The following is a 57,671-nucleotide window of genomic DNA, read 5'->3' as shown; positions in this document are numbered from 1 at the left end:
AAAGACCTGAGTCATCACTGACAACTGGAAGTCCAGTGAGTTTTGTACCTTCTTCAGATTTAATAATCGCATTTTCTACAAAAGTCGTACCTGTTTCTTCTGGATTAAAATCAGGTATCAGTTCTTTTATTCCAACGACTTCAAAATCTTTAAATATTGCTTTAAAATCTTCAATTTTCCCTTTATTCCCACTTGCTATTACTATTTTGTTCATACCTTCACCTACATGTCTACAGATTCAATGGAGTACTTCATATTCGATATCCATTTATTTAATGTTTCTTCAAATCGTTTATATTCACCGTTGATGTAAAACTGATGAACTTCTAATTTTTCTGTATTTAGCATATCATGGAAATCTAAATACGCACTGACTTCTCGTGCAGTTTCAAATCCAGAATCAACGATATATTTACTATAATCGAAAAACTTATGAATAGAGTTTCTGATTAATGGATAATGCGTGCAACCAAGTATCACAGTATCTGCTTCATGATTTTTAAGTGATGAAAGGACCTCATTTACCACTCTATCAGATTCTTTTTCGTCATGATAACGCCCGGATTCAACAAGAGGTACAAATTCAGGACAAGCAAATTCTGTTACTTTGACATCCCTATTAATACGTGCGATCTTACGTCCGTACGCGTGAGATTCTGCAGTCCCTTTAGTCGATAACACGATAATATTTTGATTATTTGTCATCTGTATCGCACTTCTAGATCCTGGCTTAATTACCCCAATGACTGGAATGTCTAATTTCTCTCTCAGTTCAGGAAGTGCTGCCGCTGTAGCAGTATTACATGCTAACACCAATACTTTAATATCATGTGCTGATAAAAACAGGGCAATCTCTTCGGTAAATGCTCTTACATCAATCTGAGACTTATCTCCATAAGGACATCTTTTTTTATCAGCAAAATAAATGATCTTTTCATTTGGAAGTTGGCGAATTAACTCTTTAACTACAGTCAGTCCACCGACTCCAGAGTCCATTACACCAATCGCTCTATTCATTGAAGAGATTCTCGCTCTCCATTAGTAGCTTTTGTAAAGCTACTGGTAGCAATTCTTTTTCATCATCTGAAAGTTTACTTGTAATCTTGGAGATAAAGTCTACACGCTTTTCAATCACTCTGTGAATCACTTCTAATCCTTTGTCTTCAATCTTTACTAAAACAAGCCTTTTATCTTCTTCAGAACGTTCACGTCTCACAAAATCATTCTGTTCGAGCTTATCGATGATATCTGTGGTCGTTGAGTGTGCAAGATAGAGTTTTGATGCCACTTGCCCAATCGTAATACCAGACTTGTCATTAACCCACTGTAAAGCGACGAATTGCAGTGGTGAAATATCATACTCTTTTAAGATTTCTCTACCATGTGCACGCACATGTCCAGAAATGTATCTGATCGACTTCTCCACTGACATAATAATTTCTTTATCTGTCATTATTAACGCTCCTAATTGTTTAACTTAAAAAGTTTATTATACACTAACCATACACTAAAATCGCATAAAAAAGTGCATACATCTACTTGATGTATGCACATTTTTTATTTATTCTACTTCGTGGTCACTACCAAAGAATGATTTGAACATATGGAATGTTGTTTCTCTTTGCATAGCTGCGATAGAAGTTGTTAAAGGAATCCCTTTAGGACAAGCTTTTACACAGTTTTGAGCCATACCACATTCAGCGATACCGCCTTTGCCCATAAGTGCATCTAATCTTTCGTCCTTGCTCATGCTTCCAGTTGGATGTAAGTTGAACAGACGTACTTGTGAGATCGGTGCTGCACCCATGAAGTCTGATTTTGAGTTCACGTTTGGACACACTTCTAAACATACACCACATGTCATACATTTAGACAGTTCATATGCAACTTGACGTTTTTTCTCTGGCATTCTTGGACCTTCTCCAAGATCATATGTACCATCAATTGGTACCCATGCTTTCACACGTTTTAAGCTGTCAAACATTCTTGAGCGGTCCACTTGCAAGTCTCTTACGATTGGGAAAGTGCTCATTGGTTCAAGCTTAATTGGTTGTTCATATTGATCGATTAATGCTGTACAAGATTGTCTCGCATTACCGTTAATCACCATAGAACATGCGCCACAAACTTCTTCTAGACAGCTCATGTCCCATGTTACTGGAGTTGTCTTTTCACCTTTACTATTGACAGGATTTCTTTGAATCTCCATTAGCGCACTGATGACGTTCATGTTTGGTCTGTAAGGAATTTCAAAGTCTTCCCAGTAACTTGTAGAGTCTGGGCTATCTTGGCGTTTGATTGATAACTTAATTGTTTCAGCCATTTTTTGTATTCTCCTTTCAGATTACTTCGAATAGTCGCGTACACGTGGTGGAATTAAGCTCACGTCTACATCTTCGTATTCAAATTTTGGTGCTTCTAACGGACCCTCAAAGTATGCTTTAGTTGTTTTCAGCCATTCTTCGTCGTTTCTCTCTGGGAATTCAGGCTTGTAGTGAGCACCACGAGATTCGTTACGGTTTAACGCACCGATCGTGATTACTCTTGCAAGTACCAACATGTTCCATAATTGACGAATGAAGAACGCGGCTTGGTTACTCCACTGTTTTGTATCGTCAATGTTGATATTTTGATATCTTTCCATTAACTCAACAATTTTCTTATCTGTTTCGATCAGTTTGTCATTGTGTCTAACAACTGTAACGTTTACAGTCATTAATTCACCCAGTTCACGGTGAATTTTATATGCGTTTTCTGTGCCATTCATGTTCATAATGTTATCCCATTTGTCTTGTTCAGCTTGTGCTGCACGTGTAAACACGTCTTCGTTCAGGTCTTCATATGATTTTTCGAGGTTATTCACGTATTTCACAGCGTTTGGTCCTGCAACCATACCACCGTAAATTGCTGAAAGTAATGAGTTTGCTCCTAAACGGTTTGCACCGTGTTGAGAGTAATCACATTCACCTGCAGCGAATAATCCAGGAATGTTTGTCATTTGGTCGTAATCTACGTATAAACCACCCATTGAGTAGTGTACCGCTGGGAAGATTTTCATAGGAACTTTACGTGGGTCATCTCCAGTAAATTTCTCATAGATTTCAATAATACCACCAAGTTTAACATCTAATTCGTGTGGATCTTTGTGTGAAAGGTCAAGGTAAACCATGTTTTCACCGTTGATACCTAGTTTTTGATTCACACATACGTCAAAGATTTCACGAGTCGCTACGTCACGAGGAACTAAGTTACCGTAGTTTGGATATTTCTCTTCTAAGAAATACCATGGCTTACCATCTTTGTAAGTCCAAACACGTCCACCTTCACCACGCGCTGATTCACTCATTAGACGTAGTTTATCGTCTCCAGGAATTGCTGTTGGGTGAATTTGAATGAACTCACCGTTCGCGTATACTGCACCTTGCTGATAAACAACAGAAGCTGCTGAACCTGTGTTAATCATTGAGTTCGTTGATTTACCAAAGATAATCCCTGGTCCACCAGTTGCCATAATTACAGCATCTGAACCAAATGTTTTAATTTCACTTGTTACGATGTTTTGAGCTACAACACCACGTGCTGCACCTTCGTCATCTTTAACAATTCCTAAGAATTCCCAACCTTCATATTTCGTAACTAGACCTTCTACTTCATATTTACGAACCTGTTCATCAAGCGCATAGATCAGTTGTTGTCCAGTCGTTGCACCAGCGAAAGCTGTTCTGTGGTGTAATGTGCCACCGAAACGACGGAAGTCGAGTAATCCTTCAGGTGTTCTGTTAAACATTACACCCATACGGTCTAGTAAATGAATAATTTTCGGTGCTGCTTCACACATTGCTTTTACTGGTGGTTGGTTCGCTAAGAAGTCTCCACCATACACTGTGTCGTCAAAGTGAATCATTGGTGAGTCACCCTCACCTTTCGTGTTCACCGCACCATTAATACCACCTTGAGCACACACTGAGTGAGAACGTTTCACTGGAACAATCGAGAAAAGTTCTACTTGTGCGCCACCTTCGGCTGCTTTTATCGTTGCCATCAGACCCGCAAGTCCGCCCCCTACAACGATAATTTTATTGTTTGCCATTTAGTTACACTCCTTTAGATAAATGCGAATACAGTTTGTATTCCGATAAAGCTTACAATAACGAAAATTGCTAATGCTACGTAGCTCATAATCTGTTGTGATTTTGGAGATTGTGTAATACCCCAAGTAATCATGAATGACCATAAACCATTTGCAAAGTGGAATACGATTGAAAGAATGCTAATGATATAGAAAACTAACCAGAATGGGTTTTCTAAAATATCAGCCATCATGTCGTAGTTCACTTCATGACCAAGTGCAACTTGGAAACGTGTTTGATACACGTGAATAGCGATGAAGATGAAAGCAATCACTCCAGTAATTCTCTGGATAACGAACATCCAGTTACGATATGTACCGTAGCGACCCACGTTGTTTTTCGCAGTAAAAGCAATATAGATACCATAAATACCATGGAATAAAATTGGTAAATAAATAACAAATGTTTCTAAAACGAGAACAAACGGTAAATTTCCCATTATTCCAGCAGCAACGTTAAACGCTTCAGGACCTCTTGTTGCAAAGTTGTTCACAATAAGGTGTTGAAGTAAAAATACGCCCAGTGGAATGACTCCTAATAGGGAATGGAGCCTCCTAATAAAAAAGCTTGAATCCTTTTTAGACACTAGTGTCCCCCCTCAATAATCAAAAAATCATATTGTTATCTATATTTTACGCATAGTTACGCGTTAAATCAAGATGATAATAAAACCGTTTTCCCTTACATATCCGTTAATTTTTTCACGATATTACGCGCTACATTTTGCGGTATACCGATTTGAATAAAATCTTCTTCTGTTTTTGATTTTATATTTTTTATTGATCCATACGTTTTTAAAAGTTGTGCCTTACGTTTTGGACCTACGCCTTCTATATTATCGAGCGCAGATTGGAACAACGTTTTCTTTCTTGTATTCCTATGGAAACTGATCGCAAATCTGTGCACTTCATCTTGAATTCTTTGTAATAAATAAAAGCTCTGTGACTTTTTATCTAGGGGAACAATATCTGCAGAATCTCCATACAGCAATTCTGCCGTTTGGTGTTTATCATCTTTTTTAAGTCCAGCAATTGGGATGTCTAAACTAAGTTCGTCTTCTAACACGTTTCTAACCGTGTTCATGTGCCCGATTCCCCCATCGACGATAATGAGGTCAGGTAATGGTAAAGATTCGCGTAAGACTCTTGTATAGCGTCTACGGACGACTTCAGCCATCGATCTATAGTCATCTGGTCCTTCTACAGTTTTAATTTTATATTTTCTATACTCTTTTTTTGACGGTTTACCATCGATAAAAGTCACCATTGCACTTACTGGATCCACACCCTGAATATTTGAGTTATCAAATGCCTCAATACGTCTTGGTGTTTCTATATTTAATGCTTCTCCAATTGCTTCAACTGCTTTTATTGTACGTTCCTCATCACGAGCGATGAGAAGGAACTTACTTTCAACCGCATTTTCGGCATTTTTCTTTGCCAAATCCACCATCTCTTTTTTACTACCTCTGTGTGGCGCATGCACTTTTACTGGCAATGCTTCTTCTAATATACTCTTATTAATTTCTCTTGGAATGTGCACTTCTTTTGGTAATAAGTTTGAATTCATATCATAGAAATGTAATACAAATCTGTTAAACTCTTCTTCTATGTCATCATTAATTGGAAACATCTCTGCTTTTTTCTCAATGAGCTTTCCATTTCTAATGAGTAATACACTTATCGCCATCCACCCTTTATGAATCGCATAGCCAAAGCAATCTCGAGACGTCATATCAGACGTCAACATATTTTGTTTCATCATTGTCTGTTCGATATGTCCAAGTAAATCCCGATATTCTTTAGCACGCTCAAACTCTAATTCTTCAGATGCTTTCATCATTTTATTTTCTAAATCTGAGACAATTTCTTTTGTTTCCCCATTTAAAAAACGAGTGATACCACTAATCATTTTTTTATTTGTTTCTACGGATACATTATATACACACGGGCCTAAACATTGACCTATGTGATAATAGAGACATAATTTATCGGGCATTGTGTCACATTTGCGTAGAGGATAGATTCGGTCTAATAGCTTTTTCGTCTCATATGCACTAAATGCGTTCGGATATGGTCCAAAATATAGACCTGTGCCTGTTTTAACTGTTCTCGTAACGATCAGTCTTGGGTGTTTCTCTTTGGTGATTTTAATAAATGGATAACTCTTGTCATCCTTTAGTAAGATATTGTATCTTGGCATATGCTTTTTGATGAGCGTATTCTCTAACAGCAGTGACTCTACTTCACTGTTCGTAATCACATAATCAAAATCAACAATATCTTGCACGAGCCGCATCGTCTTTTCATCATGCGCACCACTGAAGTAAGAACGCACACGGTTTCTTAGGTTCTTTGCTTTACCTACATATATAATCTCATCATCTTTATTTTTCATCAGGTAGCAACCAGGTTCTGTTGGCAGTACTGATAATTTTAGTTTTAAATCTTTCATTTTTATCCCTCTAACAAAAAAAGCCGCATCAGCGGCTTTATAAATTGTTGATTATAGATGTTTCTCAATAAGTGCAGTTAATTGCTCTTTTGGTTGGAATCCAACAACTTTATCAACTTCTTCGCCATCTTTGAACAGAATTAAAGTTGGAATAGACATTACTCCGAACTCAGCAGCAGTTGCTTGGTTTTCATCCACGTTAAGTTTTACGATGTCAGCTTTACCATCTAAGTCAGCTGAAACCTCTTCAAGTACTGGAGCGATCATTTTACAAGGACCACACCAAGGTGCCCAGAAGTCAACAAGCTTAACGCCCTCTCCAATTGTTTCTTTAAATGTTGCATCATTTACATCGATAATTGCCATATCTAAAATACCTCCACTAATTAGTACTGGTCTTATTATAATATAGACCTTTTCCTTACACAATTTAATTGCTTATACAAAAAACGCTAAATATATGATGCCAGATAAAAACATAATAGCTGCAAATATAATCACAACTGTCGCCAGTTTATACATATCAAAACCCATTAAATCCACCTACTTCATTGTCACGATGGTTACACCAAATCCACCTTCGCTTGGTAATCCACCTCTAAATGTGGCAACTTTTGAATGTTGCTTTAAGTGCTGCTGCACACCTTTTTGTAGTGCACCAGTCCCTTTACCGTGAATGATTTCCACTTCTGATAGATTTGATAATACCACTTGGTCGAGATAACGGTCTAGTTTGATCATCGCATCCTCATATCTTTCACCACGTAGATCTAAAGTATTCGACACGTTCATTCTAGATACCCGCTTCACCGCTGGTGCTTTCTTCTTCTCTTGTTTGCGCTTCTTGAGTTCATCTTTTTTAACTTTCATTTTGATGATGCCCATCTGCACAGAGATATCGTCGCCTTCAATGTCTATCACGACACCTTTTTGTCCGTAAGTTAATACGTCAACTTCGTCACCAACCTCTAGCTTTTCCTCTACTTCGTTTTTAACATCTTTTTTGATTGCCTTGTGATAATAGCTATCAGAAAGTGACTTTTTCGCTTCAATCAATTTGTGCTGTTCTATAGAATCCGCACCCAGTGTCTTCATGAGTTCTAGATCATCAATGATATCTTGTGCTTTACGTTCTGATTTCTTGATGATCTCGTTTGCTTTCTCTTCAGCCGCTTCAATCATCGATTGTTTTTCACGCTCGAACTTATTCTTGTATCCTTCTAACTCTTGTTTTAATGACTCCGCATTTTTTAAGAGTCGCTTCGTTTCCAGTTCATTATCACGCGCATGAGTCGTATGACGTTCTAATGCGCCAATCATCTCATTAATTTCATAGTTATCTCTACCTGATAATGCACGCGCACGTTCAATCACATTTTTATCGAGTCCAAGTTTTTCTGATATTTCAAATGCATTTGATTTACCAGGTATCCCCATGAGTAATCGATAGGTTGGAGATAAAGTTCCAACGTCAAATTCCATAGAGGCATTAATTGTATTCGTGCGTCCATATGAAAATGATTTAAGTTCCGGATAGTGCGTAGTCGCGATTACAGTGACGTCTCTGTCTAATAGGTATTCTAAAATACTAATTGCAAGTGCTGCACCTTCTTCTGGATCGGTTCCTGCACCTAATTCGTCTAGGATAACGAGACTCTTTTCATCTACTCGATTTAAAATGTCTGCAATGTTTGTTAAGTGACTCGAGAACGTAGATAATGACTGTTCGATTGATTGTTCGTCACCTATATCTGCATAGATACTTTCGAAAAGTCTTAGTCTAGATCCATCAAGTGCTGGGATTGGAATACCACACTGAGCCATGATGACAGAGAGCCCAATTGTTTTGATTGTTACTGTCTTACCTCCTGTGTTTGGTCCAGTGATAATGATTCCTGTTGTATCTCTATCGACTAAGATATCATTCTTAACCACTTGTTCTATGTCTATAAGTGGATGGAATGCATTCACAAGATGGATACTTTCATCTGTACCTATTGCTGGAATCGTCCCTTTATAGCTCATACCATATTTCGCTTTCGCAAATACTAAATCTAAAATATGAAGTACTTCGTCAATTTGAAGTAAGTCATACTCATTTTCAGCAACGAGACCTGTAAGTTCCGCTAAAATCTTATTGACTTCATTCTTTTCATCTTCACGTAAATGTTGAATTCTATTACTAATTTCGACTATTGCCATCGGTTCAATATAAACAGTGAGACCTGACGTCGACACGTCATGAATAATCCCTTTCACTTCACTTTGTGAGTCTGCTTTAACTGGTAATACATATCTATTGTTACGCATCGTAACGAGACTATCCGAAAGTTTCTTAGAATGCTTTCTCATAATGTCGTTTAAACGCGTTCTAATTCCGGACTCTTCTCTTGATATCTTCTTACGAATAGATAACAAAGTTGAAGATGCATGGTCTAATACCCCTGTCTCATCCACCGTCTCAACTATTTTATTATAGAGACTACGTTCAGATGGTAAAGCACGCTCATAGTGCGATAACGTTTCTAGTTCAATCTCTTTATCATAAAACTCATTAAACACACCAATCAGCATGTCCTTACGATTTAACATCTGTTTAATCGCAATCAATTCATTCACAGATAATACACTACCGATTTTAGCGCGTTTTACGTAGCTTGTGATGTCTTGTATTCCTGACATTTCAACTGGACGATATCTAAGCATTGTGAGCGCATCATCGACTTCACTGAGCGTCTTTTTAACATCCGCTTCAAGTGTCTGGAACATATCTATATTAATTTGTTTTTTGGTTTTATCACTAATTGCATATTCTTTTAAACGAATCAAAATCTCGTTAAATTCTAATGCTCTTAATGTTCTTTCGTTCATAATTATCACTTACCATTTTTTATAAATTGTTTAAACTCTTCACGACTCATCGTATTGACCACTTGGTCTTTTGAAATCAGTCCTTTTTGTAGTGTTGCGATACCATACTTCATAAACTCTAAATGACGCGTATGGTGTGCGTCCGTATTTACTGTAAGTATTAAATCTTTATGTTTAATGACGTCTGATGACAGATCAAGTCTCTTTGGATTCGCATTGACTTCAAGTACTGTATTCGTGTCTTTTGCCATCTGAATTAATTCATCCATATTTACACGGTAGCCACTTCTCGCACCGATGAGCCTACCTGTTGGATGCGCAATATGTCTTACATATGGATTGTAACACGCATTCTTAAGACGCTCCATAATTTCCGCTTCACTCTGATTAAAGCTAGAATGAATCGCAGCAATCACGTAATCGAGCGCTTGTAATGTGTCATCACTAAAGTCAAGTGTCCCATCTGGACGGATGTCCATCTCAGTACCTGCATATACATCGATTTCCGGGTATTTATCATTTATTTTATTAATCTCTTCAATCTGTTTGTATAATCTATTTTCATCTAACCCGTTCGCTACTACGAGACTCTTAGAGTGATCCGTGATCACCATATATTCATATCCACGATTAATACACGCTTCGACCATCTCTTCAATATTCATAGCACCGTCACTATACGTCGTGTGCATGTGAATGTCGCCCTTGATGTCGTCTAAAGTCACGATATTAGATATATCCATATCGATTTCTTCACCTGTCTCACGCATCGCAGGTGGAATGAATGGTAAATCAAAATGAGTGTAGAATGCTTCCTCACTTTCAAATGTAATGACGCTGTCGTCTTCTTGTTTTACGCCATATTCACTGATGCTCTCTCCACGCGTCTTTGCAATTTGTCTCATGCGGATATTATGATCTTTAGAACCTGTGAAATGTTGGAGTGTGGAATAATACTCATCCCCCTGAATGAATCTAAAATCCGTATTGATCTCTTTAAAATCATCCTTGATGATAATTGAAAACTTCTTCTCACCTTCAGCTATTACAGATTTAAAGAAACGACTCTCTTTCATCTTGCTGATAAAGGCCGATACATTATTTGTTTTAATAATATAATCAAGATCTCCACTTGTCTCTTTAGTACGTCTTGCACTTCCTGCAACATCGTATTTTTGAACAAAGTCGAACGCGCTGATTTTATCTTCAATCAATTTTCTGAATTTAAGAATCTGATCGATCGGATAGCGATCAGGTTTCGTAAAGAGTTCATTAATTCCATTTAATATATTCTCTTCGGTCTTCTTACCAAATCCAGGCAACTTTTGAAGACCATTGTCTTCACATAATGACTTTAATTCATCGATAGTTACAATATTGGTCGCTTCATAAATCTTTGCGACACGCTTTGCACCGAGACCTGGGATTTTAGTCATCTGTACAAGTCCGGCTGGAGTTTCACTCTTTAGTTCCTCGAGTAATGAAGACTTACCCGTCTTAATATATTCATTAATGAGAGTGATTGTACCTTTACCAATTCCCTTAATTCCTTCAAAGGAATCCAACTCACTGAGACTTCTCTGATCCGTTTCAAGTGCATTCGCAGCCCTTCTATACGCAGAGACTCTAAAGTTATTTTCTAAGTTTAACTCTAGATACACTGCGATTTCTTCTAACAATTGAATAATATCTTTTTTAGTAATTTCAGCCATATATACCTCCATAAAAAATAGGACCTAAAATAAAGGCCCTATATTTGCATCCAACTCATCAAGCGGTCAGATAATATCAATGTGTGATTTAATATAAATTTAGCCAAGCCAGATCCGTCAATTGCATTCTGTAATGCATCCATTGGAATCGTTGCTGCAAAAGCTAAAATAACGACGAGTATACAAATTGTCTCAATTACACCAAATATAACACCTGCGATTGACGATGCCACAACGTGGAAATTTATTTGTTGTAAATAATCGAACGTACTAATAAAAATTTGAATAATGAGTTTAGTAATAATAAAGATAAAAAAGAATGCAGCCATGTAATAATAAGCAGTCTCTAAATCTGGTATATCTTTTAAAATTGTATTATCCACTTCTAGTGCACTAGATGGATAAGGCATTATTAAATCTAACTTGCTTCCAAGTGTCTTGTAATTAAGTCTCGCAATGATTATTGCCGATATAGTTCCAAATAGATGGATGAATTGCAATAATCCTCCGCGTCTAAATCCGACAATCATGCCAATAATTATTAAAAGTAGTATAAGTAGTGTCATATGCTAACCCTTTTTCTCAGTAATTTCTAGCTTTACTTTTTCAAAATCTAGACGTTAACTTGATATGCTATTTATTATAGCGATTACGGTTTTTATTAACAAGTAAGTCCTACTTAAAATCGATATAAAAATACCGTCCCTACAATCATAAGGACGGTCTAAAACTATTCTCTAATCTTAAATCCTTCACTTAGAAGTGCTTCAACTACTGGTGTATGAAGCGTTTCTACGACTTCATCTGTTAGAGTTTCTTCTTTGTTTAGATAAGTTATGTGTAATGCGACAGACTTTTTGCCCGCTTCAATGTGTTCACCTTCATATACGTCGAAAGGTTCAACATTAATTAAGTAGTTTACGTTCTGTTTGTAAATTAGATCTGTAATATCTTGAACAGTGACTTCACTATTTACTTCCAAAGCAATATCTCTCGTAATTTGGGGATACTTAGGTAATTGTTCATAACGAATCGTACCTTCAGTCTCTCTATACAGTTCATCGAGATTCACTTCAAATACAGTTGTTTGGTTTAAATCATGATCATCCGCATACTTAGGATGTAGTTCACCAATTAGTCCAATGACTTTACCTTTTAGTAGCACATGAGCTGTACGCCCTGGATGAAGCTCTTTATATTCATTAGTTGCCTCATACGTGATATGTGGTTTTAGAGAAAATCTTGTAAATATGCTATCTAAAATACCTTTTAATGTGTAGAAGTCAGATAGAAGCGATTCTCCTAACCATTCCACACTGTACTGTGGTCCAGAGATTACAGCAGCTAACTTCGTAATTTCTGTTGGCAGTTTATCTTGTCCATTAGTTTCAAATACTTTACCTACTTCATAAAGTGACACAGATTTACGTTGTCTATTCATGTTGTATGTCACGTTGTCTACTAAATGAGGAATAAGGCTCGTTCTAAGCGTTGAGTGAATTTCACTCATAGGCATTGTGAGCTGTAACCCAACAGTAGCATTTGTAAATTCTGTCGCGCGAGATGATTCAGTAAGTGCATAGTTGATTGCTCCTGAAAGACCGAGTGATGATAATTGATTTTTAATGATTCTTGTTTTTACTTGGTTATCTGTTAAACGCCCAGGTGTTATTTCTGAATACACAGGAAGCGTAGATGGTAAGTTGTCATACCCATAAATACGTGCCACTTCTTCTGTGATGTCTTCAGGAATTTTTAAGTCATCACGACGCGATGGGATAATCGCGTGAATGTTGTCTCCGTCAACTTTTACGTCGATTCCAAGCTTATCTAGTATTTCAGTGATTTTATCAGCGTTCAAGTCTAAACCTAAGCGGTTATTGATGAATGATACTGATGTATCGATTTCTGTAGGTGTTAAATCAAGTTCTCCGTCAGAAACGATACCTTTTTCTACAGTTCCACCAGCAAGAGTTTCAAGTAAATACGCTGTTCGGTCTAGTGCTTTAATTACAAACTCATGAGACACACCTTTTTCAAAGCGGCTTGATGCTTCACTTCTTAAGTTCAAGCGTCCTGATGTCTTACGTACAGATACAGGTTCGAATACTGCCGATTCAATCACAACATTCTTCGTATTGTGTGTTACTTCAGAGAAGTCTCCACCCATGACACCTGCTAAAGCTACGGGTTCTTTACCGTTTGTAACTACAATATCTGACTCTAGAAGTGTACGTTCTTTACCGTCTAGTGTTGTCATCTTTTCGTTTTCTTTAGCACGACGTGTAACAATTTCCTTAGAACCGATTGCGTCGTAGTCAAAAATATGAAGCGGTTGACCGAACTCTAAAAGTACGTAGTTTGAAATATCTACGACGTTATTGATTGGACGGATACCTGCTTTAAGTAGACGATGCTGCATCCAAACTGGAGATGGTGCAATCTTAACGTTATTTACTTTGCGCAGCGCATAAAATGGCACTGCTTCACTATCTTCATTTTTAACAGAGATACCAGAAATGTCTTCTGTTTCAGTCATATTGAGTTCAGGTTCAACTACTTCGCCACCAAATAATGCACGGACTTCATATGCTGTACCAATCATAGAGAGTGCGTCTTTTCGGTTTGGTGTTAAGTCGAATTCAAGTACCTGGTCGTCGAGATATAATGCTTCTAATGCATTTGTACCAGGAGTCTGTTTCTCGTTAAAGATAAAGATTCCTTCTTTATACTCTTTAGGTACGTATTCTTCAGAAATACCAATTTCTTGTAAACTACAAATCATACCGTATGATTCTTCACCACGTAGTTTCGCTTTTTTAATTTTAATACCGCCAGGTAGTCTGCCCCCAACTTTAGATACGATAACGTAGCTATCTGCTTTAACATTTGGTGCTCCACAGACAATCTGTACTGTTTCTTCACCTGTATTTACTTGGCATAGATTGAGTTTATCTGCTTCAGGGTGTTGTTTTACACTCTCAACATATCCCACAACAAGATTTTTAATACCCTCTGTATAATCGATGATATCGTCTACTTCGATACCACCTCTTGTGATTGTTTCTGCAAGTGTTGCAGTATCTGCATCAACAGATATAAATGTTTCTAACCACTCTTTAGAGACTTTCATGTACAACACCTCTATCTTCTGTATATTTAAATTGCTCTAGGAAACGTAAGTCGTTTGTATATAGATGTCTGATGTCTTCAATACCGTATGTCAGCATCGCGATACGATCTGGACCAAGCCCAAATGCAAATCCAGAATATTCTTTTGAATCAAAACCAGCCATTTCAAGGACATTAGGATGTACCATTCCAGCTCCTAAGATTTCGATCCAACCTGTTTGTTTACAAACGTTACAACCATCTCCACCACATTTGAAACAAGATACGTCTACTTCAACACTTGGTTCAGTAAATGGGAAGTAGCTTGGGCGTAAACGAATTTCACGCGCTTCACCAAATAAGTTTTTAGCGAGTAACTCTAATGTGCCTTTTAAGTCTGAGAGGTGAATGTTTTTATCTACAACTAGACCTTCAATCTGTGTAAATTGATGTGAGTGTGTCGCGTCATCACTGTCACGTCGATACACTTTACCTGGACAAATAATTTTAATTGGTCCTTTTCCGTCCGCTTGGTTTAACACACGTGCTTGTACAGGTGACGTATGCGTTCTGAGTAGAGTTTCTTCAGAGATGTAGAAACTATCTTGCATGTCACGTGCTGGGTGTGTTTTTGGAAGGTTTAACGCCTCAAAGTTATAATAATCCGTCTCTACTTCATATCCTTCACGTACTTCGTAACCAAGACCTAAGAAGAAGTCTTCAATATCAGTGATAATTCGATCGATTGGATGAATACCCCCTTGCGGGAATGACCGTCCTGGCAAAGTGACATCCAGTGTTTCTTTTTCTAGCTTTTCTTGGAGAAGTTTTTCTTCTAATTCTTTGATTGCTGTTTCTAATCGCTCGGTTACTTCAGTGCGTAGTGCATTCACTTTTTGTCCGTATGCTTTCTTTTCTTCATTCGGAATTTCTCTCATGCGTTGCATGAGTGTAGATACTTGCCCTTTTTTTCCTAAGAACTGTACGCGGACATCTTGAAGTTGTTTCATATCAGATGCCTTTTTTAAAGCACTTAGAAATGACTGTTTAATTTCTTCGAAATTTGCCATAATTTCACCTCATAAGATTTTAAAATAAAACAAAAAGAACTCCGCCCAATATAGGACGGAGTTCCGTGGTACCACCTAAATTCCTGGCTTATCCAGGCACTTATCATTCGTAAGTGAATGACACTCTATTTCATCATTAGGTGAACCCTGACGCTCATTTGAAGTGCTCTCACCATTTCACTTCTCTCTGTATAATGAGTCTTGTCATTTATGCCTATTTCATCTGAAATATATCTGTTTTATTAATATATAGATTATACATTGATTTCTAAATTTTTTCAAACTCTGAACTGATGCATGAGAATTCCACCGGCAACAGCGACGTTTAAGCTTTCAGCGTGACCTGTCATATCAATTTTAAACTGTTTATCACTTCTTTTAATTAATGCTGCTGTAACCCCTTTACCTTCGTTACCTAAAATGAGTGCGATATTTTTTGACTCGTCCACTTTAAGTTCCGTATCACCTTCAAGTGATGTTGTTACTACATCTCCATCAAAAGTATCTAGGAATTCGTTTAAATCTCGGCGAGATAAAGACACGTGGAAATGTGATCCTTGTGCGCTTCTTAATACTTTATCGTTATAAGCATCTACGGTATCTGGACTCATCACGATTTGTTTAAAATTGAATGCATCAGCTGTACGGATCAGTGTACCTAAATTTCCTGGATCTTGTACTCCATCAATGATTAAGACACGCTTACTATTTTCAATAGTGTCGACTTCACCCACTACGGCTAGTATCCCTGGTGGCGTTACAAGAGTAGATAATGTTTTCATGACACCATCGTTCACTTCAGTGACCTTGACTGACCCTAAGTTCAGGTCAAAAGTCTTATCTTCTTGGATAAACACTTCTTTAATAGGCGCGTTGTTTTCTTTTGCAACTTCAATTAAGTGTTCTCCTTCGATGAGATAAAGTTTCTCTTTATCTCTTGTTTTTTTCTTGTGAAGCTTGCGCACTTCTTTAATGCGTGCGTTATCTTTTGATGTGATTACCATTTAATTGAATCAACCGTTTCATCATCTAAAGATTTAATGATTTCTACAACTAAATCTACTGCATCTTTAAAATCTTGTCTGTGCATGATAGATACGTTTGAATGCATATAACGAAGGGGGACTCCGATTGCTACTGAAGGCACGCCATCATGAGTTGTATGGAAGCTACCTGCATCCGTTCCGCCTCCTGGAATTGCTTGTAGTTGGACGTCGATGTTTTTATCTTTAGCAATTTTTTGGATATGACGTCTGAAACCAACGTGACCAATGTTAGATCCGTCGAGTAATAATAATAATGGACCTTCACCTAGGTTACCTTTACCGTTTCTAGAGTCCATACCTGGTGAATCCGTCGCAAGACCAACGTCAACTGCAATTGCAAGGTCTGGTTTCACTTTGTGAGCAGCAGTTTTTGCTCCACGAAGTCCGACCTCTTCTTGTACTGTTGCACCAGATACTACGTTGATGTTAGTATCTACATCTTTAAGTTTCTCTAATACTTCTACAGCGAGTGCACAACCGTAACGGTTGTCAAATGCTTTAGCAAGAAGATAATCTTTGTTTGCCATTTGCGTGAATTCAGTATATGGAACGATGATGTCACCAAGTTGGACACCTGCTTCTTCAGCTTCTTCTTTGCTCGCGACACCAATATCAATAAACATATCTTTAAGATCCACTGGTTTTTTTCTATCTTCTGGACTTAATACGTGTGGTGGCTTTGAGCCAACTACACCTACAAGGTTCCCTTTTTCGGTAATGACAGTCATTCGTTGAGATAATAGAACTTGGTTCCACCATCCACCAATTGGAGTGAATTTTAAGTATCCTTTATCGTCAATTTCAGTAATCATAAAGCCGATTTCATCTAAATGTCCACCAATTAAAATTGTTTTACTCCCAGACTTTGATTCTTTTTTACCAAAGATTCCTCCAAGGTTATCTTCAATAATAGAGTCAGAATTTGGTTCTAAGTATTCTCTCATGAGTTCTTTAACTTCCGTTTCGAAACCTGACACACCATTCGCATCTGTTAATGCTTTTAACATTTCTAATTGCTTGTCCATTATGTACCTCCAAATAAATTATGTATACGATTATTTTAACACAAATAAAAAAATCCACATTGATTTTAAATGTGGATTAGAAAAAGATATTATTTATTTAAAGCATCTTTAGCTTGTTTAACAATTTCACCGAATGCTGCATCATCAGCAATTGCGATTTCAGAAAGCATTTTACGGTTGATATCGATACCAGCGATTTTAAGACCATTCATTAAACGGCTGTAGCTGATGTCGTGGTTACGTGCAGCTGCGTTGATACGAGCAATCCATAATTTACGGAATTCACGTTTTCTATTTTTACGGTCTCTATATGCATATTGACCAGATTTTGTAACTTGTTGTTTTGCTACTCTGTAAAGTGCACCTTTGGCACCAAAGTAACCTTTAGCTTGTTTTAATACTTTTTTACGTCTTTTACGTGAAGTAAGACCATTTTTTACACGAGCCATGTCGTTTCCTCCTTAAATTACTTAGCAGCCTTGGCTAATAAATGTACTAGACGACGCGCGTCAGATTTTGCAACTAAAGCAGATTTACGTAAGTGACGTTTTTGTTTAGTTGTTTTGTTCGCCATAAGATGGCTAGTGAATGCTTGTGAACGTTTGAATTTTCCAGTAGCAGTACGTTTAACACGTTTTGCATATCCTTTGTGTGTTTTCATTTTAGGCATGATAATGAATCCTCCAAAAATATTATTTTTCTTTGTTTGGTGCGACAACGAGGAACATTGAGCGACCTTCCATCTTAGGTCGAACCTCAATTTGACCAACGTCTTTGAGTTCTTCCGCAAAACGCTCTAACACTTTACGTCCAATGTCTTTGTGTGTGATCGCACGACCTCTGAATCGAATGGATGCTTTTACTTTGTCTTCCTTAGAAAGGAATTTCTTAGCTTGATTTAGCTTTGTGTTAAAGTCATGTTCATCGATTGTTGGTGATAGTCTTATTTCTTTGACACTAATCACTTTTTGCTTCTTGCGTGCTTCTCTGTCTCTCTTTTGTTGTTCATATTTGAACTTACCGTAGTCCATGATACGCGCAACCGGTGGTTTCGCAGTAGGAGCTACAAGGACAAGGTCGAGGTTAACTCGTTCTGCCATTTCAAGAGCTTCTTTCGTCGATTTAATGCCTAGCTGTGAACCATCTTGTCCAATCAATCGAACTTCCTTTGCGCGAATACGATTATTGATAATTGTTTGGTCTTTTGCTATTGTTGACACCTCCAAAAAATTTAACGAACAAAAAGAGCGGGTGCATAGCAACACCCGCTCTTCGAAATAGACATAAAATGATAATTATGTCTTCCCCGATTGACCCTGTGACACTTACTGCTGAGGGTGTGAAGCGGGAGCTTCAACTTGTTCGTTCAATTCAACTCTTATAACTATACATGTGTTTTTCATATAAGTCAACACTTTGCTTAAATTAATTCGAATTTATTTCTTCAGTCTAATTTCATCTACAAGGTTATATAAGAAGTCTTCTTTAGGGAAAGTCTGTTGATCTTTCTCACCGTATTTACGGACGTTAACTTCTTTCGCTTCTACTTCTTTGTCCCCTACAACTACTTGATAAGGGATTTTCTTCATTTGCGCTTCACGGATCTTATACCCCATTTTTTCTTCACGGTCATCAATTTTCGCACGAATTCCATAAGATTTCAACTCATCGAGTAATTCTCTTGCATAATCATAGTGTAAATCTAAGTTTACAGGAATGATCTGGACTTGTTCTGGTGCGAGCCATAATGGGAATGCGCCTTTGTATTCTTCAATCAAGAATGCAACGAAGCGTTCCATTGTACCTACTACACCTCTGTGGATGACTACAGGACGGTGGTTCTGCCCATCTTCACCAATGTAGTTTAAGTCAAAGCGTTCTGGTAACAAGAAGTCTAATTGTACTGTAGACATTGTTTCTTCAATACCTGAAGCCGTTTTTACTTGAACGTCAAGTTTTGGACCGTAGAATGCCGCTTCACCTTCGGCTTCGAAGTAATCTAGCCCCATTTCTTCTACTGCTTCTTTCAACATCGCTTCTGCGTTATTCCACATCTCATCGTCATCAAAGTATTTTTCAGTATCGTTTTTATCTCTATAAGATAAACGGAATGAATAATCTGTGATGTTGAAGTCATCATAAACTTCTTGAATTAAGTGTACAACACGTTTAAATTCATCTTTAATTTGGTCTGGGCGAACAAATACGTGCGCATCGTTTAGAACCATTCCACGTACACGTTGTAACCCAGAAACTGCACCTGATGCCTCGTAACGGTGCATCATACCAAGTTCTGCGATACGAATTGGAAGTTCACGGTATGAGTGACGTTCGTTTTTATAGATCATCATGTGGTGTGGACAGTTCATTGGACGAAGAACTAGTTTTTCGTTTCCGATTTCCATTGGTGGGAACATGTCCTCATGATAATGATCCCAGTGACCACTTGTCTTGTAAAGATCAACGTTCGCCATAATTGGAGTATAAACGTGGTCATATCCGAGTGACACTTCTTTGTCGACAATGTAACGTTCAATTTCACGTCTAATAGTCGCACCGTTCGGTAACCATAATGGAAGACCTGCACCAATTAATTGGTTGTTTTCAAAAATCTTTAAGTCTTTACCAATTCTTCTGTGATCTCGTTCTTTGCGCTCTTCTAACATTTGTAAGTGTGCATTTAAATCTTTTTTGTTAAAGAATGCTGTACCGTAGATACGCTGTAACATCTTGTTGTTTGAATCTCCACGCCAGTAAGCTCCAGCAGTAGATAGAAGCTTGAACTCTTTAATCTTAGAAGTTCTTGGAACGTGTACCCCACGACAAAGGTCAGTAAATTCACCTTGAGAATATACAGTTACAGTTTCATCTTCAGGAATCGCATCAATTAACTCGAGCTTATATTCATCATCTTTAAATAAAACTTTGGCTTCATCACGAGTTAATACCGAACGTTCGATTGGAATGTTTTCATCAATAATACGCTTCATTTCTTTTTCAATTTTAGGTAAGTCTTCCGCTGAAATTCTCTCATCCATATCGAAATCATAATAGAACCCTTCTTCGATTACTGGACCTACACCAAATTTTACATCTCCATAGAGACGTTTTAATGCTTGCGCCATTAAGTGAGCTGTAGAGTGTCTCATGACCTCTAACGCTTCTTCTGATTTGTCAGTGAATAATTCGATATCTGCATCCTCAATAATTGGACGAGTTAAATCATACATTTCACCATTCACGCGCGCTGCTACACTTGCTTTTTTAAGACCTGGGCTAATTGAACCCGCAATTTCTTCTGCAGTAATGCCACTATCAAACTCTTTTACATTTCCATCAGGAAACTTAACTTGTACTTTTACGTCTGACATAACGATTCCTCCTAAAATAAAAAAAGCCGTCCCTAAATAAAGGGACGACTATACACCGTGTTACCACCCTGATTCGCAAAAATTAATATTTTTGCCTCAGCTAGGATTTAACGGTCCAAACCGGCTTACGATTAAATAAGCAATGAAAAAGGGAGTAACTCCAAGTGTATATTGTGCATTTTCACCGACCACGCACTCTCTAAAAATATACCAAAAGAAATTGTGTCCTTTTGAATTTACTATTTGAAATTTATGAATATATTATATACTGATAATTCTATAAATGCAATGATTACTGCTTATGACGATAGTTTAAGCCAGTCAGTTCTACTTCTTCAGTGAGTGCACGAATACGCTCCACCATTCGAGATGACTTGATTTTATCTTCAGCACCGTTTTTTGTATGACTATATAACTCAATCAGATCATTAACTGAATAGTTTGAGCTGATAAAGGTAGGAAGGCCACGAGACATACGCGACTGCAAGATTGGTGTCAACACTTCGTCTCTCGACCACACTGTGATATCTTCGGCACCTAAATCATCCAACATTAACACTTCAGCAGTTTTAATGGCGAGTAACTTTTCTTCTGTTGAACCATCTTTAAATCCTGATTTAAGATCTGTTAATAGCTCTGGCATGTAAATCATCATAGAAGATACTGATTTCTCTTTTAGCTCATTCGCAATGCATCCTAATATGAATGACTTCCCTACCCCAAATTGGCCATGGATATATAAGCCTTTTGGTTCGTCACCTGACACAATCGAGATTGCAGCATCAATTGATTTCTTAATGACATCGTTACGAGTTGAACTAGAGTCGTGATACAAGTCATCAAAACTCGCATTTTTGATATCTTTTGAAATGTGAAAACGCTTAATTAATGATTCTTTTTCCTCATAATCAAGCTGCTTCTCTCTCACTGGACATCTTGTGTAATAGAGATGCAAACGATTGTTACGCACTTCAAGATTATTCACGAGACCTTCTGGATGGGAAATACAATTCCCTTTTTCATCGACTTCGCATTCTGTTTTCTGTTCAACAAAAAACTTAGCGTTAATGAGATCATCTACAATCATTTGACGTGTGACTTTCTCTTCACTATTTTTGATAAAATCCTGCATCTTTTTAGAATTAATAATCTCATCAATGAGTGCTTCTTCTCTATTTTGACGCTGTTTTATTTCGTCTATCGCGCCAACTTTATTAAATATGTTTCCGATAGATTTCACATCAATCACCTATTATTTCTAAACTGTTGGATACGCGCTGCAATCGAATCATCCTTCAGTTCTGGTTTTGTTTTCTCAAGTGTTTTCTTCTCATCATTATTTTCAGATGGCTTCTTTTCAGTAAACCACTTAGGTTCAATGGTTTTATGAGAAACTTTGAAGCGGTTGTTTGCATAATTTTTCTTTTTCTCTTTATCTTGCATGAAACTTAATATAGATTCACTTGCTTCTTTAGCAGTTAAAAATCCTTTATTTTCCCAATCTCTTGCGATTGAAAAAACATAGTTATCATTTAAATACTCACCTTTTTGTAAGACATATTCTAATAATACATTAATGACACCATCAGACAATTGAGTTGTCATGATAAGCTCTGTCACAATACGCATATCATTTTTTGATGCATTGTTATTTCTTAAATGTTGAATACGATTTAGAGGTGAAATATCATCTAACTGCTCGAAATAATCCGTGCTGTTTTCGTGTGTATTTAGAGTCTCAAGTTGTGGTTTTTTATTAACTTTACCACTAGTCACATTATATTCTCTTAATGCATAGTGCTTCAAGAGTTCGATATCAATACCGTCTTTACGATCTGTTGATTTAATAATAATATCTTTCATTTGATATAGAGATAGATTAAAAACTTGTGATAATTTCACAATCGTACGCTGAACTTCAGTATTAAAGAACCCTTTTTCAACATAAGTACCCCGTAAATGTGTATACAGCATATCAAAGTCAAAATCTGTCACATCAATTCTAGGACCTTTAGACTCGTTTTTAGAAATAAATGTCTCCGTAGGTTTTTGAAACTCATTCATACGAAGAGATGAGAACACTTCTTTAAAGTTTCGACTTACGTCACTAAATCCATCTGGAAATGTGTAATAGACCCATGCAGCTTTTTTCTCATTAAACTTCTTACTCCCAATTTTCGCGAATAAAAACATCGATAGCATCGGATCATTAAAGAAACTTTCAGCATCTAACGGGCTTTTTATCTCATATAAAAATTGGTCCGTGTGTTCATCATCATTCACATATGTTTTTAAGAGATCTATTGCTTCAAGTTTTTCTAATTCTTTCGTAAGCGTTGAAAGTTCGATATTTAACATATCCATAAATTCACTATGGAAACGTACAGTCATATCTTGTTTCATATCAATTAAATAATTATAAATAGATAAAGACACGGGACCAATTAACGGCATGTATATATCAGATAGTATCTCCCGGTCATATGGGGATAATGAGACTTTGTTATACACTAAAAATTCTGTTCTTGGCGTGAGTCTTGTATTCATATCAAGATTTTCCTTTATTTAAGTTCTGAAGGACATCCATGAGCTGATTGATGTCTTTAAATTCACGATAAACTGACGCAAAACGAACGTATGCAACTTGGTCTAAATCCATTAATTCGTTCATTACAGCTTCGCCAATATCATTCGATGAAATTTCAGCTTTATTTAAATTGCGTAATGCTTTTTCTATATTGTCCGTTCTCTTTTCAATTTCTTCAAACGGAATTGGTCTTTTTTCACATGCTTTCATGAGACCTTCTAATACTTTTTCTCTATCAAATTTTTCACGCGTGTTGTCCTTTTTTATAACGACAAGTGGGGATAATTCGATTCTTTCAAAAGTTGTAAACCTGGTACCACATGATTCACATTCACGACGACGTCTAATTACTGTCATATCATCAGCGTGACGTGAATCAATAACTTTTGTATTTTGATGTTGGCAATTTGGACAACGCATGAACTCACCTCATTTTAATTATTAACTATATTATACATGAAAATACGCCCATAAAAAAATTACAGGAGCGATTTGCTCCTGTAAATATTATCCAATCACTGAGTAATGTTCACGAATTGGTCGATCTACTAAATATTCGCTACCTTGTTGTTCAGATCGGTCTTGTTTTTGTTGGTGTCCTTCTTGGTAAGCAGTACTTGCTACCCACTCATCGAATTTTTCACGGTTTTCAAAGCCAGTTAATACTGAAATCGTATTGTCTTTATTAATTAGACAAAACCCTGTGAATCCAGGGTATTTATCTACTTTTCTATTACGGTTTTCAAAACGAGTAATAATCGTATCGAGATAATCTTCTTTTATATTTAATGTGTTAACTGAGATGTGGCCTGCTTTAGTAATATCACCATCGTGGATTTTAACTTTATGTGTTTCACCATTGAATTCCGCGATATCTTTTTCTAATTCTAAAGCATTTGTTTTACCTTGATCATTTTGTAATTTCAAATTGAACACTCCTCAAATAAATTAGAACAAAAAAAGGACAGATGGGTTCTGTCCTTATTATTAAAATTAAAGGTTCTCTGCAACTTTTTCAACAAGTTCAACTGTACGAGTTGAGTAGCCCCACTCGTTATCGTACCAAGAAAGGACTTTAACTTGTGAGTCTCCAATTACCATAGTTAAATCTGCATCAACGATTGAAGAATGTGGGTTTGTGTAGAAGTCACGTGACACTAGTGGTGCATGTGTTACTTCTAAAATACCTTTTAACTCTCCGTTAGCTGCTTCTTCTAATGCTTTGTTTACTTCTTCTTTAGTAACATTTTTGTCTAACTCTACTACTAAGTCAACAAGTGATACGTTTGGAGTTGGAACGCGTAATGCCATACCATCTAGTTTACCTTCTAGTTCAGGTAATACGAGTGCTGTTGCTTTTGCAGCACCAGTTGATGTTGGAACGATGTTGTCCGCAGCAGAACGTGCACGACGTAAATCTTTATGTGGGTTGTCTAAGATATTTTGGTCTGAAGTGTACGCGTGTACAGTTGTAACAAGACCTTTTTTGATTCCAAACGCGTTGTTTAAGACTTTAGCAACAGGCGCCAAGCAGTTTGTCGTACAAGAAGCGTTTGAGAAAATGTCATATTTTTCTACATCTAACTGGTCGTCGTTTACACCTAAAACAAGTGTTTGAACGTCTCCACCTTTAGAAGGACCAGTTAACACAACTTTTTTTGCACCCGCATTGATGTGTGCTACAGCTTTGTCACCGTGGTTGAATGCACCAGTTGCTTCAAATACGATATCTACTCCAAGGTCTTTCCAAGGTAAGTTTTCAGGGTTACGATCACGTGTAATCTTGATTTCTTTACCATCAACTACTAATGTATCGTCATCTTTAGCTTCTACAACTTTGTCCCATTTACCATGAGTTGAGTCATAGTTAATTAAGTGTGCAAGATCCTCTGCTTTGTAGCTCGCGTTAACTGCAACTAAATCTAGTTTGTCAGATTCCATTGCGATACGAAATACTTGTCTTCCAATTCTACCTAATCCGTTGATTGCTACTTTAGTCATTACTTAAAAAGCTCCTTTAATTTTTTATCATATTTAGTATACCATAAAAACGGTTTTTGACAACGTTTTCACAATGTTTTTTATGACAAAGTACTTAAAAATTCGTCAATTTGTTTGTATAAAGTCTCACGCGTTTCTGTGTTATCAAAAACAACCGTTGCACGTGCTTTTTTATCTTCTAAAGACATTTGACTTTCTATACGAGAAGTTGCTTCACTTTCACTCAATTCGTTACGTGACATAAGGCGTTCAGTCTGCACATCACGTTCTACATAAACGACGATAATTTCGTCCATTTGGCCCTCAAGTCCATTCTCAAAAAGAAGCGGAATGTCTTGAAACACATGAGTTGTTTTAAGATAAAAATCACGCTCATCATTCATCATTTGTCTGATTTTAGGATGTGTGATTCCGTTCAGTATATCTCTTTTCTCTTTATCATTGAAAATTAAAGAACCTACATACTGTCTATTCATAGTACCGTCTTCATTTAATGCAGCTTCACCAAATGCTTCAACGATTTCTTTAAGACCTTCACTACCTGGTTCCACTACTTTTCTCGCATAAATATCTGCGTCAAGAACAGGATATCCTTTTGATCTGATGTAATCGCTGACTGTTGACTTTCCACTTGCGATTCCACCCGTAATACCGATGACTTTATATTTATTATCCAACTCGCTCACCTCTGACACTTCGTACAATAATACGTATTTCGACCACTCATGACTTTCGTTTTGAGTTCATGTCCTTCTGGACATGTCTTTAATCCGTATACTTTAAACTTGTTTTGCATTTCCCCACTACCACCTGTGACGCTTCGATAGTCTGAAATTGTTGAACCTCCGTAAGATAAAGACAGCTCGAACACTTCAACTATCGCATCAAATAAATTTGAGAGTCTTTCTCTACTGATGTTTTTAACACGTTTTGTTGGTAAAATATGTGAGATATACAATGCTTCAGATGCATATATATTTCCAACCCCTGGAAGTATTCTAGCATCCATGATGATTGGTTTAATAAACGATTCATTATAACGACCAGATTTAAGCGTGTTAATAAAATGTGCTCGTGCACTAGGTTCAGTGTATTCAGGTGCCATCTCAGCGATTGGTTTAAACCCTTCAATTGAATCTACAATGCGCATTTCACCAAAGCGCCTGATGTCTGAGTAAACAAGTATTTGGCCATTTGATAGTCTGAAAATCACTTGCCAATGCTTTTTAAAGTTCTTTTCCGTGATTTCATCTAAATTGTTCACGATAAAGAACGCACCACTCATTCCGAGATGTGCAACCAAATTAAAATCACTTTGTTCTTTTCGTAAAGAGAAGTACATATACTTCCCTCGTCTACCGAGGGAATATATCGTACTATATTGAACACGACTAAACTCTTGTAAAGATTGTTTTACGATCGTGCGCTTATTTCCTTTATGCCCATTTAAAACGTAATCCGATAATTCATAATCTATAATTTCAAATCCGACTATTTTTTCAAGATCACGCTTAACAAGTTCTACCTCAGGTAATTCAGGCATGTACTCTACTCCATTTCATACCAGTTTTTTCCGTATTCATAATCAACTTCTAGGTCGACTTCTAATTCAATCGCATTTTCCATAATTTCTTTAACAACAGGTATAAATGCTTCTACTTGATCTTTACGAACATCGAAGACAAGTTCGTCGTGGATTTGTAGTAAAAGTTCTGCATCGAATTCTTTCACTTTCTCACTTTCGTCATAATGTACCATTGCGAGCTTGATAATATCTGCAGCACTTCCTTGGATTGGAGAGTTCATTGCTGTACGTTCTGCGAAGCTTCTTACACTGAAGTTGCTCGCATTGATGTCTGGCATATAGCGACGACGGTTGAGTAATGTTTTTACATATCCATCTCGTTTTGCTTCTTTAACGATATCTTTCATGTACTCTTTCACACGTACAAATGTATCCAGATACGTATCAATGAACGCTTTTGCTTCTTTTCTCGTGATACCTAGTTGCTGACTTAACCCGTAGTCAGAAATACCATATACGATACCAAAGTTAACTGCTTTAGCATTTGAACGCATTGCGCTCGTTACTTCTTCTACTGGAACGCCAAATACGTTCGCCGCTGTCGTTGTGTGAATATCATTGTGACTATTAAAAGCCTCAATCATTTTTTCATCTTTAGTAATTGATGCAAGTACACGAAGTTCAATTTGCGAATAGTCTAAAGATAAAAGCACGTGATCTTCTGATTTAGGTACAAATGCTTTACGCGTCTTTCTACCTTCTTCTAGACGAATTGGAATGTTTTGTAAGTTTGGATCCACACTAGATAAACGTCCTGTTTGTGCTAACGTCTGGTTGAATCTCGTATGAATTCTACTGTCTTCTTTAACATCACCTTGAAGCCCAATCACATATGTCGATTGTAATTTAGAAAGTGTTCTATATTCTAGAATATGTTTGATAATCGCATGTTTTGGTTCTAGTTTTTCTAATACATCAACCGCAGTTGAATATCCAGTTTTCGTTTTCTTAATAACAGGTAGCTCAAGCTTTTCAAATAGAATTTCACCCAGCTGTTTTGGTGAGTTAATATTAAACGCCTCACCTGCAAGTTCATGGATATGACCGACGATTGTTTCTAGTTGTCTTGCGATTTCATTCTCCATGTTTTTTAACGTGTTAACATTCACAGTGATTCCGGTCTGTTCCATCTTACCTAAGATTTTAGCTAAAGGAATCTCTAGGTCCATCCATAGGTCAAAGAGTTCATCGTGTTTTAGACGCACTTCCATCTTCGGTAATATATTATGGATCGCCATAATTTTATTTTTTAAGAAAGGAATCGCTTCTTCATCTGTAGGTGTTTTCTTTGTTCTTCCTTTTCCGTAAAGAAACTCATCGTTATCAATATTGATGCTGAAAGTTTGTGCTGTTTCAGCAACATCAATAATTTTTCGAGATGGGTCTAAAATAAAGCTTCCGAGCATGATATCCGTTGTAAAATCTCTAAACTCAATATCAAGATGTGAAAGAAGTCCCATTTGACGTTTTAAATCATATGTGTTGATTGTTTTACGTGAGTTTATGAATGACTCGAGTTCACCTTTAACTTCGTCAATCGTAGAAACAAATACTCGCTCACCATCAGTCACCCCAAAATATCTTGCTTCTACTTCAAGATAGTTCTCACCATCAGCTTCAAGGAAGATTGAAACGTTCTCTTTCAGATCATTTAACGAATCAACTGTTTCAACTTTAAATTCAGATACTTCTTCAACTTCTTGTACATCCATGTTTTCTAAAAGTGAATTGAATCCATACTCTTTATAGATCTCAATTTTCTCTTCTTGATTCTCTTCACGTAGCTTTAAGTCATCTAGAGTAAAGTCAAATGTCATATCTCTATAAATTGTCGCTAAGTCTTTAGAGATAAACGCCAAGTCCTTATTAGTTTCTAAATTCTCTTTTTGTTTTCCTTTTAACTCGTCGATGTTTTCATAAACACCTTCAACACTCTCATATTTCTTTAGAAGTTTAATCGCTGTTTTTTCACCGATTCCAGGAACACCTGGAATGTTATCTGACGAGTCTCCCATGAGCCCTTTCATATCTATGATTTGAAGCGGAGTTAAGCCATACTTTTCATTAATGAATTCAGGTGTGTACACATCGATATCTGTGATACCTTTTTTAGTGTAATAAATTTTAGTTTTCTCACCAGCAAGCTGAGTTAAGTCACGGTCACCTGTGATGATGATTGTTTCCATATCATTTTCATTCGCAAGTTTAGCGAGTGAACCGATGATGTCATCTGCTTCATAATCCATCTCTTCATATCTCTTGATACCATAAGCATCAATGAGTTTACGAATCGGTGCAAACTGTTCGCCAAGCTCAGGTGGTGTCTTTTGTCTTCCACCCTTATACGCTTCATATTTTTTATGTCTGAAAGTAGATTTACCTGCATCAAATGCAACAAGGAAATGCGTTGGTTCTTCTTCCCGAATGATTTTATCTAAAATACGTGCAAACCCAAAAATTGCATTCGTGTGTAGTCCACTTTGACTGGTCAGTAGTGGTAATCCGTAAAATGCTCTAAACGCTAAACTGTTACCATCTATTAAAATTAATTTATTCATACTGTACTCCTTTTGAAGTTTCTCTCTTTAAATTATACAAGTGTCCTATATGTATCACAAATTAAAAAAGCCCCGGCATAATTAAATCATGCCGAGGCTTATATATAATAACTATTTCTCTTATCTTTCGTCTTCTTTTTTGTCGCCGCTTAGGAATTTCTCCTGAGCGTTGTCAATGTGTTCATTGACACCATCTTTACCTTTTAAACGTTCTTCTTGTTGTTTGTCCACTTGCTCGTTAGCAAAATCTTTACCTTTGTCAGTTGCTTGTTTCTTTAAGTCATCAAATTTACTCATTATATCTCTCCTAACAAAATTAGATTCAATAATAATTTACCCGAGTTATTTTGACTTTAAACATTAAAAGATAAATTTATGGATAAAGAATTGGTGCATTTGGTCCGAGTGGTAATCCAAGCATCATCCAAACGATGAGCATGAGTGACCACATAACTAAGAAGAATAGAGAGTACGGTAACATAACTGAAACTAGAGTGCCGATACCTAGATCCTTCACATATTTCTGACTGAACGCAATGATAATTGCGAAATATGTCATAAGTGGCGTGATAATATTCGTTGATGAGTCTGCAATACGATATGCCATTGTTGTGAGTTCTGGTGAGTATCCAAGTTGCATTAAAATTGGCACAAAGATTGGTGCCATCATCGCCCACTTCGCACTTGCACTACCAATGAATAAGTTAATAACTGCTGTTACTAAGATAAACCCAATAATTAAAGGAATACCCTTTAAATTAAGCGTTTCAAGTAACTCTGCGCCGTATACACCAATCACGAGACCAATGTTTGATTCCGCGAAGAATGCAATGAATTGACCTGCTGCAAATGCAAGAACAATAAATGTACCCATTGTTGCCATTGTTTCAGCTAAGTGATTCGCAACGTCTTTATCGCTTTTAATTTCTTTTGTTACCCGACCATATACGAACCCTGGGATGAAGAAAAGAATTGCAATGATTGGTACAAGACTTTGCATAAATGGTGATTGAATAATTGTGTTTAAGTACGTTCCTTCATCTCCACGTAATGGTGACCATGGGAATACGACGAGTAGTGCTACTAAAATTCCAGATACAATAATTGAAATCAGTGCATAGATGAGTCCCTTTTTCTCTAATTTAGAGAGAGGTGCCATCTCATCATCAACGTTCACAGAGAATTTACCATCATAAGCACCTAAGCGTGGTTCAACAATTTTCTCAGTTACAAACCAACCAACGAGTGTCAATAAGAACACACTCACAATAATGAAGTAGTAGTTCATTGCAACGTTCATTGTCTCCACATACTCTGGATTGATTACCGCTGCTGCTTCCATAGTGATTTCTGACAACATTGCATCAGTACCACTTAGCAAGAGATTTGCACTAAAACCACCACTCACCCCAGCAAACGCTGCAGCAATACCTGCTAACGGGTGTCTTCCTAAAGTTAAGAAAATGACAGCACCTAATGGTGGTAATACAACGTATCCTGCGTCACTTGCTACAGATGACATAACACCTGCAAAGACAAGTCCTGCAGTAATGAGTGATTTTGGAATTGAAAAGATAAACGCACGCAGTGCAGCTGCAATTAATCCTGTTCGCTCTGCGATACCAATTCCAAGCATTGTAATCAGCACAACTCCAAGTGGAGCGAATCCAATGAAGTTATCTGTCATGCTAAGAAATATGTATTCAATTCCTTCAGCACTAAGTAAGTTTTTAACTTCAACAATTTCGGATGAATCACCAGGGTGCACAACTGAAACGTCAAAGATTGAAAGTACTGCTGATAGAATCAGCGTTAAAATAGCTAGACCAATAAATAAAGTAAATGGATGAGGTAGTTTGTTACCGCTCCATTCAATGAAGTCTAAAAAACGTTGGAAAAAGTTCTTCCTTTGTTTTACTTCAGCCATGATTAAGCCTCCTAAAATTTAAAGACCATCCATTATCTGGATGGTCTATATTTATATCCGCAATACAATAAGAGCAAAAGTCTTATGTATTACGTATATTTTATCATATTCAATTATTAAATCTAGTAACGATTTTAACTACATATTTGAGATTAACTCATCCGCAAATTCTGAACATTTTACTTCAGTTGCGTTATCCATTAAACGTGCAAAGTCATAAGTAACTACTTTAGAAGAAATTGTTTTCTCCATTGACTCGTTGATTAAATCAGCAGCTTCTTGCCATCCTAAGTGTTCTAACATTAATACACCAGAAAGAATCACTGATGATGGGTTTACTTTGTCTTGACCTGCATATTTTGGTGCAGTACCGTGTGTTGCTTCGAAGATCGCGTGACCAGTGTCATAGTTGATGTTTGCTCCTGGAGCAATACCAATACCTCCAACTTGTGCAGCTAATGCATCACTGATGTAATCTCCGTTTAAGTTCATTGTAGCAACTACATCAAACTCTTTTGGACGTGTTAAGATTTGTTGTAAGAAGATATCTGCGATTGAATCTTTTACGATAATCTTACCAGCTGCAACAGCATCCTCTTGTGCTTTGTTTGCAGCGTCTTTGCCATCCTCTTCAACAATTTTGTCATATTGTTGCCAAGTGAAAACTTTATCTCCAAATTCTTTTTCAGCTAAGTCGTAACCCCATTGTTTGAATCCACCTTCAGTGAATTTCATAATATTACCTTTATGAACAAGCGTTACAGTTGGTTTTTTATGATCTACCGCATATTGAATTGCAGCTCTTACTAAGCGCTCTGTACCTTCCTGTGACACTGGCTTAATTGCAATAGATGAAGACTCAGGGAAACGAATGTTTTTAACATCCATTTCTTCTGTTAAGAAGTCGATTACTTTTTTAACTTCATCCGTACCTGCTTTGAACTCGATACCTGCATAGATGTCTTCAGTGTTCTCACGGAAGATTGCCATGTCCACGTCTTCAGGACGTTTTACAGGTGACGGTACACCTTCATAGTGACGTACTGGTCTTAAGCAAGTATATAAGTCTAATTGTTGACGCAGTGCAACGTTAAGAGAACGAATACCACCACCGATTGGTGTTGTTAAAGGTCCTTTAATTGCAATAAGGTATTCATTAATTTTATCTAGAGTGTCCTGTGGTAACCATTCGCCAGTTTTGTCGAACGCTTTTTGACCTGCATATACTTCTAGCCAGTCAATTTTCTTTTCACCATTGTATGCTTTCTCTACAGCTGCATCGAATACGCGAACTGCTGCATTCCAAATGTCTGGTCCAATTCCATCACCTTCGATGAAAGGAATTACTGGATTGTTTGGTACGTTTAAAACACCATTATTAGTTGAAATTTTCTCGCCTGTCATTATTAATACCCCTTTATATTTTATTATCTTTCTTCGATTGGTTCGTATTTTCTACCAACATGTCCAACATACTCAGCACGTGGACGAATCAATCTATTGTTTCTATATTGCTCCATCATGTGTGCAAGCCAACCAGAAGTACGGCTTACTGCAAAGATTGGAGTGAATAAGTCATGTGGAATACCCATTGAGTGATATACAGATGCACTGAAGAAGTCAACGTTTGGTAATAATCCTTTTTCTTTTTCAACGATTTCAGCAATCTTAATGCTCATGTCATAGAGTTCGCTTTCACCATTTTCTTCAGTTAAACGTTTCGCCATATCTTCAAGATATTTCGCACGTGGATCTCCATCTTTATAAACTCTGTGGCCAATACCCATAATTTTTTCTTTGTTCTCAAGTTTTTTATAGACATAGTCTTCTACATTATCAACTGAACCAATTTCAGTGAGCATGTTCATTACTTGCTCGTTTGCACCACCATGTAATGGTCCTTTTAAAGCACCGATAGCTGCAACTGTACCAGAATATAAATCTGATAACGTAGCTACACACACGCGTGCTGTAAATGTTGATGCGTTGATTTCATGGTCAGCATGAAGAATAAGTGCTTTATTCATTGCCTCAACTTGTGTGTCTGTCGGTTCTTCTCCGAATAACATGTAAAGGAAGTTTTTAGCAAAACTAAATTCTTCTTTAGGTTTAATCGTTTCCAGTCCATTTCTCAGACGTTCAAAGTCTGCAACAACTGCTGGCATCGCAGCTTGAATACGAATTGCTTTATTCATATTTGCATCTTCATTCATATCATCTGCCTTTTCATCAAAGATACCGATGTATGAAATGGAAGTTCTTAAAGCTGCCATAGCACGTCCTTTGTTAGCAGCGAACGCTTTAAATTGTTCACTATTGTTTGTCGTAACTGACATAAACTTGAATAGCTTTGCTTTAAAGTCAGCTAACTCTTCTTTATTTGGTAATCGATCATTCCACAGTAAGAAAATAACTTCTTCGAACTCAGCATTTTCTGCTAAATCATCGATTTCATAACCACAGTACGTTAATTTTGTGCCGATGATTGAACTGATTCTTGATTCACCTATTACGACACCCTCTAAACCAGAGCTTTTCTCAGGCATAGAAATACCTCCCTATAAATGTAACCGTTTTAACATAAGTATAACAAAGTTTGTATATCAATGCTTATTGAAATCACAAACTACTACACCTATCCTTACTCTTATTTTAATATCTTTAATGTATAAGATAAAGTTTCGTTTCTTATCCTTCGCCATAACTTTATATTATCATTAGAAAAGTTAAGAGTTAATGATAAAAACAAAAAGTGCAGGACAAATAAGTCCTACACCTTGATTATTCAGGTAATTCAATTGTTTCAACTGAGTCTACGTTTTGGAAATTTGAAGTTGCTTCGAATCCGATCGTTTGTTCGCCGGATTTTGCTGTTCCTTCTACTTTCGCGTTTGTTAAGAGATATTCTTTAGAATATGTGAGGACAAGTGTGCCTTCTAATTCTTCAAATTCTCCTACAGATTGCGCTAAGTTACTTCCAAAATATGCTTCTTGATTTTCTTCATTCGCAAGATCAAAAGTAAGCGTGAATTGATCATCTTCTTGCTTAATTTTACCGCCTTTTAGATCTTCAGTAATTTTAATGATGTCACCATATGATGCGTTTGATGCAATATTTAATGCGTCTGTTTCTTTCAGTTCACCATTTTCAACTGTGAATGCTTTGTCATCCACTTCATAATAAGTGGATACATTACCATCGATATCCGCTTCAAATTTCGCATTTTCACTTCCATCAATCGTCGTGATTGTCTTCATAGTGAATGCTTTGTCATCTTCTAACATGTCGATGTTAGTCTTTAACACATAGCTATGAACGTTACCATACTTTTCAATCGATCTGTCGATGACTAATTGACCTGTTAATTCTTCTTTTTCTCCCTCTACTTGGATTGATTCTGATCCAGTAGATTCAGTCTCTTCACTCGTATCGTTATTGTCACTGCCACATCCAGATAAAAATAAAACGATAAAGAGACAATAAAACAATAATTTTTTCATACTTTTCACAAACCTTTATTAAAGAACATTCGCATGTCCACTATACACGACATTTTGTTCTGAATTAATTGTTACTTGCATACCATTTCTCAATACCTTAAATGCATCAGTTGCACCTACAATTGTTGGAATTTCTAGGTTTAATCCAATAATTGCGCCTGGACTTGTTAAACCACCTTCAACAGTGATTAAACCAGCAGCATCAACTAAGTGTGGTGTCATCATTCCATCCACTGCATTCAAGACTAAGATTTTACCTTTAGTATCTTTTTCTTTTAAGTCTTCTAATGATTCAATGATTAATACTTCACCAAATCCAGACAATTTTCCGATACCTTGAGCGTTGATTAATGTGTCTCCAACTACGTGAAGTTTCATTAAGTTCGTTGTTCCTGCATGTCCTGTTGGCACTCCTGCAGTGATGATGATGAGATCTCCTTCAGTGACAAACCCTTCTTCAAGAACTGCCTGCACAGATGTGTTTAATACCTCGTCCGTATTTTTATCACTAGGTTTAACAATCGGATGAACACCCCAGACAAGCTGTAATTGTCTTGCCACATGTTCATGTGGAGTCACTGCTACGATGTCTGCGTGTGGGCGATACTTAGAGATCATTTGAGCTGTATGTCCAGATTCTGTTGCTGCAACGATTGCACGACAGTTTAGGTTTAAGGCTGTATGTGCTGCTGCAACACCAATCGCTGTTACCATTGTTGGATCTTGATATTTTGTACGATCCGTTAATAGTTTCTTATAGTCTTGTGCTTCTTCACTTCTGATTGCAATGTTCGACATAGTAGTCACTGCTTCAACTGGATAACTTCCTGCTGCAGTTTCTCCAGATAACATTACCGCGTCACTACCATCGTAAATTGCGTTCGCAACGTCGCTTGCCTCTGCTCTCGTACATCTTGGATTATGTTGCATTGAATCAAGCATTTGTGTTGCTGTGATTACTGGCTTCCCTGCATAGTTACATTTTTTGATAAGCTCTTTTTGTGCAAGAGGTACCATTTCAGTTGGGATTTCTACACCGAGATCCCCACGAGCAACCATGAGTCCATCTGATACGAGTAGAATGTCATCAATATTATCGATACCTTCTTGGTTTTCAATCTTAGGAACGATTTTGATGTAATCTCCATTATTCTTTTCAAGAAGTTCACGAATATCTAGAACGTCTTGCGCTTTACGAATGAAACTTGGTGCAATGAAATCTACCTTGTTTTCAATACCGAAAAGAATATCTGCTTGGTCTTTATCTGTTAACGCTGGAAGATTTACTTTAACTCCTGGAACGTTAACTCCTTTTTTGTTTTTAATAATACCGTCATTTTGAACTACTGTTTGGATGATGTTTTCATCGTTTAAAATTGCTGTCACTTTTAATGTGATAATACCGTCATCTAAAAGAATATCGTCACCAACAGTAATGTCGTTGATTAAGCCAGGATATGTGATAGAAATTGTTTCACTGTTACCAAGTACCTCGTCCATAGAGACGCTTAAAGTTTCCCCTTTTTTAAGCTCAACGATTGGCGTTGCCATATCACCAGTACGGATTTCTGGTCCTTTTGTATCTAATAAAATCCCGATTTTTTTACCAACTTTTTTTGATACTTCACGAATCGATTCAATACGAGCAAGGTGCTCTTCGTGATTCCCGTGAGAGAAGTTAAGTCGTGCAATATCCATTCCTGCATACATTAATTTTTCTAATGTTTCTTTGTCTTCTGAAGCTGGTCCTATAGTACAAATAATTTTTGTGTTACGCATGGAATCCCCCTATATAGATAGCTCGTCAATCATCTTAAGTATTGATGTGTCGAGAATTTTGTTTCCTTGTAATACTTTCTTAAAATCTTTCATCTCTATTTTACCCTTATTTACAATGAGCGCAACATGATGTTTATCTTCTAAAATTAAATCTATAGCAGTGCTTCCGAGTCTTGATGCATAGATACGATCTCTTGCGGTTGGTTTACCTCCGCGCTGTATATGTCCTAAGACACTTGTTCTTACTTCAATATTCAGTGCTTCCGTAATCATTTTACTACACTCATCAGCACTCATAGCACCTTCAGCCACAATAACTATCGAATGTTTTTTCCCGAGTTTAATACTCTCTTCTACCTTTTCAATCACTTTTGGCATGTCTTCAGCTACTTCAGGTACGAGAGATACTTCTGCACCACTCGCAAGACTAGAATATAGTGCAAGCGCTCCACTTTCTCTACCCATGACTTCAACGATAAAGGTACGCTCGTGACTTGTTGCTGTGTCACGAATTCTGTCTATTGCCTCTAAGATTGTGTTTAAAGACGTATCAAACCCAATGGTATATTCCGTAAATGGAATGTCATTATCAATCGTCGCTGGTATACCAATTGTTTTAATACCATGAGATTCTAGTGCGAGTGCACCTCTAAAACTGCCATCTCCACCGATAACAATCACGGTGTCAATGTCATGTTCTTCGAGATTTTTGACCGCTTCTTTTTGCACATCTACTTCTTTGAATTCTTCACAACGCGCTGAATATAGAATCGTGCCACCACGGTGAATAATGTCACCCACATCTCTTACTTCTAACTTTTTGAAATCACCTCTAATAAGGCCTAAAAAGCCATGTGATATACCGTAAACATTGAATCCTTCTTTATTACCTTTTCTAACTACAGCACGAATCGCTGCATTCATTCCTGGGGCATCTCCGCCACTCGTAAGTACCGCTATATTCTTCATAGTGCCTCCTTATATGTCATCATTTATATTATACCACCCATAAAAATTTCTAAAATAAAAAAGAGGCAAAATGCCTCTTATTCAACAAAGTCTCCAATTTTCATATATTTATCAAATCGAGCATCAACGAGATCTTCTTTTTTGATTTTAGACAATTCGTCTAGACCTTGTTCGATAATTGCTTTTGTACCTTTAAATACAAATGGTTTATCGTGATGTGCACCACCAAGTGGCTCTTCAATTAAACCGTCTGCAATTTTAAGTTCATATAAGTCTTGACCCGTAATTTTTAAAGATTCAGCAGCGATTTCTTTTAAAGAACCATCTTTAAATAAAATACTTGCTGCACCTTCTGGTGAAATTACTGAGTAAGTAGAGTTTTCCAGCATGTATAACTTGTCACATACACCGAGTGCAAGTGCACCACCTGATCCACCCTCACCAATTACGATTGAAATAATTGGTACTGATAGTCCAGCCATTTCTACTAAGTTCTTTGCGATTGCTTCACTTTGTCCGCGTTCTTCTGCTTCTTTACCAGGATATGCGCCCTTAGTATCAATGAAACAGATGATTGGTCTGTTAAACTTCTCTGCTTGTTTCATTAAACGCAGTGCTTTTCTATACCCTTCAGGATGTGGCATACCGAAGTTTCTTTCGATGTTCTCTTTGGTGTTCATACCACGTTGATGACCGATTACTGTAACTGGTTGTCCATTAAATGAAGCAATACCACCTAAGATTGCTTTATCATCTCCGTAGTATCTGTCACCAAAGAACTCGATGAAATCGTCAAATATCGAATCGATATATTCTAATGTTGTCGGACGTTCAATGAATCTTGCAATTTCAACTTGTTGCCAAGGTGTTAAGTTCGAATAAATTTCAGTACGCTTCACATCAATTTTCTTTTCTAAAAAGGTAATTTCTTTAGATAAGTCAATTTTGTTTTTTGAAGCATATTTTTTTAGCTCTTGCACTTTCTCTTCGAGCTCAACAATAGGCAATTCAAAATCAAATGCCATCTTCAGTCACCCCGCCACAATGTAATTTTAAAATATTGCTTAATGTCACACGCATTTCTTTACGATTAACAACTCTGTCCAGTTGTCCATGGTCAAGTAAAAACTCAGCTGTTTGGAAATCATCTGGAAGTTTTTCACGAATTGTTTCTTCAATAACACGTCGACCAGCAAAGCCAATAAGTGCACCTTTTTCAGCTAAGTTAATATCACCAACTGAAGCAAAACTTGCACTTACACCACCCGTTGTAGGATGAGTCATGTACGCAATATACAGTAGTCTAGCGTTTGAATGTCTCTCAATCGCGACACTTACTTTTGCCATTTGCATGAGCGACAGTATACCTTCTTGCATTCGTGCACCACCACTTGCAGTAAACACGATGACAGGTAGTTTCTTTTCAGTCGCATAATTGAACGTACGTGCTAAGATTTCTCCTACAGCACTACCCATACTACCCATACGAATTCTAGTATCCATCGTTGCAATAACAACATCGATACCATTAATTTTTCCGTGACCCACACGAACTGCTTCATTGAGGTCTGCTTTTTCTTTGTCTTTTTCTAATTTAGACATATAGTTCGGGAAATCCAGTGGGTTTCTAGAAGTGATCATATCGAATAGTCTCACTTCTGTTCCTTCGTCAAACAATGCTTTCATACGCTCTTGACTAGTAACTGGGAAATGATAGTCACAATTCGGGCAGACAAACACACTTTTCTCTAACTCTTTAGTGTAAAGCATCTTCTTACAACTCGGACATTTTGTCATGATTGGTTTGTCACCTGTATCAATGCCGTTTTTATATGTTTTTGTACGTTTTTTATTTAGCTTATAAAATAAGTCAATTACCATTTTTTACTCCCCAATTCTATAAATTATCTGTATAGCTCTTGATTACAGCATACAGCGTTTTTAGAATTTGATTATCGTCTTCACTGACAGATTTTTCACCATCATATTTCTCTTTAATATGTGCCTCAATAATATGTTGTATATCTAATAGTTCCATGCGTTGTTCGTCTGTTCTCACAATATATTTACCGATTAACTCAAACAACTTATGATTTTTAAAATCAGCTAAAAAAGTGCCTTCGCCAATACGAACATAAATGACACCTAACATTTCTAATGCACGAAGTGCTTCACGTACACTCTGTCTAGAAACATTAAGCTGCTCTTTTAAGTATCGTTCACTAGGTAGTTTTTCACCGACCTTAATATCTTCTTCAATAATTATCTTATTGATTTCCTGTAGCACATACTCTAATCCTGTTTTTTCCTTCATTATCTTACCTACATTATCTATTTTAAAGTGGTCATACCACCGATAATATCACTTTTAGAACATGGCTTCAATTGTTTACAGCATAAATCTGATATTTTCTTTACCTACTCGGGTAATGAGTTGTGTGTAATTTTCTCTTCTAATACTTCCAATGTGTTCTTTCTTTGTATTAAAAATTGGAATGCCATTTTTATTAAATAAATCAATAATATCTTCTGTTTTAGTATTTCTTATATACGCATATCTTGAACGCTCTAAATAGTTTCGTACATATTCCTCAATGTTAAACATTTTATTAATGACAAGTTGTTTTGATCCTCGGAATTCATCCATCTTTCCATTTACAACAATAAATTTATGTTGAAGTTTCGCTAAATTCACATAATAGTTTTTTGGAAACAGTACAGCATCAATATTCTCTCTACCATCTGTCACTTCGACATATGCCATTTCATCTTTATTTTTTGTTGTAATTTTTCTAACGTCCACATTGTATAAGAGGAAAGTTCCCGTCTGCCCTTTATTTTTCTTACTGAGTAATTCAAACGGAATATATTCATAATCTCTTTCCATTAGCAAGACAGGATGAGTGGAAATAAAGAAGTTTAATGATGTGTTCTCCCCTTCTATCATTTCCATCTGAGACATTTCTTCTACATGATGGAACTCTTTTTTGACTCCAAAACCTAACGTTTCTAAGAATCCACCATAGTCTAAACCGTCTTTAATTACTTCTAATGCACGAGGCACAGTTTGTAACATCGTCTTTCTATTTTCTTTAAAATCATCCATTGCTCCAGATAAAATCAGCATTTGCAGTTGTGTTTCACTCGGCTTTAATTCAGTATTTTTCGTAACAAAATCATAAAGATCCGTATATGGTTCGTTACTTCTATTCAGTACAAACGCATCTCCAAGTCTTTTTGACATACTCTTAATCATGCCAAAACCAAGTTGAACGCCGTCATTAATGGTATTTCTAAATCTCGAACTGTTGATACTCGGGCGTTTCAGTTTAATTCCAAGTTGCTTCATTTCACTCAGTGTCTTTGTTCTTTTATCTTCTTCAGTCTTATGTTCCATGAGCATCACGGCATAGAATGCTTCGCTGTAATGCGCTTTTAGATAAGCCATGCGGTATGATGTCATCGCATATACGAGTGCATGGGATTTAGGGAAACCATAATCTGCGAATTTTAAAATTAAATCAAAGAGTGACGACACAGTATCTCTGTCAAAGCCATTTTTAATACCACCAGTGACAAACTTTGCTTCTTCTTTCATCATCGTCTCACGGTTCTTTTTAGCCATTGCACGTCTCATTAAATCCGCTTCAGCAAGTGAGTACCCTGCAACTTTACGCGCAACTTGCATAATTTGTTCTTGGAATATCATGACACCATATGTATCTTTTAAAATAGTTTTTAGCGCTTCTAATGGATACTCCACAGTTTCCTTGCCATGTTTTTTCTTAACAACTGAATCAATTTCTCCCATCGGACCAGGTCTATAAAGTGCAAGAACAAGTGCGAGATCCATTAAACTTTCTGGTTTGTAACGCTTAAGAACATTTGTAATACCGTCTGATTCAAGCTGAAATATACCACTTGTTAGTCCTGCACTCAGAATTTTGAATGTTTTTTCATCATTAAAAGGAACAGCGTTGATATCAAAATTAGGATGCTTTCTCTTTACAAGCTGATTGATGTAGCGTACAAGCGTCAATGTATTTAAACTTAGAACGTCAATTTTCAAAAGTCCTGCAGCTTCTACATCATTCATTGGCCACTGGCTTTTCATTGTCTCACCATCAAACATCGTTGGAATATTCTCCACAAGTGGTGAACGACCTAAGAGAACGCCTGATGCGTGTTGGGATGTATTTCTTGGTAATCCTAATAATTTTGGTGCAATTTCTCTGATGATTTTGTATTTATCTTCTAAATCTACAAGGTTTTTAAAGCGCTCTGAATCGATTGCTTCTAGTAGGTCGTTATTATTCTCATCAATAATATTTGAAATTTCTCGCATTTCACTATCTGTGAAACTAAATATTCGTCCAACTTCACGAGCTGCGCTCTTTGCAGTTAGATTACTGTACGTCAAAATGTGCGCAACATTCATATCTCCATACTTATTCTTTAGATAATCAATTACTTTAGGCACATCTACCGATGCAAAGTCGATGTCAATATCAGGCATGGACACACGTTCCGGGTTTAAGAAACGTTCAAATAACAAGTCATACTTTAATGGATCGAGGTCAGTAATATCTAATAAATAAGACACCAAACTCGCACTCGACGATCCACGTCCTGGGCCCACATAAATGTCCGTACTTTTTGCGTAACGAATTAAATCACTGACGATTAAAAAATAATCTTCATAATGCATTTCGATAATCGTCTTGTACTCATACATCATGCGTTCACGATATGCCTCGTGATTATGATTTACTTTTTTACTAAACGCTTCTTCTAATTCTTGTAAAAGATACTGTTTAGAATCCTTCGTTTCATCAAAAACAGGCAATGTAAATTCTACATGCGGAAGTTCAATATTACACTTATCAACAATCTCCTGATTCATTTGTAAAATATCTTCACTCACATTTACATCCTCAAACGTTTTAACAAACGCATGACCTGTTTCTCTATTTAAATGTGCGATATCGATTTTTGTATTCATCTTTATTGCACGCAGCACGTCTACGACATGCTTATCTTCAGGTTCAAGATAAAACACATCTTCAATATATGCTTGTTTATAACCATTTATATTTTTTATTTTTTGAGAAACGTATGTATCATCTTCATCGATATTGAACTCCTTTAGATACTCAATTCCCTTATCTGTTTTCGCAACAACAATGCAATCCGTAATATCTTTTAGATATGATATTGGTGTATGTGTTAAATTGCTGTAACTCAATCTTGAAGAGAGTCGTGCTAAGAAACGGTAGCCTGAGTTATTTTTAGCATATAAAACAAATGGCACACCTTCCATGCCGTCATCTAAAGAAAATGCCAAACCAACGATAGGTTTGACATTTTTATTTTGTGCAGACTGAATAAACTCATACGTATTATGCATGTAGTTAAAATCAGTGATCGCCACACTTCTTTGACCATCTGCAACTATTTTCTCTAAGAGCTGATCAATTTTAATATTGCTATTTAAAAATTCATAGCTACTATGCACATTTAAATTGATCATACGTTCACTCCTCTATTTCTATTATAATTTCTCTTCTATTTTTTCGATTAATTTTTGTAAATCTTCACGTTTTCTAAAGCGTATGCCTGAAGCTAATTGGTGACCGCCTCCACCGAAGTATTCAGCCACGTCATTGATTACTGTTTTCTTTGAACGTAGTCTGACTCTGATTTCATCTCCAGACTCTAAAGCCATGAACCACACTTTTACATCTTCTATATCTCTGAATAGATTCACTTGTAACGCCGCTTGTGTCTCTGACACACCGTATTCACGACGTGCTTCTTCACTCACATAAATATATGCGACTCCTTTGTCTGTTAATAAAAAGTTGTTAATAAGGTATCCTGTGAATTTAAAGTCATCCAGATTTTTCTTATACATGATCGACAATAATTCACTTGTATCCACACCGTAATTGACTACTTCTGCCGCCACCTGATATGTGCTTGGATAAGAGTTATATAAGAATCTACCCGTGTCTCCGATGATTCCAAGATACGTTTTCTCTGCCACGTTCTCAGTAATCGCATCAGCATCATAGTCATGCATGAGTAAGAACACTAACTCTGAAGTCGATGAAACCCCGATTTCTACAAGGTTGAGGTCTCCATATGGTTCTCTGTTTGGATGGTGATCAATTTTTAATACTTTACAAGAATCAGGAATTTCATCTTTATAATCAATGCGCTCAACGTTCGCTGTGTCTAAAATAATAACGAGATCTGATTCATTGATGTCACCCTCGTCTAACTGACCCATAAAGTCTAGGTTCGATTCCCCCTCACCTAACGCTCTTACAGTTTTTTCTTTGAACTTATTATTTAAAAATGCTTTTAACGCAAACTGAGAGCCAAGTGCATCAGGATCCGGTCTTATGTGTCTTAAAATGACGATAGAATCATTTTCTTCAATCGCTTTAAAGATGTCTTCTTTATATTTATTAAATTCATTTAAATGTTGTGTGAAATTTGTGAACATATTATTTTCATCCGTTCTGTATTGTATATATCGTTAATTCCAATTATACTACAATGGAATGGAGTTGTAGTAAATGGATATCGGTTTAAAAATCCTAATCTCTTCAATCGTCACATTACTCATTTTGTCATTCTTAATATTTTTAGTTTACAAAGTGCTTCAAGTAAGAACAAGAAGAGATGTAAGAAAAGCGTACTATAACGCTATGTCACGTTTCTGGTTTGGAATATTCATGGTCATTTTTGGGTTAAACTCAATCATCCAATTCCATACCGTTGTGGCATATATCATCGGAGGTATCTTTATTATTTTCGGTGGATTTAACGCGTGGCATTTTAACAAGGCACGTAAGTACTTTAAGGGAAATCTTCCTATAGAAGATAAAGCATGGGAAGAGTTTGAAAAGAAAAAACAGCGAGAAAAAAAACAACGCTAGATACCAAAATACGCAAAAGTGAAATCAATCACTCTTGCGTATTTTTTATTTAAAATTTAACACATTCACCTGGTTTTAAGATCTGACATTCTGTTTTTAATCCTTTTTTGAAGACTTCAGGATCTTGCTCAATTGGAGGAAATGTGTTGAAGTGCACTGGCACTGCTATTTTAGGTTTGATGAGTTCATCCACTGCAATGATAGCATCAGACACGTCCATCGTGAAGTTACCTCCAATTGGTACGAACGCGACATCAAATTCTCCATTGATTTCACTAATGAGTTTCATGTCACCAAAGATTCCTGTGTCACCAACGTGGTATATTTTTTTATCTTCTAAAAAAAGAATAATACCTGTCGGCATGCCTGTGTAAGATACAGAACCATCCTCTTCGTTATAACTGCTTGAATGGAATGCATGAACGAATTTTATACCGCCGAAATCATACTCTTTTTTACCACCAATACCCATTGGGATTGCGTTACATCCTTTTGATTCCATTAAATTCGCAAGTTCAAATGGTGCGATCACAGTTGCGTTATTATTTTTCGCGATTTCCACAGTGTCACCAACGTGATCATTGTGACCGTGAGTTAATAGAATGTAATCAACTTCGATGTCCTCTACTTTTAAATCCGTAGATTCATTTCCGTTAATAAACGGATCGATGATTACTTTTTTACCGTTGTTCTCAAATTGTACGACTGAATGTCCGTGATATGAAAGTTTCATAAATGATGCCTCCTTGTTCATGATTCATATACCCTTATGAGAAATATTATAACAGTCATCTCTATAATTCTAATGTGATATGATAACGAGTGAGGTGCCATATGAAAACATTTTACAGAACAAACCAAATTTCAACTCCATATGAAGTTGCGTTATTTGCAGCTCAAAATTTAGATAGTGTTTCTCGTACAGTGATTGATATGTATCGTAGACTATATCCTGAAGCGGAAGTGTATATATCTATCAACACTTCAGAAGAAACAGATACTTTCATGAAGAATAATATTCATTACGAAATTATAAAACAAAACGGTGATGTAGATGGATTTTTAACGAACCAGTTTTTAAAGGATGATTCAGTTTATCTCGATAAGATTTATTTAAGAGAGATTTCAAAACTTGCTGGAGATAAACATCTGATTATCGGACCGGCGTTCTCAAAAATCCCAAGTTTCTTACATTCCAAAACAGTGGAAGAATTAATTGAAGAAAATATATCTGGGATAATGTATGATACGAGAGATTTAGACTTCCATGATTTTAAAGCTCTGCAACCACTAGCGAAGCTCAGAAGTTTTGCTAGAAATCGTATTGAAATCATCCCAGTCGTTTCAACTATTGAAAAAAGAGATGAGCTTCTAAAACTCATCCCTTTTAATGCTACTGCCATTATTTAATTAATGTCTCGATGGGTGTGTATTCAATATCTTGAGCTTCAGCTACAGCTTGATACGTGACGTGACCGTCATATACGTTGAACCCTTGGAGTAATCCTGGGATTCTTTTTGCTGCTTCTTCTGGACCAAGATTTGCGATTTGTAAACCGTACATTAACGTTGCGTTTGTAAGTGCAATTGTTGATGTTCTAGGCACGGCACCCGGCATATTTGCTACTGCATAGTGAATCACACCATGTCTGACATATGTTGGATCATCATGTGTCGTGATTTTATCAGTAGTTTCAAAAATACCACCTTGGTCAATCGCGATATCGATGATTACAGAACCAGCTTTCATATTTTTAACGACTTCTTCAGACACAAGCGTTGGTGCTTTTGCACCAGGGATTAAAACAGCACCAATAACAAGGTCACTCTGTTCTACTGCTTGTTTGATGTTAAGTGGTGTTGACATTAATGTCTGTACACTTGTACCAAAAATGTCTTCTAACTCTCTTAGACGATTGGCATCAAGGTCAATAATTGTTACCTTCGCACCTAAACCGATAGCGATCTTAGCTGCGTTTGTACCAGCGTTACCACCACCTATGATTGTGATATTACCACGCTCAACACCTGGAACACCGCTGAGTAAAATACCACGTCCGCCCTTAATTGATTGTAGGTATTCAGATCCAAGTTGAGTAGCCATACGACCAGCTACTTCACTCATTGGAGCAAGCAATGGTAAGTCCCCTTTCTTACCAGTAATCGTTTCGTATGCAATGGCAGTGACTTTTTTATCTTTTAAAGCCTTAGTAAGCTTTACTTCTGGTGCGAGATGTAGATATGTGAATAAAATAAGACCTTCTCTAAAGAACTCATACTCTTCTTCGATAGGTTCTTTAACTTTCACAACCATATCTGCTGCCCAAACGTCACTTCTGTTGTCATAAATTTTTGCGCCGACTTCTTCGTAATCTTCGTCCGTGAAGAATGACCCAACGCCAGCTCCTTTTTCAACGCGTACTTCGTGTCCTGCTTCAACAAATGCATATACTCCTGATGGTGTTAAGCCCACACGATTCTCGTTGTTCTTTAACTCCTTTGGAATACCAATAATCATAAATATCCCCTCAATTCAATTTATATTGTCGCTTCGACTCGTTTCAAGTGTATCACAATTACAAAATAAAATAATCATAATAATTTTTTACTTATCTTAATTAATTTTTATAAAAATAGGGTAATATAAATATAGAAGATGATTTTAAAGGAGGAAGTTTTAAATGTTAGGGTACAAAAATATTTTAATCGCAGTTGATGGTTCACACGAAGCAGAATGGGCATTCCAAAAAGCTGTAGACATCGCAAAGAGAAACAACGCACGCTTAATTGTGACAAACGTAATTGATACGAGAAGTTATGCATCAGTAGAAGCATACGACCGTACAATTTCGGAACGTGCGAAAACATTTGCCGAAAAGCTACTCGAAGGGTATCAACACCACGCAACAGAACAAGGCGTTACTGATGTTGTGAAAGTTGTTGAATATGGTTCGCCTAAAGCAGTTATTCCTAAGAAAATCGTTAAAGATACGAACGCAGACTTGGTAGTTGTGGGTTCTACAGGTCTAAACGCAGTAGAAAGATTCATTATTGGTTCAGTTTCAGAATCAATCGTGCGCCACTCACCATGTGACGTCTTAGTTGTAAGAACTGAAACATTACCAGAAAACTTTAAGCCAGTCGTAGCTACAGACGAACTCGTTAAAAATCAAAAATAATAGTTATAAGAAATTTACCATGTTTCCGAATCGGAGACATGGTATTTTTTGTATGCCTAATATTTAAAGTTGTATTTGCTTTTAAATCACAGATTAAAAAACCACTAGAACTTGAAATAAAAAAAGACTAGGACGCTCGCCCTAGCTTTCTAATCTCACAGTTATTTGTCATTCATAACTACTTTTACTTCTGTGTACTCTTCGATTCCAAACCATCCGATCTCTCTACCGACTCCAGATTCTTTGTATCCGCCCCATGGTGCATATGGTTTACGTGCTGCACCATTTAATATTATCGTTCCTGTTTCCATCTGCTTAGCGAATTCAAATGCTTCTTTGTCTTCTCCAAATACAGCACCTGATAATCCATAAGTTGAGTCGTTGGCAATTTCTAGTGCGTGGTCTTTATCTTTATAAGTGATCACACATAATACTGGACCAAATATTTCTTCTTGTGCAATCTTCATGTCGTTTGTCACATCTGTAAATACTGTTGAGTTAATATAGTAGCCGTCTAGTTCAGGTACATCCCCACCAAGTAATAGTGTTGCGCCTTCTTTTTTACCACTTTCGATATACTCTAAAATTTGGTCGTATTGTTTTTCAGACACAACAGGTCCCATTGTGTTTTCTTCTTCCTCTGGGCTACCAACCCTAACTTTCTCTTCAACATATTGTTTAATATATTTTTCAGCTTCCTGTTTTTTGTCTTCAGGAATAATTAAACGTGAAAGTGCTGAACATGATTGACCCGTGTTGTTTGTGAGTGTATCCATTGAAGCATACACTGCTTTTTCAATGTCTCCGCCTTCTAAGACAACGTTCGCACTTTTACCACCAAGTTCTAGTGAAATTTTCTTAACAGATTTTTCTGCTTGTTCGTATAATTTCTTACCAACATCTGTTGAACCAGTGAATGATACCATGCGGACATCGTCGTGACCTGCGAGATAGTCACCTACTCCACTACCTGAACCAGTAACTAGGTTGAATACTCCGGCAGGAAGTCCCGCTTCATCAATCACTTCTGCAAGTAAAAATGCAGCAAGGGGTGTATCAGAACTTGGTTTCACAACAATCGTTGATCCGGCTAACAATGCACCAGAAAGTTTACGTTGAATTTGGTTTAGTGGATAGTTCCATGGGGTAATCCCTGCAACTACTCCGATACCTTCACGTAATAGCGTAAATCCTTCATGATCTTCTTCAAAATTCACTTTATTTGAATGTTCAAGAACCGCAGCAATCTCGTTTAAACTTAATTCTACTTGACCAGTCGTCGTAAATTTATTAGATGAACCCAGTTCCTTACGAATGACCGATTCAAATTCAGATTGTCTATTTTTAATACCATCACAAATTTTTGAAAGATATTCTTTTCTTGTCTCAAAATCCGTGTTATTCCACTCTTTATATGCTACTTTTGCAGCTGCTACTGCATCGTCAACATCTTTTTCGTTTCCTTTAGGCACTGTCGCAAATCGTTCTTTTGTCGCAGGATTTTCAACTTCGATTTTTTCGTTGCTATGTGAATCAACCCATTTACCATTGATATACAACTTATCGTAATTCATACTTAAATCCTCCAATTTAATGATTTACTTATTATTTATCCTGAATTTTGAATTTAAAACATTTTTAACGATTGTGCCACTCATCTAATTTTCTTAAGAACGCTGTCATTCCGTGTTGATCTTTAAAGTCAGGAATATCACCAATTAATACTTCTTTATTCTTAAGTGGTGAGAAACCTTTTCTAAGAACAATCATCGATTTCTGTGCATCTTTTGATTTAAAAATTGACTTTGGCAAGTTTAAAAACATCTGCATCGTAACGTCTTCAGTGATATACGTCTTAAACGTGTCTGCGTGTTCCGTTAGAATCGAACTTGGGACGATAAATAGCCCAACCCCGCCATCTTCTACATGATTCATAGCTGCCTCAAGCATTAAGAGATGAGCAAAACTCTGGCCTTCTTTAAATGCCGTCTTATAGTCATTTGCTTCAAGTGGATAATATCCAATCGGAAGATCTCCAACTGCCGCATCGTGCATTTTAATAAATCCAGGTTCAATAATATTTTCTAAGTGGATCTTCATTTCAGTCTCTAAAAACTCACATAGATTCGCGTTCATCTCAACAAGTGTTGGATCCACCTCAACCCCTGTGAGTTCAAACGCATCATTCATCTCTTTTAACGTGAATGATAAGTGTCCTGTACCACTACCAGCATCAATAATTGATTTTGCTTTTTTATCGGATAATAATTCAATAATATATCCGACGATAAATCCAATCATATCCGGAGTCAGTTGGTGATTCGATTGTACTGGTTCCTCTTGAATCTGTTTCAAATATGCAAATTGAAAGGCTTTACGTTTTTCTGGTTTTTCACCTTCTACATCTACCTCAATAAGTGCATGTGACAGAGCTTCTAGCCTAGAAACATCTTCTCTCTTTACGATTTCCTCCACACGGTCTACGAGTGTGGCATAAATTTTTTCTAAATTACTTTCGTTCATAGTTCACCTCAAAAAAATAAGGACTACCCTAAGATAGTCCCATATTTACCTTATGCATTTTTTAATGCTTCGATTGCTTTATCGTAATCTGGTTCGTCTGTACCTTCAGGTACGTACTCTACGTAAACAACTTTGTTGTTTTCATCGAGTACAAATACGCTACGTGCTTGAAGTCTTAATGGCTCCATTAAAGTACCATATTTTTCCGCGAACTCTAGGTTTCTATGGTCAGATAAAGTGACTGCATTGTCTAAGCCAGCATCTGCACAGAATCTTGCTTGTGCAAATGGTAGATCATTTGAAATTGTAATTAACACTGCGTTGTCCACGTCAGCTGCTTCTTTATAGAAGTTCTTAGTTTGTAACTGGCATACACCAGTGTCTAGTGAAGGTACAACACTAATTAATTTTTTCTTACCATCAAAGTTTGATAGGCTAACCTCATCCATTGCTGTGTTAATGAGTGTGAAGTCTTCTGCTGTGTCTCCAACATTCACTTCTTTACCTTTTAAATCGATTTTTGTGCCTTTAAAAGTTATGCTTACCATAATCCGGTTCAACCTCCATTTGTTCAGGATGATTATGTGATTCATAATTTCCTGTGTTGATTTCATTATAAGAGTAAGACTTTTCATTTACAACAAATGTGTCTCCAATGTAGTCGTGAAGTCCAATGCGTTTTTCGTTAAACAAAATCATTAAATAAGGTAGATTAAATAATTGTTTACTGATGATTCGACCGACAACTTCTCTGAAAAACACTTGCGATAATGTGAGTTTATTCCCTTTTTGCGACATGACTTTTAATCCGAAAATTGTCTTACCAAATGTTTGACCAAAGAAATAAGTCAAGAAAAAGAAATACACAAAGTAAAGTACAGCGCTCGCAATTGTTGCGATACTAAACGTGTCAAAAATCACGCGTATAGAATCAAGTTTAAGCATGTTAATCAGCGGAATTATTGCAATATGTTTGATACTCCAAATCACTAATATATCTATTGTATACGCTAGAATACGGATTAGAGTATCGGGTACTAAGTATTTCTTTCCTTCAGTTACTTGGTACATGATACGTCCTCCTATTCATATAGATACATTGGTTGGATACCTTGACGTTTTTGCATCAACGCTTCGATTGTCTGAACATCATTTTGTTTGAATAAGTTTTGAAGCAAGTCTGGTGATTTTAGACCAAAGAATCCTAATGATGATGGATCTGTGCCTATTTCATACACTTGTGAGTTCTTACCAACCTCTTCTTTAAGTGCATTTAAAGCATCGTCAAAATAACCTTCTTCGTCAACAAGTCCGTTTTTCATTGCTTCACTACCTAAGTAGATACGTCCGTCTGCAATTTTACGAACTTCTGATTCACTCATACCTCGTCCGTCTGCAACAACTTGTACAAAATCATCAAACATAGAGTCTACGATACTTTGAACATACTCTTTCTCGGATTCTGGTGTTTCTTTTGTAGGTGAAAGCATGTCTTTCATCTCACCTGATTTATATGTTTCAAATTTCACACCATATTTTTCTGCAAGTTCATGATAGTTTACGCTTTGCATGATTACACCAATAGAACCAGTGATTGTCTCATTTGTTGCAAAGATTTTGTCAGCTGGTGCAGATACATAATATCCACCTGATGCAGCCATATTACCCATTGAGCTGTAGATTTTTTTACCTTTTTCTTTTGCTTCAACTAAGTATTTATGAATTTCTGCACTCTCATACACACCGCCACCCGGTGAGTTAACGTTTAAAATAATCGCTTTTGTTGTATCATCTTCGATGATATTTTTTAAAGCTTCGATTGTCATCTGGTGATTATATCCAGCTTGAGAGCCAAGAAAACCTTGTGACTCAGGTACATCTTGGATTACGCCTTCAATATTGATGACAGCGATACGATTGTTTTCATCTCCAGTTTCTACAACTGTTTCAGGTATTTCTGCAGAATTTTGTGCCAATTCAGTGAAGAAATTCTCCCACTCTGCTGCGCGGAATGTGTTATACACACTCATTGAGATACCGATTAAAACTAACGCGATTGCTGAAATTAATGCTACGGTTCTTTTCATTTTGACACTCCTTATTTTAGGTTAGTATCAGTGTAACAAACTTGTAATATACATTTAAAGTAAGTCAGTAAATTCTTCGCTATTATTTTCTTCATCTGTGTAAATGGTGTGATTTTTAAGTGCAATTTCGAGTTTTTCTGTGATGTCCATCTTGCTCTCAAACTGCTTTACTTTTTCTAAGTTCGGTCTTGTCTTTGGTGCTTTTGGTTTGAAAATCGTACAACAGTCTTCATATGGAAGAATCGATGTTTCATATGTTTCAAACTCTACTGCCTTTTTGATAATTTCGTTCTTCTCTAATGTTAGAAGTGGACGAAGTACTGGCATAGATGTGACTTCATTGATCGCAAACATACTCGTTAATGTTTGAGATGCCACCTGCCCTAAGTTTTCACCGTTAACGATCGCTTCCGCGCCAATTTCTGTCGCAAGCCTTTCAGCTAAAGTCAACATGATTCGACGCGTCGTAGTCATTGATAAGTTATCTGGTACATGGTCATGAACTGTCGTCTGTAAATCTGTAAATGGAATCACGTGAAGTTTAATGTGTTCTCCTGTTTTTTTAGACATAATATCGATGAGTTTCTTAACTTTATCGAGTGACATTTCGCTTGTATATGGTGGCGAATGGAAGTGAATGGCTTCAATTTCTACCCCACGTTTCATGATTTCAAAACCTGCAACGGGTGAATCAATACCGCCACTTAGCATAAGAAGTGCTTTACCACCTGTTCCGAGTGGCAATCCTCCGATACCCAATACAACGTCAGAATACATATAGATTGCATCAAAACGGACTTCCACCATGAGTTTATAATCTGGTTTTCTAACATCAACAATTAAATGATCCTCGTGAGTTAACACTTCTGTTCCGAGTAATTGCTGAATGTCGTGTGTCTTCAGTGGGAAATTCTTATCGGCACGTTTTACTTCTATTTTAAATGTACTTTCCTTTTCAAAACCATTCGCAAATTTTACTGCGTACTCTTTCATTTCATCAATTGACTTCTCAATTTTCACTACTGGTGACATGCTTAAAATCCCACTGATATGCTTAATTTTGTTGATGACTTGTGTTTCATCTTCACCATTTAAATCGATGTATGCACGGTCACGGTTTGCACGAACAACCGCTTCAGTACTGTTTAATGCACGCTCCATGCGTGACTTTAACTTCCCAACAAACATCATTCTATTTTTTGTTTTAAGTGTAAGTTCTCCGTATCTTACAAGTATGTGATCATACTTCATGTAATATATCTCCTAACTGTTTATAGACTGTATCTAGTCCTTTTATTAATGCGTCGACTTCTTCTTCAGTCGTATTTTGGCTAAAGCTGATTCGTATACTGCCTTCAATCACATCATTTTTATTTCCAATTGCAAGTAATGTTTCGTTTAATTCATTTGATTTTGATGCACACGCACTCGTCGTTGATACGTAAATTCCGAGTTCAGATAACGCATTGACGACAATCTCACCTTTCGCTCCAACAAACGATAAATTTATGAAATACGGTGATTGTGCATCTTGAATCTTCATTTTATTATAGTCGTTAAAATGTGTACGAACTTTGTTGTTGAACTGTTCTAATCTATCATTTTTTTGAGTTAAATTCTCGTTTGAAATCCTAAGCGCCTTTGCCATCCCAACAATTGCCGGTAAATTTACAGTACCGCTACGTTTATCTTTTTCGTGTCCACCACCTAAAAGTAGCGGATCAATCACATTCATGTCATTTACAATTAAAGCTCCTGCTCCTTTTATTCCGTAAAACTTATGTGCTGAAAGTGTCAAAGCATCCACATTTTTATAGTCGAGTGTCACTTTACCTACTGCCTGAGTTGCATCTACATGGAAATACACTTTTTTATAAGACTGTAAAATTTGCCCGATTTCTTCGATGGGTTGAATACTTCCTATAATATTGTTCAGTGCCATCACCGAAACGAGAATACACTCGTCATTAAGTTTTTCTTTTAAATCATCTAAGTCGATGACACCTTGTGGAGTTGTCTTTATAAACTGCAAGTTAATTTTATCTTTATAGTGTTCTAAAACATTCACAACACTCGGATGCTCAAGTTCAGAAACGAGCACAGTTTTCCCGAACTGAAGCTTTCTCTCAATCATGCCACGTAAAATAATATTGTTACTTTCCGTTGCCCCACTCGTGAAGATTAAGTGATGGGTGCCGAGACCGAGTTCATTTAAAATTTGGCCACGCGCCGCTTCTAGAAGACGTGCAGCATCGCGTCCACCTTTATGAATGGACGCTGTATTAAAAAACAGTGTTTCAGATACTTGGTTAAAAGATTTTAGCGCTTCTTTAGACGGTTTCGTTGTTGCCGCATTATCTAAGTAAATCATATATTTCTACCTTTCATGAGAAAAGACTTAGGAGCATCTCCTAAGTCTCTAGTTATTTTCATAATAATCGATAATTCGTTGTAATCCTGCTTCATCAACACTTTTTAGTGCATGAGATGAAAGTTCTAAAGCACGTTTATAACGTCCTTCATCAAATAGACGAACGGCTTCTTTGATTTCTAAATCAAGACTTTCATTATCTTTACGGTAACGGTTTGCATATTGAATAATGTGTTCCGTCAGTTCAGAGTCATGAATAATTTCATAAGCACTTTGCTCAAACTCATTTAAGAGTTGAACTGATTTATTCACTTTCTCTTTGATGTATTGAACATTAATTGGACGACGTTCTAAGTATCGATCAATTTCCTCTACTTCAATATCAAGTTCGTTTTTCATGACGATGAATTTTTCAGGAATCTCGTTTAAGTTAGAAGATGCAAGTGAATGCATGACAGCCTCTTTTTTGTTATCGATGAGATTTGTATTCTCAATTGCTTCTTTCTCATCTTCTTTAATTGATTGTAAGTAATCTTGAATGTCCGATTGGTCACTGTTGATCCGTTCAACTTCTTCTTCAATATGATCTAAGTTATCAGTAATCTTGCTGTAGCGTGTCGTGTTTTTATCTGACTCTGTTTGAATTTCAGAATACATTGCAACAAGACTTTCGATTTTTTGTTCATATTTATGAATTGTTTGGAATTCACCTTCATTGATGTAATACTGATTTTTGATGTAATCCATCTCGGTACGAAGTGTAAAGTTCGTTGCTTTCGCTTTAAACAAGTGATCTGTAATCTGATCCTTCATGCTGTCATACTTAATTTTAGCTTCAACTTCGTGTTCGATTAAATCATACATTTCATCGAGCTGTTCATTGATTGCATCTAGGTCATCGCGTGCTTCGTCTAATTCAAGCTTAGCAATTTTTGGTTCAATTAAATTCAGTTCAGAACGCAGTGTAGATAATTTCGAATCTACTTTAATGTGATCTAAATCGTAACCGTCTAGTTTCAGATCACGACAGCCATAGCGAATCTCTTCGAACTGAGTTGGTAATTCTTTTTGTACTTCCTTAATGAGTGCAGGAATTTCTTCCATATTTTGCTTTAAGGCCAGTAACTCTTCGTGCACTTCGTCGATGTGTGATGCTGCTGTTAAGTAGTTACCTTCATTGACTAAATCCTTGTACTTCTTTAACTCGGGTTCATATGAAGTGATAAGCGCTTCAAGAGGTTTTCTTGAATCACCAAATTGGTGTCCGTTCGCTAACACATCACGATTCGCTTCACGATGTAACACTTCAGACGCATCAAATTTTTCATCACTTTGTTCAGTAAGAGCTAAAAATTCATTGATTTCATCAGATAGAGTATCATAAGTGGATTCAATCGTATCGATATGACTTTTCGCTGATGCTCTACTTTCATCACCATCACCAAAACTAAATTTTGCTAATTTAGTATCAGCTTCAGTAATGTTGAATTCAGCTTGAAGTTTATTTTCATTTAAAGACTCATTCCAACGTGTGTCTAGAGTGTCAAATAACTCTTTCGCTTCTCCATTTAAATTAAATGCATTCAATTTTTCCAATTCTAAATTGAATGGTAATTGGAGTACCTCTTCTAAGTGTCTTTTTTCTTTTGTCACTTCTGTTTGTTTAATATTGCGAAGATAAAAAAGAACGCCGACTGCGATTATTATTAAAACAATAACTCCTATTAATAAATACATCCACCACATACAATTACCCTCCCTAGTTATCATTATTATAGACTAAAACTTTGAAAGAAAAAACAGTTAGTTGTATTATTAACTAAACTACTAAGAACAATCGGAGGACAACTATGTTTGAAACAATTAAAATGAATTCCTATAAAGATTTACACCAGTCACTACACGCATTACTCGATGGAGAAACAAATAGAATTGCGAATCTTTCAAACGCATCCGCTCTTTTAAATGAATTTTTAGAAGACATCAACTGGGTGGGTTTTTATCTTTATGAAGAAGAATCAGATGAGCTCGTACTTGGGCCATTCCAAGGACGCACGGCGTGTGTACGTATCAAGCCAGGAAATGGTGTATGTGGACTCGCTTACCGTGGCAATGACGTATTCGTTGTCGACGACGTGACTGAATTCCCTGGACACATCGCATGTGACGCAAGAAGTCGCTCAGAAATCGTTGTACCGATCTATAAAGACGGAGTTGGAATCGGAGTGTTAGACGTCGACTCACCTTCATTTGATCGATTCACTGAAGAAGACCGATTAGGACTTATTGAAGTCGTAGAAATTTTAAAAGAATACATTTAATATAAGTAAAGAATTAGTGCTTGACTATTACTCTAGATTACTGTATTATAATTTATTGTGTAAATGAACAGATATAAGTAGCAGATAATTATTGTATGACCGTATGTGGTTACTGCGGGATGTGCTGTGTAACCAACGCTATGAGGCGAAGGCACTTTAAATCACATACCCATGCAAGCAATTATTTCCTTATGACGTTTTTGCATAAAAAATAATAAGGAGGAGTCAATTATGGCTCGTTTTACAGGTTCACTTTGGAAAAAATCACGCCGTTTAGGAATCTCACTAACAGGCACTGGTAAGGAGCTAGAAAAACGCCCTTACGCACCAGGTCAACATGGACCAAACCAAAGAAAAAAACTATCAGAATACGGTATGCAGTTACAAGAGAAGCAAAAGCTTCGTTATATGCATGGAATTAACGAAAGACAATTCCGTACACTATTCGACCGCGCTGGTAAAATGCAAGGAATCCACGGTGAAAACTTCATGATTTTACTTGCTTCACGTTTAGACAACGTCGTTTACAAATTAGGTTTAGCTAAG

Annotated in this window: 54 protein-coding genes and 1 other annotated feature (2 of these 55 only partly in view); of the genes, 5 read left to right on the top strand and 49 right to left on the bottom strand. The window is 36.7% G+C overall.

The window, feature by feature from the left end; all coding sequences use genetic code 11:
- The 39 genes from rdgB to IEU51_RS00800 form a co-directional block, all read right to left on the bottom strand.
- A protein-coding gene (gene rdgB, locus IEU51_RS00990) for an RdgB/HAM1 family non-canonical purine NTP pyrophosphatase (RefSeq protein WP_186088111.1) crosses the window boundary here: on the bottom strand, positions 1-214 show its beginning. Its footprint begins 377 nt before the window's first position; the window shows 214 of its 591 coding nt (coding positions 1-214); it begins with the start codon at positions 212-214; its stop codon lies beyond the left edge, outside the window.
- Positions 215-222: 8 nt separating this feature from the next.
- Positions 223-1,017 (bottom strand): glutamate racemase, encoded by a 795-nt coding sequence (racE, locus tag IEU51_RS00985; RefSeq protein WP_186088113.1) that lies wholly within the window; start codon positions 1,015-1,017, stop codon positions 223-225.
- A complete protein-coding gene (locus tag IEU51_RS00980) occupies positions 1,010-1,453 on the bottom strand; it encodes a MarR family winged helix-turn-helix transcriptional regulator (protein WP_186088115.1) in 444 nt (147 codons plus the stop codon). Before IEU51_RS00980 ends, racE begins: the two co-directional genes overlap by 8 nt.
- A gap of 108 nt (positions 1,454-1,561) precedes the next feature.
- The gene (gene sdhB, locus IEU51_RS00975) at positions 1,562-2,323 is read right to left on the bottom strand and encodes a succinate dehydrogenase iron-sulfur subunit (RefSeq protein WP_186088117.1); all 762 of its coding nucleotides are present in this window, start codon (positions 2,321-2,323) and stop codon (positions 1,562-1,564) included.
- 21 nt (positions 2,324-2,344) lie between these two features.
- Complete coding sequence (gene sdhA, locus IEU51_RS00970; RefSeq protein WP_186088118.1) at positions 2,345-4,090, bottom strand: succinate dehydrogenase flavoprotein subunit; 1,746 nt, start codon at positions 4,088-4,090, stop codon at positions 2,345-2,347.
- A 14-nt stretch (positions 4,091-4,104) separates the two neighbouring features.
- Positions 4,105-4,716, bottom strand: coding sequence for a succinate dehydrogenase cytochrome b558 subunit (locus IEU51_RS00965; RefSeq protein WP_186088120.1), 612 nt, complete (start codon positions 4,714-4,716; stop codon positions 4,105-4,107).
- A gap of 95 nt (positions 4,717-4,811) precedes the next feature.
- On the bottom strand, positions 4,812-6,584 hold the full coding sequence (gene uvrC / locus IEU51_RS00960; RefSeq protein WP_188349252.1) for an excinuclease ABC subunit UvrC: 1,773 nt from the start codon (positions 6,582-6,584) through the stop codon (positions 4,812-4,814).
- Positions 6,585-6,635: 51 nt separating this feature from the next.
- Positions 6,636-6,950: a thioredoxin gene (trxA, locus tag IEU51_RS00955; protein WP_186088123.1), complete on the bottom strand. Its 315-nt coding sequence runs from the start codon at positions 6,948-6,950 to the stop codon at positions 6,636-6,638.
- 177 nt (positions 6,951-7,127) lie between these two features.
- The gene (locus IEU51_RS00950; RefSeq protein WP_186088125.1) at positions 7,128-9,455 is read right to left on the bottom strand and encodes an endonuclease MutS2; all 2,328 of its coding nucleotides are present in this window, start codon (positions 9,453-9,455) and stop codon (positions 7,128-7,130) included.
- 5 nt (positions 9,456-9,460) lie between these two features.
- Positions 9,461-11,158, bottom strand: coding sequence for a DNA polymerase/3'-5' exonuclease PolX (gene polX, locus IEU51_RS00945; RefSeq protein WP_186088397.1), 1,698 nt, complete (start codon positions 11,156-11,158; stop codon positions 9,461-9,463).
- Between the two features lie 47 nt (positions 11,159-11,205).
- A complete protein-coding gene (locus IEU51_RS00940; RefSeq protein WP_186088127.1) occupies positions 11,206-11,733 on the bottom strand; it encodes a CvpA family protein in 528 nt (175 codons plus the stop codon).
- A gap of 164 nt (positions 11,734-11,897) precedes the next feature.
- Positions 11,898-14,300 (bottom strand): phenylalanine--tRNA ligase subunit beta, encoded by a 2,403-nt coding sequence (pheT, locus tag IEU51_RS00935; protein WP_186088129.1) that lies wholly within the window; start codon positions 14,298-14,300, stop codon positions 11,898-11,900.
- Positions 14,287-15,348 carry a phenylalanine--tRNA ligase subunit alpha gene (gene pheS / locus IEU51_RS00930; protein WP_186088131.1) on the bottom strand — a complete coding sequence of 354 codons (1,062 nt, stop codon included), beginning with the start codon at positions 15,346-15,348 and terminating at the stop codon, positions 14,287-14,289. The genes pheT and pheS overlap by 14 nt, the downstream gene beginning before the upstream one ends.
- A gap of 278 nt (positions 15,349-15,626) precedes the next feature.
- Positions 15,627-16,352, bottom strand: a complete 726-nt coding sequence (locus tag IEU51_RS00925; protein WP_186088133.1) for a TrmH family RNA methyltransferase — start codon at positions 16,350-16,352, stop codon at positions 15,627-15,629.
- A complete protein-coding gene (locus IEU51_RS00920; protein WP_186088135.1) occupies positions 16,346-17,419 on the bottom strand; it encodes a M42 family metallopeptidase in 1,074 nt (357 codons plus the stop codon). The genes IEU51_RS00925 and IEU51_RS00920 overlap by 7 nt, the downstream gene beginning before the upstream one ends.
- 89 nt (positions 17,420-17,508) lie before the next feature.
- Complete coding sequence (rplT, locus tag IEU51_RS00915) at positions 17,509-17,868, bottom strand: 50S ribosomal protein L20 (RefSeq protein ID WP_186088136.1); 360 nt, start codon at positions 17,866-17,868, stop codon at positions 17,509-17,511.
- A 17-nt stretch (positions 17,869-17,885) separates the two neighbouring features.
- Positions 17,886-18,089, bottom strand: coding sequence for a 50S ribosomal protein L35 (rpmI, locus tag IEU51_RS00910; protein ID WP_186088138.1), 204 nt, complete (start codon positions 18,087-18,089; stop codon positions 17,886-17,888).
- Between the two features lie 22 nt (positions 18,090-18,111).
- Positions 18,112-18,639, bottom strand: coding sequence for a translation initiation factor IF-3 (gene infC, locus IEU51_RS00905; protein ID WP_186088140.1), 528 nt, complete (start codon positions 18,637-18,639; stop codon positions 18,112-18,114).
- Positions 18,640-18,652: 13 nt separating this feature from the next.
- Positions 18,653-18,785: a sequence feature (ribosomal protein L20 leader region), on the bottom strand.
- 70 nt (positions 18,786-18,855) lie between these two features.
- Positions 18,856-20,790: a threonine--tRNA ligase gene (thrS, locus tag IEU51_RS00900; protein WP_186088142.1), complete on the bottom strand. Its 1,935-nt coding sequence runs from the start codon at positions 20,788-20,790 to the stop codon at positions 18,856-18,858.
- A 292-nt stretch (positions 20,791-21,082) separates the two neighbouring features.
- Positions 21,083-22,039, bottom strand: coding sequence for a primosomal protein DnaI (gene dnaI / locus IEU51_RS00895; RefSeq protein WP_229713771.1), 957 nt, complete (start codon positions 22,037-22,039; stop codon positions 21,083-21,085).
- On the bottom strand, positions 22,036-23,337 hold the full coding sequence (locus tag IEU51_RS00890; protein WP_186088144.1) for a replication initiation and membrane attachment family protein: 1,302 nt from the start codon (positions 23,335-23,337) through the stop codon (positions 22,036-22,038). The genes dnaI and IEU51_RS00890 overlap by 4 nt, the downstream gene beginning before the upstream one ends.
- A 1-nt stretch (position 23,338) precedes the next feature.
- Positions 23,339-23,797: a transcriptional regulator NrdR gene (gene nrdR / locus IEU51_RS00885; protein ID WP_186088146.1), complete on the bottom strand. Its 459-nt coding sequence runs from the start codon at positions 23,795-23,797 to the stop codon at positions 23,339-23,341.
- Positions 23,798-23,884: 87 nt separating this feature from the next.
- Positions 23,885-24,304: an antibiotic biosynthesis monooxygenase family protein gene (locus IEU51_RS00880; RefSeq protein WP_186088148.1), complete on the bottom strand. Its 420-nt coding sequence runs from the start codon at positions 24,302-24,304 to the stop codon at positions 23,885-23,887.
- 66 nt (positions 24,305-24,370) lie between these two features.
- The gene (gap, locus tag IEU51_RS00875) at positions 24,371-25,378 is read right to left on the bottom strand and encodes a type I glyceraldehyde-3-phosphate dehydrogenase (protein WP_186088156.1); all 1,008 of its coding nucleotides are present in this window, start codon (positions 25,376-25,378) and stop codon (positions 24,371-24,373) included.
- An 80-nt stretch (positions 25,379-25,458) separates the two neighbouring features.
- Complete coding sequence (coaE, locus tag IEU51_RS00870; protein ID WP_186088158.1) at positions 25,459-26,055, bottom strand: dephospho-CoA kinase; 597 nt, start codon at positions 26,053-26,055, stop codon at positions 25,459-25,461.
- A 5-nt stretch (positions 26,056-26,060) separates the two neighbouring features.
- The gene (locus tag IEU51_RS00865; protein WP_186088160.1) at positions 26,061-26,921 is read right to left on the bottom strand and encodes an Fpg/Nei family DNA glycosylase; all 861 of its coding nucleotides are present in this window, start codon (positions 26,919-26,921) and stop codon (positions 26,061-26,063) included.
- Between the two features lie 5 nt (positions 26,922-26,926).
- Positions 26,927-29,521 carry a DNA polymerase I gene (polA, locus tag IEU51_RS00860; RefSeq protein WP_186088162.1) on the bottom strand — a complete coding sequence of 865 codons (2,595 nt, stop codon included), beginning with the start codon at positions 29,519-29,521 and terminating at the stop codon, positions 26,927-26,929.
- Positions 29,522-29,641: 120 nt separating this feature from the next.
- On the bottom strand, positions 29,642-29,818 hold the full coding sequence (locus tag IEU51_RS00855) for a hypothetical protein (protein ID WP_186088164.1): 177 nt from the start codon (positions 29,816-29,818) through the stop codon (positions 29,642-29,644).
- A gap of 76 nt (positions 29,819-29,894) precedes the next feature.
- Positions 29,895-31,448, bottom strand: coding sequence for an AbgT family transporter (locus tag IEU51_RS00850; protein ID WP_186088166.1), 1,554 nt, complete (start codon positions 31,446-31,448; stop codon positions 29,895-29,897).
- A 138-nt stretch (positions 31,449-31,586) separates the two neighbouring features.
- Entirely contained in the window at positions 31,587-32,852 is a 1,266-nt protein-coding gene (gene icd, locus IEU51_RS00845) for an NADP-dependent isocitrate dehydrogenase (RefSeq protein ID WP_186088168.1), read from the bottom strand.
- A 23-nt stretch (positions 32,853-32,875) separates the two neighbouring features.
- Positions 32,876-33,994, bottom strand: coding sequence for a citrate synthase (citZ, locus tag IEU51_RS00840; protein WP_186088170.1), 1,119 nt, complete (start codon positions 33,992-33,994; stop codon positions 32,876-32,878).
- 235 nt (positions 33,995-34,229) lie between these two features.
- Positions 34,230-34,949 (bottom strand): hypothetical protein, encoded by a 720-nt coding sequence (locus tag IEU51_RS00835; protein ID WP_186088171.1) that lies wholly within the window; start codon positions 34,947-34,949, stop codon positions 34,230-34,232.
- Between the two features lie 18 nt (positions 34,950-34,967).
- Complete coding sequence (gene pyk / locus IEU51_RS00830; protein WP_186088173.1) at positions 34,968-36,728, bottom strand: pyruvate kinase; 1,761 nt, start codon at positions 36,726-36,728, stop codon at positions 34,968-34,970.
- A 9-nt stretch (positions 36,729-36,737) separates the two neighbouring features.
- Positions 36,738-37,697 carry a 6-phosphofructokinase gene (pfkA, locus tag IEU51_RS00825; protein WP_186088175.1) on the bottom strand — a complete coding sequence of 320 codons (960 nt, stop codon included), beginning with the start codon at positions 37,695-37,697 and terminating at the stop codon, positions 36,738-36,740.
- A 77-nt stretch (positions 37,698-37,774) separates the two neighbouring features.
- Positions 37,775-38,722, bottom strand: a complete 948-nt coding sequence (locus tag IEU51_RS00820) for an acetyl-CoA carboxylase carboxyltransferase subunit alpha (RefSeq protein ID WP_186088177.1) — start codon at positions 38,720-38,722, stop codon at positions 37,775-37,777.
- The gene (accD, locus tag IEU51_RS00815) at positions 38,712-39,578 is read right to left on the bottom strand and encodes an acetyl-CoA carboxylase, carboxyltransferase subunit beta (protein WP_186088179.1); all 867 of its coding nucleotides are present in this window, start codon (positions 39,576-39,578) and stop codon (positions 38,712-38,714) included. The genes IEU51_RS00820 and accD overlap by 11 nt, the downstream gene beginning before the upstream one ends.
- Before the next feature lie 16 nt (positions 39,579-39,594).
- Positions 39,595-40,011, bottom strand: coding sequence for a FadR/GntR family transcriptional regulator (locus IEU51_RS00810; RefSeq protein ID WP_186088181.1), 417 nt, complete (start codon positions 40,009-40,011; stop codon positions 39,595-39,597).
- 75 nt (positions 40,012-40,086) lie between these two features.
- Complete coding sequence (gene dnaE / locus IEU51_RS00805; protein ID WP_186088183.1) at positions 40,087-43,227, bottom strand: DNA polymerase III subunit alpha; 3,141 nt, start codon at positions 43,225-43,227, stop codon at positions 40,087-40,089.
- A 21-nt stretch (positions 43,228-43,248) separates the two neighbouring features.
- A complete protein-coding gene (locus IEU51_RS00800; protein WP_186088185.1) occupies positions 43,249-44,208 on the bottom strand; it encodes a DHH family phosphoesterase in 960 nt (319 codons plus the stop codon).
- 73 nt (positions 44,209-44,281) lie between these two features.
- Between IEU51_RS00800 and IEU51_RS00795 the strand changes: the two genes are divergently transcribed.
- Positions 44,282-44,644: a YtpI family protein gene (locus tag IEU51_RS00795; protein ID WP_186088187.1), complete on the top strand. Its 363-nt coding sequence runs from the start codon at positions 44,282-44,284 to the stop codon at positions 44,642-44,644.
- 49 nt (positions 44,645-44,693) lie between these two features.
- On the opposite strand, the gene IEU51_RS00790 is transcribed toward IEU51_RS00795, so the two are convergent.
- Positions 44,694-45,377, bottom strand: a complete 684-nt coding sequence (locus IEU51_RS00790) for a metal-dependent hydrolase (protein WP_186088188.1) — start codon at positions 45,375-45,377, stop codon at positions 44,694-44,696.
- Between the two features lie 101 nt (positions 45,378-45,478).
- On the opposite strand from IEU51_RS00790, the gene IEU51_RS00785 reads away from it, so the two are divergent.
- Entirely contained in the window at positions 45,479-46,054 is a 576-nt protein-coding gene (locus IEU51_RS00785) for a hypothetical protein (RefSeq protein WP_186088190.1), read from the top strand.
- On the opposite strand, the gene ald is transcribed toward IEU51_RS00785, so the two are convergent.
- Complete coding sequence (ald, locus tag IEU51_RS00780; protein WP_186088192.1) at positions 46,047-47,162, bottom strand: alanine dehydrogenase; 1,116 nt, start codon at positions 47,160-47,162, stop codon at positions 46,047-46,049. The genes IEU51_RS00785 and ald overlap by 8 nt on opposite strands.
- Positions 47,163-47,325: 163 nt before the next feature.
- Between ald and IEU51_RS00775 the strand changes: the two genes are divergently transcribed.
- Entirely contained in the window at positions 47,326-47,823 is a 498-nt protein-coding gene (locus IEU51_RS00775; RefSeq protein WP_186088194.1) for a universal stress protein, read from the top strand.
- A gap of 161 nt (positions 47,824-47,984) precedes the next feature.
- Here the strand turns inward: IEU51_RS00775 and IEU51_RS00770 are convergent, their stop codons facing one another.
- The 8 genes from IEU51_RS00770 to IEU51_RS00735 all read right to left on the bottom strand — a co-directional run bounded on the left by IEU51_RS00770 (position 47,985) and on the right by IEU51_RS00735 (position 56,550).
- Entirely contained in the window at positions 47,985-49,397 is a 1,413-nt protein-coding gene (locus IEU51_RS00770; protein WP_186088196.1) for an aldehyde dehydrogenase family protein, read from the bottom strand.
- Positions 49,398-49,461: 64 nt separating this feature from the next.
- Complete coding sequence (locus tag IEU51_RS00765) at positions 49,462-50,346, bottom strand: class I SAM-dependent methyltransferase (protein ID WP_186088198.1); 885 nt, start codon at positions 50,344-50,346, stop codon at positions 49,462-49,464.
- A gap of 50 nt (positions 50,347-50,396) precedes the next feature.
- Positions 50,397-50,894, bottom strand: a complete 498-nt coding sequence (gene tpx / locus IEU51_RS00760) for a thiol peroxidase (RefSeq protein WP_186088200.1) — start codon at positions 50,892-50,894, stop codon at positions 50,397-50,399.
- Positions 50,875-51,417: an RDD family protein gene (locus tag IEU51_RS00755; RefSeq protein WP_186088202.1), complete on the bottom strand. Its 543-nt coding sequence runs from the start codon at positions 51,415-51,417 to the stop codon at positions 50,875-50,877. The genes tpx and IEU51_RS00755 overlap by 20 nt, the downstream gene beginning before the upstream one ends.
- Before the next feature lie 11 nt (positions 51,418-51,428).
- Positions 51,429-52,433, bottom strand: a complete 1,005-nt coding sequence (gene sppA, locus IEU51_RS00750; protein WP_186088204.1) for a signal peptide peptidase SppA — start codon at positions 52,431-52,433, stop codon at positions 51,429-51,431.
- Between the two features lie 54 nt (positions 52,434-52,487).
- Complete coding sequence (gene thiI, locus IEU51_RS00745; protein WP_186088206.1) at positions 52,488-53,684, bottom strand: tRNA uracil 4-sulfurtransferase ThiI; 1,197 nt, start codon at positions 53,682-53,684, stop codon at positions 52,488-52,490.
- Complete coding sequence (locus IEU51_RS00740; protein WP_186088207.1) at positions 53,674-54,804, bottom strand: cysteine desulfurase family protein; 1,131 nt, start codon at positions 54,802-54,804, stop codon at positions 53,674-53,676. The genes thiI and IEU51_RS00740 overlap by 11 nt, the downstream gene beginning before the upstream one ends.
- Positions 54,805-54,852: 48 nt before the next feature.
- Positions 54,853-56,550 (bottom strand): septation ring formation regulator EzrA, encoded by a 1,698-nt coding sequence (locus IEU51_RS00735; RefSeq protein WP_186088209.1) that lies wholly within the window; start codon positions 56,548-56,550, stop codon positions 54,853-54,855.
- 104 nt (positions 56,551-56,654) lie between these two features.
- On the opposite strand from IEU51_RS00735, the gene IEU51_RS00730 reads away from it, so the two are divergent.
- Both IEU51_RS00730 and rpsD read left to right on the top strand, forming a co-directional pair.
- A complete protein-coding gene (locus tag IEU51_RS00730; RefSeq protein WP_186088211.1) occupies positions 56,655-57,125 on the top strand; it encodes a GAF domain-containing protein in 471 nt (156 codons plus the stop codon).
- Between the two features lie 231 nt (positions 57,126-57,356).
- Positions 57,357-57,671, top strand: partial view of a 30S ribosomal protein S4 gene (gene rpsD / locus IEU51_RS00725; RefSeq protein ID WP_186088219.1) — the 5' portion only. It continues 288 nt past the right edge of the window; the window shows 315 of its 603 coding nt (coding positions 1-315); the start codon lies at positions 57,357-57,359; the stop codon falls past the right edge of the window.

It is taken from the genome of Phocicoccus schoeneichii (assembly GCF_014635565.1).
Classification (GTDB): Bacteria; Bacillota; Bacilli; order Staphylococcales; family Salinicoccaceae; genus Phocicoccus; species Phocicoccus schoeneichii.
Note: the sequence above shows the minus strand (reverse complement) of the source record. Positions and strands in the feature narration are given on the sequence as shown.

What these genes read in the sequence shown, in the direction of transcription:
- IEU51_RS00735 (WP_186088209.1), bottom strand. Translation starts at nt 56,550, where the DNA reads ATGTGGTGGATGTATTTATTAATAGGAGTTATTGTTTTAATAATAATC.
- IEU51_RS00770 (WP_186088196.1), bottom strand. Translation starts at nt 49,397, where the DNA reads ATGAATTACGATAAGTTGTATATCAATGGTAAATGGGTTGATTCACAT.
- gap (WP_186088156.1), bottom strand. Translation starts at nt 25,378, where the DNA reads ATGACTAAAGTAGCAATCAACGGATTAGGTAGAATTGGAAGACAAGTA.
- trxA (WP_186088123.1), bottom strand. Translation starts at nt 6,950, where the DNA reads ATGGCAATTATCGATGTAAATGATGCAACATTTAAAGAAACAATTGGA.
- racE (WP_186088113.1), bottom strand. Translation starts at nt 1,017, where the DNA reads ATGAATAGAGCGATTGGTGTAATGGACTCTGGAGTCGGTGGACTGACT.
- sdhB (WP_186088117.1), bottom strand. Translation starts at nt 2,323, where the DNA reads ATGGCTGAAACAATTAAGTTATCAATCAAACGCCAAGATAGCCCAGAC.
- IEU51_RS00890 (WP_186088144.1), bottom strand. Translation starts at nt 23,337, where the DNA reads ATGAATACAAGACTCACGCCAAGAACAGAATTTTTAGTGTATAACAAA.
- polA (WP_186088162.1), bottom strand. Translation starts at nt 29,521, where the DNA reads ATGAATAAATTAATTTTAATAGATGGTAACAGTTTAGCGTTTAGAGCA.
- dnaE (WP_186088183.1), bottom strand. Translation starts at nt 43,227, where the DNA reads ATGATCAATTTAAATGTGCATAGTAGCTATGAATTTTTAAATAGCAAT.
- uvrC (WP_188349252.1), bottom strand. Translation starts at nt 6,584, where the DNA reads ATGAAAGATTTAAAACTAAAATTATCAGTACTGCCAACAGAACCTGGT.
- IEU51_RS00950 (WP_186088125.1), bottom strand. Translation starts at nt 9,455, where the DNA reads ATGAACGAAAGAACATTAAGAGCATTAGAATTTAACGAGATTTTGATT.
- tpx (WP_186088200.1), bottom strand. Translation starts at nt 50,894, where the DNA reads ATGGTAAGCATAACTTTTAAAGGCACAAAAATCGATTTAAAAGGTAAA.
- rpmI (WP_186088138.1), bottom strand. Translation starts at nt 18,089, where the DNA reads ATGCCTAAAATGAAAACACACAAAGGATATGCAAAACGTGTTAAACGT.
- rplT (WP_186088136.1), bottom strand. Translation starts at nt 17,868, where the DNA reads ATGGCTCGTGTAAAAAATGGTCTTACTTCACGTAAAAGACGTAAAAAA.
- IEU51_RS00855 (WP_186088164.1), bottom strand. Translation starts at nt 29,818, where the DNA reads ATGAGTAAATTTGATGACTTAAAGAAACAAGCAACTGACAAAGGTAAA.
- IEU51_RS00940 (WP_186088127.1), bottom strand. Translation starts at nt 11,733, where the DNA reads ATGACACTACTTATACTACTTTTAATAATTATTGGCATGATTGTCGGA.
- thiI (WP_186088206.1), bottom strand. Translation starts at nt 53,684, where the DNA reads ATGAAGTATGATCACATACTTGTAAGATACGGAGAACTTACACTTAAA.
- IEU51_RS00800 (WP_186088185.1), bottom strand. Translation starts at nt 44,208, where the DNA reads ATGTTCACAAATTTCACACAACATTTAAATGAATTTAATAAATATAAA.
- IEU51_RS00785 (WP_186088190.1), top strand. Translation starts at nt 45,479, where the DNA reads ATGAAAACATTTTACAGAACAAACCAAATTTCAACTCCATATGAAGTT.
- nrdR (WP_186088146.1), bottom strand. Translation starts at nt 23,797, where the DNA reads ATGCGTTGTCCAAATTGCCAACATCAAAATACAAAAGTTATTGATTCA.
- IEU51_RS00765 (WP_186088198.1), bottom strand. Translation starts at nt 50,346, where the DNA reads ATGAACGAAAGTAATTTAGAAAAAATTTATGCCACACTCGTAGACCGT.
- IEU51_RS00865 (WP_186088160.1), bottom strand. Translation starts at nt 26,921, where the DNA reads ATGCCTGAATTACCTGAGGTAGAACTTGTTAAGCGTGATCTTGAAAAA.
- IEU51_RS00850 (WP_186088166.1), bottom strand. Translation starts at nt 31,448, where the DNA reads ATGGCTGAAGTAAAACAAAGGAAGAACTTTTTCCAACGTTTTTTAGAC.
- ald (WP_186088192.1), bottom strand. Translation starts at nt 47,162, where the DNA reads ATGATTATTGGTATTCCAAAGGAGTTAAAGAACAACGAGAATCGTGTG.
- sdhA (WP_186088118.1), bottom strand. Translation starts at nt 4,090, where the DNA reads ATGGCAAACAATAAAATTATCGTTGTAGGGGGCGGACTTGCGGGTCTG.
- IEU51_RS00775 (WP_186088194.1), top strand. Translation starts at nt 47,326, where the DNA reads ATGTTAGGGTACAAAAATATTTTAATCGCAGTTGATGGTTCACACGAA.
- IEU51_RS00730 (WP_186088211.1), top strand. Translation starts at nt 56,655, where the DNA reads ATGTTTGAAACAATTAAAATGAATTCCTATAAAGATTTACACCAGTCA.
- IEU51_RS00925 (WP_186088133.1), bottom strand. Translation starts at nt 16,352, where the DNA reads ATGGTAATCACATCAAAAGATAACGCACGCATTAAAGAAGTGCGCAAG.
- pfkA (WP_186088175.1), bottom strand. Translation starts at nt 37,697, where the DNA reads ATGAAGAATATAGCGGTACTTACGAGTGGCGGAGATGCCCCAGGAATG.
- pyk (WP_186088173.1), bottom strand. Translation starts at nt 36,728, where the DNA reads ATGCGTAACACAAAAATTATTTGTACTATAGGACCAGCTTCAGAAGAC.
- pheS (WP_186088131.1), bottom strand. Translation starts at nt 15,348, where the DNA reads ATGGCAAATTTCGAAGAAATTAAACAGTCATTTCTAAGTGCTTTAAAA.
- IEU51_RS00920 (WP_186088135.1), bottom strand. Translation starts at nt 17,419, where the DNA reads ATGGACAAGCAATTAGAAATGTTAAAAGCATTAACAGATGCGAATGGT.
- citZ (WP_186088170.1), bottom strand. Translation starts at nt 33,994, where the DNA reads ATGCCTGAGAAAAGCTCTGGTTTAGAGGGTGTCGTAATAGGTGAATCA.
- IEU51_RS00980 (WP_186088115.1), bottom strand. Translation starts at nt 1,453, where the DNA reads ATGACAGATAAAGAAATTATTATGTCAGTGGAGAAGTCGATCAGATAC.
- thrS (WP_186088142.1), bottom strand. Translation starts at nt 20,790, where the DNA reads ATGTCAGACGTAAAAGTACAAGTTAAGTTTCCTGATGGAAATGTAAAA.
- pheT (WP_186088129.1), bottom strand. Translation starts at nt 14,300, where the DNA reads ATGAAAGTCTCTAAAGAGTGGTTAGAAACATTTATATCTGTTGATGCA.
- IEU51_RS00790 (WP_186088188.1), bottom strand. Translation starts at nt 45,377, where the DNA reads ATGAAACTTTCATATCACGGACATTCAGTCGTACAATTTGAGAACAAC.
- IEU51_RS00810 (WP_186088181.1), bottom strand. Translation starts at nt 40,011, where the DNA reads ATGAAGGAAAAAACAGGATTAGAGTATGTGCTACAGGAAATCAATAAG.
- accD (WP_186088179.1), bottom strand. Translation starts at nt 39,578, where the DNA reads ATGGTAATTGACTTATTTTATAAGCTAAATAAAAAACGTACAAAAACA.
- IEU51_RS00795 (WP_186088187.1), top strand. Translation starts at nt 44,282, where the DNA reads ATGGATATCGGTTTAAAAATCCTAATCTCTTCAATCGTCACATTACTC.
- IEU51_RS00835 (WP_186088171.1), bottom strand. Translation starts at nt 34,949, where the DNA reads ATGAAAAAATTATTGTTTTATTGTCTCTTTATCGTTTTATTTTTATCT.
- icd (WP_186088168.1), bottom strand. Translation starts at nt 32,852, where the DNA reads ATGACAGGCGAGAAAATTTCAACTAATAATGGTGTTTTAAACGTACCA.
- IEU51_RS00820 (WP_186088177.1), bottom strand. Translation starts at nt 38,722, where the DNA reads ATGGCATTTGATTTTGAATTGCCTATTGTTGAGCTCGAAGAGAAAGTG.
- sppA (WP_186088204.1), bottom strand. Translation starts at nt 52,433, where the DNA reads ATGAAAAGAACCGTAGCATTAATTTCAGCAATCGCGTTAGTTTTAATC.
- IEU51_RS00740 (WP_186088207.1), bottom strand. Translation starts at nt 54,804, where the DNA reads ATGATTTACTTAGATAATGCGGCAACAACGAAACCGTCTAAAGAAGCG.
- IEU51_RS00755 (WP_186088202.1), bottom strand. Translation starts at nt 51,417, where the DNA reads ATGTACCAAGTAACTGAAGGAAAGAAATACTTAGTACCCGATACTCTA.